Annotated in this window: 61 protein-coding genes and 2 pseudogenes (1 of these 63 cut by a window edge); 28 read left to right on the top strand and 35 right to left on the bottom strand. The window is 49.5% G+C overall.

What is annotated here, in order from left to right; translation table 11 throughout:
- The 4 genes from MGMO_RS02010 to rsxB form a co-directional block, all read right to left on the bottom strand.
- Positions 1-841: the 5' portion of an HvfB family MNIO-type RiPP peptide maturase gene (locus MGMO_RS02010; protein WP_036306537.1), read on the bottom strand. It extends 11 nt beyond the left edge of the window; only the first 841 of its 852 coding nucleotides appear in the window; its start codon is at positions 839-841; the stop codon falls past the left edge of the window.
- 78 nt (positions 842-919) lie between these two features.
- Complete coding sequence (locus MGMO_RS18830; RefSeq protein WP_023493344.1) at positions 920-1,495, bottom strand: hypothetical protein; 576 nt, start codon at positions 1,493-1,495, stop codon at positions 920-922.
- 167 nt (positions 1,496-1,662) lie between these two features.
- Positions 1,663-2,301, bottom strand: coding sequence for an endonuclease III (gene nth / locus MGMO_RS02000; RefSeq protein WP_023493343.1), 639 nt, complete (start codon positions 2,299-2,301; stop codon positions 1,663-1,665).
- An 11-nt stretch (positions 2,302-2,312) separates the two neighbouring features.
- Positions 2,313-2,891, bottom strand: coding sequence for an electron transport complex subunit RsxB (rsxB, locus tag MGMO_RS01995; protein WP_023493342.1), 579 nt, complete (start codon positions 2,889-2,891; stop codon positions 2,313-2,315).
- A 211-nt stretch (positions 2,892-3,102) separates the two neighbouring features.
- Here rsxB and MGMO_RS01990 point away from each other — a divergent pair, with 211 nt between their 5' ends.
- The gene (locus MGMO_RS01990) at positions 3,103-3,486 is read left to right on the top strand and encodes a hypothetical protein (protein WP_023493341.1); all 384 of its coding nucleotides are present in this window, start codon (positions 3,103-3,105) and stop codon (positions 3,484-3,486) included.
- Positions 3,487-3,568: 82 nt separating this feature from the next.
- Here the strand turns inward: MGMO_RS01990 and MGMO_RS01985 are convergent, their stop codons facing one another.
- Both MGMO_RS01985 and metG read right to left on the bottom strand, forming a co-directional pair.
- Positions 3,569-3,982 carry a hypothetical protein gene (locus tag MGMO_RS01985; protein WP_023493340.1) on the bottom strand — a complete coding sequence of 138 codons (414 nt, stop codon included), beginning with the start codon at positions 3,980-3,982 and terminating at the stop codon, positions 3,569-3,571.
- 298 nt (positions 3,983-4,280) lie between these two features.
- Complete coding sequence (gene metG / locus MGMO_RS01980; RefSeq protein ID WP_023493339.1) at positions 4,281-6,323, bottom strand: methionine--tRNA ligase; 2,043 nt, start codon at positions 6,321-6,323, stop codon at positions 4,281-4,283.
- Positions 6,324-6,501: 178 nt separating this feature from the next.
- Here metG and apbC point away from each other — a divergent pair, with 178 nt between their 5' ends.
- The 3 genes from apbC (at position 6,502) to MGMO_RS01965 (ending at position 10,724) form a co-directional block, all read left to right on the top strand.
- Positions 6,502-7,593 carry an iron-sulfur cluster carrier protein ApbC gene (gene apbC / locus MGMO_RS01975; RefSeq protein ID WP_023493338.1) on the top strand — a complete coding sequence of 364 codons (1,092 nt, stop codon included), beginning with the start codon at positions 6,502-6,504 and terminating at the stop codon, positions 7,591-7,593.
- A 40-nt stretch (positions 7,594-7,633) separates the two neighbouring features.
- Positions 7,634-8,296: a DUF4145 domain-containing protein gene (locus MGMO_RS01970; RefSeq protein ID WP_023493337.1), complete on the top strand. Its 663-nt coding sequence runs from the start codon at positions 7,634-7,636 to the stop codon at positions 8,294-8,296.
- A gap of 706 nt (positions 8,297-9,002) precedes the next feature.
- Positions 9,003-10,724 (top strand): proline--tRNA ligase, encoded by a 1,722-nt coding sequence (locus MGMO_RS01965; protein WP_023493336.1) that lies wholly within the window; start codon positions 9,003-9,005, stop codon positions 10,722-10,724.
- Here the strand turns inward: MGMO_RS01965 and MGMO_RS01960 are convergent.
- Entirely contained in the window at positions 10,721-11,416 is a 696-nt protein-coding gene (locus tag MGMO_RS01960; RefSeq protein ID WP_023493335.1) for a metallophosphoesterase family protein, read from the bottom strand. The genes MGMO_RS01965 and MGMO_RS01960 overlap by 4 nt on opposite strands.
- 379 nt (positions 11,417-11,795) lie before the next feature.
- Here MGMO_RS01960 and fusA point away from each other — a divergent pair, with 379 nt between their 5' ends.
- Both fusA and MGMO_RS01945 read left to right on the top strand, forming a co-directional pair.
- Positions 11,796-13,880, top strand: coding sequence for an elongation factor G (fusA, locus tag MGMO_RS01955; protein ID WP_023493334.1), 2,085 nt, complete (start codon positions 11,796-11,798; stop codon positions 13,878-13,880).
- Between the two features lie 908 nt (positions 13,881-14,788).
- On the top strand, positions 14,789-17,050 hold the full coding sequence (locus tag MGMO_RS01945; protein ID WP_023493332.1) for a TonB-dependent receptor: 2,262 nt from the start codon (positions 14,789-14,791) through the stop codon (positions 17,048-17,050).
- Here the strand turns inward: MGMO_RS01945 and MGMO_RS19845 are convergent.
- Positions 17,047-17,193, bottom strand: coding sequence for a hypothetical protein (locus MGMO_RS19845; RefSeq protein ID WP_023493331.1), 147 nt, complete (start codon positions 17,191-17,193; stop codon positions 17,047-17,049). The genes MGMO_RS01945 and MGMO_RS19845 overlap by 4 nt on opposite strands.
- 102 nt (positions 17,194-17,295) lie before the next feature.
- On the opposite strand from MGMO_RS19845, the pseudogene MGMO_RS01940 reads away from it, so the two are divergent.
- Positions 17,296-17,490, top strand: a pseudogene (locus MGMO_RS01940) (glucose-6-phosphate dehydrogenase); the annotation flags it as partial.
- Between the two features lie 67 nt (positions 17,491-17,557).
- Here the strand turns inward: MGMO_RS01940 and MGMO_RS01935 are convergent.
- From MGMO_RS01935 to MGMO_RS01885, 11 genes are all read right to left on the bottom strand, one after another.
- Positions 17,558-18,043, bottom strand: coding sequence for a hypothetical protein (locus tag MGMO_RS01935; RefSeq protein ID WP_036306515.1), 486 nt, complete (start codon positions 18,041-18,043; stop codon positions 17,558-17,560).
- 5 nt (positions 18,044-18,048) lie between these two features.
- The gene (locus tag MGMO_RS01930; RefSeq protein ID WP_023493329.1) at positions 18,049-18,375 is read right to left on the bottom strand and encodes a (2Fe-2S) ferredoxin domain-containing protein; all 327 of its coding nucleotides are present in this window, start codon (positions 18,373-18,375) and stop codon (positions 18,049-18,051) included.
- Positions 18,376-18,406: 31 nt separating this feature from the next.
- Positions 18,407-18,736 (bottom strand): nitrogenase-stabilizing/protective protein NifW, encoded by a 330-nt coding sequence (nifW, locus tag MGMO_RS01925; protein ID WP_023493328.1) that lies wholly within the window; start codon positions 18,734-18,736, stop codon positions 18,407-18,409.
- 61 nt (positions 18,737-18,797) lie between these two features.
- Complete coding sequence (nifV, locus tag MGMO_RS01920) at positions 18,798-19,919, bottom strand: homocitrate synthase (RefSeq protein ID WP_023493327.1); 1,122 nt, start codon at positions 19,917-19,919, stop codon at positions 18,798-18,800.
- Between the two features lie 2 nt (positions 19,920-19,921).
- Positions 19,922-20,263 (bottom strand): ISC system 2Fe-2S type ferredoxin, encoded by a 342-nt coding sequence (fdx, locus tag MGMO_RS01915; RefSeq protein WP_023493326.1) that lies wholly within the window; start codon positions 20,261-20,263, stop codon positions 19,922-19,924.
- A 9-nt stretch (positions 20,264-20,272) separates the two neighbouring features.
- Positions 20,273-22,138, bottom strand: a complete 1,866-nt coding sequence (gene hscA, locus MGMO_RS01910) for a Fe-S protein assembly chaperone HscA (RefSeq protein ID WP_023493325.1) — start codon at positions 22,136-22,138, stop codon at positions 20,273-20,275.
- A 1-nt stretch (position 22,139) separates the two neighbouring features.
- On the bottom strand, positions 22,140-22,682 hold the full coding sequence (hscB, locus tag MGMO_RS01905) for a Fe-S protein assembly co-chaperone HscB (RefSeq protein ID WP_023493324.1): 543 nt from the start codon (positions 22,680-22,682) through the stop codon (positions 22,140-22,142).
- A 10-nt stretch (positions 22,683-22,692) separates the two neighbouring features.
- Positions 22,693-23,016 (bottom strand): iron-sulfur cluster assembly protein IscA, encoded by a 324-nt coding sequence (gene iscA / locus MGMO_RS01900; protein WP_023493323.1) that lies wholly within the window; start codon positions 23,014-23,016, stop codon positions 22,693-22,695.
- Between the two features lie 39 nt (positions 23,017-23,055).
- Entirely contained in the window at positions 23,056-23,415 is a 360-nt protein-coding gene (gene erpA, locus MGMO_RS01895; protein WP_023493322.1) for an iron-sulfur cluster insertion protein ErpA, read from the bottom strand.
- 21 nt (positions 23,416-23,436) lie between these two features.
- Positions 23,437-23,856, bottom strand: coding sequence for a Fe-S cluster assembly scaffold IscU (gene iscU, locus MGMO_RS01890; RefSeq protein WP_023493321.1), 420 nt, complete (start codon positions 23,854-23,856; stop codon positions 23,437-23,439).
- 40 nt (positions 23,857-23,896) lie between these two features.
- Positions 23,897-25,108 (bottom strand): IscS subfamily cysteine desulfurase, encoded by a 1,212-nt coding sequence (locus MGMO_RS01885; RefSeq protein WP_023493320.1) that lies wholly within the window; start codon positions 25,106-25,108, stop codon positions 23,897-23,899.
- Between the two features lie 339 nt (positions 25,109-25,447).
- Here MGMO_RS01885 and MGMO_RS01880 point away from each other — a divergent pair, with 339 nt between their 5' ends.
- Together MGMO_RS01880 and MGMO_RS01875 are read left to right on the top strand one after the other, a co-directional pair.
- The gene (locus MGMO_RS01880) at positions 25,448-29,227 is read left to right on the top strand and encodes an oxidoreductase FAD/NAD(P)-binding domain-containing protein (protein WP_023493319.1); all 3,780 of its coding nucleotides are present in this window, start codon (positions 25,448-25,450) and stop codon (positions 29,225-29,227) included.
- A gap of 16 nt (positions 29,228-29,243) precedes the next feature.
- Positions 29,244-30,875: a glucose-6-phosphate isomerase gene (locus MGMO_RS01875; RefSeq protein WP_023493318.1), complete on the top strand. Its 1,632-nt coding sequence runs from the start codon at positions 29,244-29,246 to the stop codon at positions 30,873-30,875.
- A gap of 79 nt (positions 30,876-30,954) precedes the next feature.
- On the opposite strand, the gene nifA is transcribed toward MGMO_RS01875, so the two are convergent.
- The 5 genes from nifA to clpX form a co-directional block, all read right to left on the bottom strand.
- On the bottom strand, positions 30,955-32,586 hold the full coding sequence (gene nifA, locus MGMO_RS01870) for a nif-specific transcriptional activator NifA (RefSeq protein ID WP_023493317.1): 1,632 nt from the start codon (positions 32,584-32,586) through the stop codon (positions 30,955-30,957).
- A gap of 178 nt (positions 32,587-32,764) precedes the next feature.
- A complete protein-coding gene (cysE, locus tag MGMO_RS01865; RefSeq protein ID WP_023493316.1) occupies positions 32,765-33,580 on the bottom strand; it encodes a serine O-acetyltransferase in 816 nt (271 codons plus the stop codon).
- A gap of 7 nt (positions 33,581-33,587) precedes the next feature.
- Positions 33,588-34,520, bottom strand: a complete 933-nt coding sequence (gene cysM, locus MGMO_RS01860; protein ID WP_023493315.1) for a cysteine synthase CysM — start codon at positions 34,518-34,520, stop codon at positions 33,588-33,590.
- Complete coding sequence (locus MGMO_RS01855; RefSeq protein ID WP_023493314.1) at positions 34,498-35,298, bottom strand: DUF364 domain-containing protein; 801 nt, start codon at positions 35,296-35,298, stop codon at positions 34,498-34,500. The genes cysM and MGMO_RS01855 overlap by 23 nt, the downstream gene beginning before the upstream one ends.
- 33 nt (positions 35,299-35,331) lie before the next feature.
- Positions 35,332-36,615, bottom strand: a complete 1,284-nt coding sequence (gene clpX / locus MGMO_RS01850; protein ID WP_023493313.1) for an ATP-dependent Clp protease ATP-binding subunit ClpX — start codon at positions 36,613-36,615, stop codon at positions 35,332-35,334.
- A 411-nt stretch (positions 36,616-37,026) separates the two neighbouring features.
- On the opposite strand from clpX, the gene MGMO_RS01845 reads away from it, so the two are divergent.
- The 10 genes from MGMO_RS01845 (at position 37,027) to MGMO_RS01805 (ending at position 45,553) form a co-directional block, all read left to right on the top strand.
- Positions 37,027-38,379 carry a (Fe-S)-binding protein gene (locus tag MGMO_RS01845; RefSeq protein ID WP_023493312.1) on the top strand — a complete coding sequence of 451 codons (1,353 nt, stop codon included), beginning with the start codon at positions 37,027-37,029 and terminating at the stop codon, positions 38,377-38,379.
- Between the two features lie 23 nt (positions 38,380-38,402).
- Entirely contained in the window at positions 38,403-39,968 is a 1,566-nt protein-coding gene (locus tag MGMO_RS01840; protein ID WP_023493311.1) for a flavin monoamine oxidase family protein, read from the top strand.
- A gap of 17 nt (positions 39,969-39,985) precedes the next feature.
- The gene (locus MGMO_RS01835; RefSeq protein ID WP_023493310.1) at positions 39,986-40,468 is read left to right on the top strand and encodes a hypothetical protein; all 483 of its coding nucleotides are present in this window, start codon (positions 39,986-39,988) and stop codon (positions 40,466-40,468) included.
- A 20-nt stretch (positions 40,469-40,488) separates the two neighbouring features.
- Positions 40,489-42,186, top strand: a complete 1,698-nt coding sequence (locus MGMO_RS01830) for an ATP-binding protein (protein WP_023493309.1) — start codon at positions 40,489-40,491, stop codon at positions 42,184-42,186.
- A gap of 136 nt (positions 42,187-42,322) precedes the next feature.
- Positions 42,323-43,006 (top strand): fumarylacetoacetate hydrolase family protein, encoded by a 684-nt coding sequence (locus tag MGMO_RS01825; protein ID WP_023493308.1) that lies wholly within the window; start codon positions 42,323-42,325, stop codon positions 43,004-43,006.
- 255 nt (positions 43,007-43,261) lie between these two features.
- On the top strand, positions 43,262-43,582 hold the full coding sequence (locus tag MGMO_RS01820) for a hypothetical protein (RefSeq protein WP_023493307.1): 321 nt from the start codon (positions 43,262-43,264) through the stop codon (positions 43,580-43,582).
- Between the two features lie 44 nt (positions 43,583-43,626).
- Positions 43,627-43,791 (top strand): hypothetical protein, encoded by a 165-nt coding sequence (locus MGMO_RS20225; protein ID WP_023493306.1) that lies wholly within the window; start codon positions 43,627-43,629, stop codon positions 43,789-43,791.
- Positions 43,791-44,414: a glutathione S-transferase family protein gene (locus tag MGMO_RS01815; protein WP_023493305.1), complete on the top strand. Its 624-nt coding sequence runs from the start codon at positions 43,791-43,793 to the stop codon at positions 44,412-44,414. The genes MGMO_RS20225 and MGMO_RS01815 overlap by 1 nt, the downstream gene beginning before the upstream one ends.
- Before the next feature lie 63 nt (positions 44,415-44,477).
- Complete coding sequence (locus tag MGMO_RS01810) at positions 44,478-44,750, top strand: hypothetical protein (protein WP_023493304.1); 273 nt, start codon at positions 44,478-44,480, stop codon at positions 44,748-44,750.
- 266 nt (positions 44,751-45,016) lie between these two features.
- Positions 45,017-45,553: a DnaJ domain-containing protein gene (locus MGMO_RS01805; RefSeq protein ID WP_023493303.1), complete on the top strand. Its 537-nt coding sequence runs from the start codon at positions 45,017-45,019 to the stop codon at positions 45,551-45,553.
- Between the two features lie 246 nt (positions 45,554-45,799).
- On the opposite strand, the gene trxA is transcribed toward MGMO_RS01805, so the two are convergent.
- The 4 genes from trxA to MGMO_RS20220 form a co-directional block, all read right to left on the bottom strand.
- Entirely contained in the window at positions 45,800-46,162 is a 363-nt protein-coding gene (gene trxA, locus MGMO_RS01800; protein WP_023493302.1) for a thioredoxin, read from the bottom strand.
- Positions 46,163-46,202: 40 nt separating this feature from the next.
- Positions 46,203-46,511 (bottom strand): hypothetical protein, encoded by a 309-nt coding sequence (locus MGMO_RS01795; protein WP_023493301.1) that lies wholly within the window; start codon positions 46,509-46,511, stop codon positions 46,203-46,205.
- Between the two features lie 270 nt (positions 46,512-46,781).
- Complete coding sequence (locus MGMO_RS01790) at positions 46,782-47,024, bottom strand: hypothetical protein (RefSeq protein ID WP_023493300.1); 243 nt, start codon at positions 47,022-47,024, stop codon at positions 46,782-46,784.
- A 138-nt stretch (positions 47,025-47,162) separates the two neighbouring features.
- Positions 47,163-47,345, bottom strand: coding sequence for a hypothetical protein (locus MGMO_RS20220; protein WP_023493299.1), 183 nt, complete (start codon positions 47,343-47,345; stop codon positions 47,163-47,165).
- Positions 47,346-47,829: 484 nt separating this feature from the next.
- Between MGMO_RS20220 and MGMO_RS01780 the strand changes: the two genes are divergently transcribed.
- The 4 genes from MGMO_RS01780 (at position 47,830) to MGMO_RS01765 (ending at position 50,321) form a co-directional block, all read left to right on the top strand.
- Positions 47,830-48,156 carry a hypothetical protein gene (locus MGMO_RS01780; RefSeq protein WP_152976271.1) on the top strand — a complete coding sequence of 109 codons (327 nt, stop codon included), beginning with the start codon at positions 47,830-47,832 and terminating at the stop codon, positions 48,154-48,156.
- Positions 48,157-48,437: 281 nt separating this feature from the next.
- Positions 48,438-49,205, top strand: a complete 768-nt coding sequence (locus MGMO_RS01775) for a dienelactone hydrolase family protein (RefSeq protein ID WP_023493297.1) — start codon at positions 48,438-48,440, stop codon at positions 49,203-49,205.
- Positions 49,206-49,347: 142 nt separating this feature from the next.
- A complete protein-coding gene (locus tag MGMO_RS01770) occupies positions 49,348-49,659 on the top strand; it encodes a hypothetical protein (protein ID WP_023493296.1) in 312 nt (103 codons plus the stop codon).
- 362 nt (positions 49,660-50,021) lie between these two features.
- Positions 50,022-50,321 carry a hypothetical protein gene (locus MGMO_RS01765; protein WP_023493295.1) on the top strand — a complete coding sequence of 100 codons (300 nt, stop codon included), beginning with the start codon at positions 50,022-50,024 and terminating at the stop codon, positions 50,319-50,321.
- Positions 50,322-50,546: 225 nt separating this feature from the next.
- Here MGMO_RS01765 and MGMO_RS01760 read toward each other — a convergent pair whose 3' ends face one another.
- Entirely contained in the window at positions 50,547-50,861 is a 315-nt protein-coding gene (locus tag MGMO_RS01760) for a Rieske (2Fe-2S) protein (RefSeq protein ID WP_023493294.1), read from the bottom strand.
- A gap of 124 nt (positions 50,862-50,985) precedes the next feature.
- Positions 50,986-51,267, bottom strand: a complete 282-nt coding sequence (locus MGMO_RS01755) for a DUF6156 family protein (protein WP_023493293.1) — start codon at positions 51,265-51,267, stop codon at positions 50,986-50,988.
- Positions 51,268-51,460: 193 nt separating this feature from the next.
- Between MGMO_RS01755 and MGMO_RS01750 the strand changes: the two genes are divergently transcribed.
- The 5 genes from MGMO_RS01750 (at position 51,461) to MGMO_RS01730 (ending at position 54,380) form a co-directional block, all read left to right on the top strand.
- Positions 51,461-51,805, top strand: a complete 345-nt coding sequence (locus MGMO_RS01750) for a Rieske 2Fe-2S domain-containing protein (protein WP_321163107.1) — start codon at positions 51,461-51,463, stop codon at positions 51,803-51,805.
- A gap of 39 nt (positions 51,806-51,844) precedes the next feature.
- A complete protein-coding gene (locus MGMO_RS01745) occupies positions 51,845-52,084 on the top strand; it encodes a hypothetical protein (protein ID WP_023493291.1) in 240 nt (79 codons plus the stop codon).
- 18 nt (positions 52,085-52,102) lie between these two features.
- Positions 52,103-52,444 carry a ribonuclease HepT family protein gene (locus MGMO_RS01740; protein WP_023493290.1) on the top strand — a complete coding sequence of 114 codons (342 nt, stop codon included), beginning with the start codon at positions 52,103-52,105 and terminating at the stop codon, positions 52,442-52,444.
- Positions 52,441-54,033, top strand: a complete 1,593-nt coding sequence (locus MGMO_RS01735) for a protein adenylyltransferase SelO (protein WP_023493289.1) — start codon at positions 52,441-52,443, stop codon at positions 54,031-54,033. The genes MGMO_RS01740 and MGMO_RS01735 overlap by 4 nt, the downstream gene beginning before the upstream one ends.
- Before the next feature lie 68 nt (positions 54,034-54,101).
- Positions 54,102-54,380, top strand: a complete 279-nt coding sequence (locus tag MGMO_RS01730; protein ID WP_023493288.1) for a hypothetical protein — start codon at positions 54,102-54,104, stop codon at positions 54,378-54,380.
- Positions 54,381-54,454: 74 nt separating this feature from the next.
- Here MGMO_RS01730 and MGMO_RS01725 read toward each other — a convergent pair whose 3' ends face one another.
- The 5 genes and pseudogenes from MGMO_RS01725 to MGMO_RS21015 form a co-directional block, all read right to left on the bottom strand.
- Positions 54,455-54,769: a hypothetical protein gene (locus MGMO_RS01725; RefSeq protein WP_023493287.1), complete on the bottom strand. Its 315-nt coding sequence runs from the start codon at positions 54,767-54,769 to the stop codon at positions 54,455-54,457.
- Positions 54,770-54,778: 9 nt separating this feature from the next.
- Positions 54,779-55,057, bottom strand: coding sequence for an oxidative damage protection protein (locus tag MGMO_RS01720; protein ID WP_023493286.1), 279 nt, complete (start codon positions 55,055-55,057; stop codon positions 54,779-54,781).
- 13 nt (positions 55,058-55,070) lie between these two features.
- Positions 55,071-55,394, bottom strand: a complete 324-nt coding sequence (grxD, locus tag MGMO_RS01715; RefSeq protein WP_023493285.1) for a Grx4 family monothiol glutaredoxin — start codon at positions 55,392-55,394, stop codon at positions 55,071-55,073.
- Between the two features lie 54 nt (positions 55,395-55,448).
- Entirely contained in the window at positions 55,449-55,640 is a 192-nt protein-coding gene (locus MGMO_RS20450; RefSeq protein ID WP_036306512.1) for a hypothetical protein, read from the bottom strand.
- A 5-nt stretch (positions 55,641-55,645) separates the two neighbouring features.
- Positions 55,646-55,726 (bottom strand): annotated as a pseudogene (locus MGMO_RS21015) (FmdB family zinc ribbon protein); the annotation flags it as partial.
- Positions 55,727-56,059: the final 333 nt, after the last annotated feature.

Raw genomic sequence — 56,059 nt, 5'->3', positions numbered from 1 at the left:
TTCTTTCGTGTTGAATTCGCCAATCGCCCTGGATTGTTTTGATGGTATTGACTTCCTTCAACAATTCCACTAAAGGCGGAAGATTAAAATCGCGCTCCAACAAAGTTGGGAACACGCCAAACAGCTCGTATGCTTTCCCCAGCAGCTTCCAGACCGGATCGATGATGTCTGCGCCGTGGGTGTCGATCAGGAAATCCTCGGCTTCCACGTAATGTCCGGCAATATGGGCATAAGCAATCCGATGGGCGGGTATGGCTTTTAGGAACGCGTCGGCATCGTAACCATGATTGACGCTATTGACGTAGATATTGTTGATGTCCAACAACACGTTGCAGTCGGCTTCGTTGACAACCGCATTGAAAAAATCAATCTCGTCCATTTCTTGGCCGGGTGCGGCGTAATAAGAGACATTTTCGATGGCGATACGTTGTTCCAGGATGTCCTGTACCCGCTTGATCCGTGTAGCCACATGGGTTACGGCTTCCCCTGTGAACGGGATGGGCATCAGGTCGTACAGGTGTCCGCCTTTGCTGCAATAACTCAGGTGTTCGCTGTATAACTTGATACCGTGTTCGGATAAAAACCTTTTCACTTCAATTACAAAGGTTTCATCCAGCGGATCAGTGCTGCCTAGCGATAAGGATAAACCATGGCAGACAAAATCGAACCTTTCCGTCATGGAACGAAACTGTTTCCCGGATTTTCCGCCGATAGTAATCCAGTTTTCTGGCGCAACTTCGTAAAACCCGACATCAGCGGGGGGCGAGCCAACAATTTGGTTTAAGAGTGGGCGACGCAGCCCTAAGCCCGCATCATTGACTAAATAGGGAGTTGTGTCCATTTGAACACCTTGATAGTTGTAAAAGGAGGGCATGACAGCCCTCCTTCATTGCGTGGACGGTTAATACGCTTGCGAAGCTTATTTTGTTACTGGTGCAGCAGGCGCTGCAGCTGGCGGCGCTGCTTTTGTAGCACCACATGAACCATCCTTACTTTTCATCATTTCAGTGCAACCGGTCATGCCTTCACCGCAACCTTTCATCTTAGCGCCGCATGCACCTTCCATCTTTTTGGCCGCTTCGCAGTTTTTCATGCCTTCGGCACAGGCTGCACCGCAACTGCCTTCTTTTGCGGCCTTTTTATCGCCACATGCGCCTTCCTTGCCTTTCATCATGGCACCGCAGGATTTTTCCATGCCTTCTTTCATTTTGCCGTCTTTCATCATGGTGCCGCATTTGCCTTCGCCGCATGAACCGTCGGCTTTCTTGGCTGCTGGTGCCGCTTTGCTGCCAGCGCACGCACCTTCGGCCGCTTTTTTAGGTTCTGCCATGCCCATAGACGCACCGCACTTCATTTCAGCCAATTGCATATAACCTGAAGACAATTCCGTCATACCAAAGGGATTGGTTTCGGCATTGGCCGGCATTGCGGCAAAGGATGAAATCAGGGCGGCACCCATGGCGGCTGCTAAAGGGGTTTTGTTCATTTTCTTCATCGTGTTATCTCCAGGGTTATAAATTTTAAGCATCGATATTCTCATACCGAAGGCGGGTTACGATATCCTTTCAGAGCTGAATAAGGAATGAATAACCCTTACGTAGGCGGTAAAACAAACAAACTATACAGAACTCGCCGATTTCTTTCCAGCAAAGATTAGCCGTCTTAGCTATTTACGGCTTTATTGTCGTATTCGCACAAATCAGCAATAACACACTGACCACACTTCGGTTTTCTCGCAACGCAAGTATACCGCCCGTGCAAAATTAGTAAATGATGGGCATTTTTTTTGTGGCCTTTAGGCACCCATTTATCCAATTTGCGCTCGACTTCCAGCACATTTTTACCGGGCGCAATCTTGGTGCGGTTAGAAACACGGAAGATATGCGTATCCACGGCTATCGTATGCTGACCAAATGCCGTGTTGAGAATGACATTGGCGGTCTTTCTTCCGACACCCGCCAGGGCTTCAAGTTCCGCCCTGGTTTCAGGCACTTTTCCTTTATGCTTATCCAATAATTGCTGACAGAGTGAGATGATATTGGCGGCTTTGGCATTAAACAAACCGATGGTTTTGATGTAGGCTTTCAGGCCTTCTAAGCCCAAAGCCAAAATCGCTTCCGGCGTGTTGGCGACTGGGAACAGTTTTGCGGTCGCCTTGTTAACGCCGACATCGGTGGCTTGCGCCGACAACACCACGGCGATGAGTAATTCAAACGCTGTGGAATAATTCAGTTCAGTGGTAGGTTCTGGAATGGCTTCGGCAAGGCGATCGAAAATGCCCTGTCTTTTTTGTTGGTTCATTAGGGGTACGCTTAGGCTGAAGATCTATCAATACCGGTATCAGAATGCATAAGCAACAACGCTTCTTTCTGTTTCCTTACCTTTTCAGCTTTTTCCAAAGCCTCGTAAGCTTTACGGCGATTCCGTGCCTCATAGCGGCGCATTGCCGTCATTTTGCAGGCGGATTTTTGTGCTAGAGAAAGTGCGATAGATAGCGGTTTCATCTCAATGCAATCAACTGGACACGGTGCAACGCATAATTCGCAACCTGTACATTCCGCAGAGATCACCGTATGCATCAACTTCGCCGCACCCAAAATGGCATCCACGGGACACGCGGCGATACACTTGGCGCAACCGATGCAATCCTCTTCAACAATAAACGCAACGTGCTTGGGCTTATGCACCCCAAACTCAGGATTTAACGGCTTAGTCTTTAATTCCAATAACGTAGCCAACTCCAAAATGCCCTCATCGCCCCCTGGCGGACATTGGTTAATGTCGGCTCGACCCAAGGCGATCGCTTCCGCATACGGCTTACAACCCTTATAGCCGCACTGTCCGCATTGGGTTTGGGGGAGGATGGCGTTGATTTGGTCGATTGAAATCATGCTTTTATTATATAGGATTAAGCATCATTCCTCGATCCTGGATAGATAAGGTTTAATTTTACAATCTGAATTTTGATTCACATCAACACGATTTGTGTAAAAGGATATACATTAACGTCAGGGTACGATGGACTCAAAGGCAACCAAAGTTCATTTTATGATCCCGGAACAGTTGTTAACTACATATAAAAATAAGAGAGGGTCACACTTTATGAAAAACAGTCTTTTTTTATTAGGCTTGCTGATGTCGGCAAATGCCATTGCGGGCGCGCGTACCGGACATCATGGCGATTTTATTGTCACCTGCCATCCGCCGAAGTTTATGCAAGAAAAGCCCCTCGACAATGCCCAAGTCAGCTCATTCCAAGAATTCGAGTTTATGACTTCAGACAATACCGATGGTAAGACCATCAAGGTGTGGGTGAATAATAAATTGCTTGATGTCGACATAGTCCCGCTTGCTAGCGGGCATTACCGTGTCAAGGGCAAGTTGTCAGAACCCTTGCTGGAAGGTAAGGCGTGGATTAAAGTGACATCCGAAAGCAATGACGGTTGCAATGCGTTGCGGGCATGGAATGTTTACATCAAAAAATAGGGTATCAAGCTAGGGCCGGTTAATTCACAGCCGTATGTAGCAACGCGAAATACGTGAACACAACCAATTGATTGCACTACGTTTAATTCGGTCTGACTCGCTGATTTCCCAGAAATTCCTCTGCCCATTGTTCTGCGCGCGGCGAGCATTGGGTCAAGGATACTTGGAATTCCGGGATCACAAAATAATCCGGTTCATGCAGGTAGGGGTTGCTCATGCGCCCGACATCGATTGCGTCATGGCTAAGGTCCACGAGTCGGCCATTGATGAAATTGTATTGATGCTCATAATGTCCACGGATGGTGCCGCCAAAAACATACTGCATAAACAGTGACCCGTATTTACAGGAACCCGAAAGGTCGGTGGGTTGGGTTAGTTTGCAGTCAACAGCACTTTCGCACCATTTGCTAAATACAAAAACCTTTGCTTTGGCGAAGTTGTCGTAGGTATAGGGAAGTCGTCCTGCTTGTGGAGATGTCCAGTCAGTGATTTTCATGATGGATCTCCGAGGATGGTAGGCATAATTAATACCATACACTATAGCATGGAGGATTTGATTCTTTTAGGCTTATTGTTTTACCTGGCTATTAACCAAGCCGCAGGTTCACCACGAACGGCCTTTTTATAATTCTTGGTACCTGGACCTTCCCAGCAAGCGGCGCAAGTTCCTACTTGCCTGCCGCACTTCCGCTATCTTTGGCGGTAGTCCCTGCCGGAATGACGGTATCTTAGTCAGGAAATTGATGTCAACTTGATTCCGCCCGGCTCGACAACCTTACCACAAATAAAATCAACTACTTAACCCGCATTCCTGCAACCGCGCCCTCGTCAGGGCTCAACACAAAAATATCCTTCCCGCCCGGCCCTGCTGCCAGCACCATGCCTTCGGATAAGCCAAACTTCATTTTACGAGGGGCAAGGTTGGCTAATACGACGGTTAAGCGTCCTTCCAAGTCTTCCGGTTTGTACGCGGACTTGATGCCTGCGAATACCGTCCTGGTTTCATCACCGATATTGACGGTCAATTTCAATAATTTGTCCGCTTCCGGTACAGATTCCGCCTTGATGATTTTGGCGATACGTATATCCAGTTTGGCGAAGTCGTCGATTTGGATGGTGTCGGCGATGGCTTCAAATTGTTTGGCTTTGGTTTCGGCCTTGGGATTTGTTTTGGCTTTATCGCTGGTTTTTTCCAGGTTTTCTTTCGATGCCTCGATGATTGCCGCGATTTTGTCGGCTTCAACCCGAGTCATCAGCGGCTTGAATTCATTGATGGTATGGCCTTCCAGTGGCTGTAATCCGGTCACCCAGTGTTGGCTTTCAATGGCCAAAAACTGTTCGGCTTCCTTGACCAGCGCGGGTAGCACAGGCTTAAGATAAGCGGCCAACACACGGAACAGGTTAAGCCCCATCGAGCAGACATCGTGTAACTCCTGGTCTTTGCCTTCTTCTTTCGCAAGCAACCAGGGCTTTTTGTCGTCGATATACGCATTGGCCTTGTCTGCCAAGGTCATGATTTCACGCATGGCTTTGGCAAATTCACGGGTCTCGTACAACTCGGCAATGGTATCGTTGGCGTTGATAAAATCGGCAAATAAACCGGGTTCCGAGCAGTTATCGGATAAGCGATTGGCAAAGCGTTTGCTGATGAAGCCACTGCATCGGCTGGCGATATTGACGACTTTACCGACGATATCGGAATTGACCCGTTGGCTGAAGTCGTCGAAATTAAGGTCGATGTCATCCACCCCGGCGCTGATTTTGGCGGCGAAATAATAGCGCAGGTATTCTGGGTTTAGGTGATCGAGATAGGTCCTTGCCTTGACAAAGGTGCCACGCGATTTGGACATCTTTTCGCCATTCACGGTCAAAAAGCCGTGCGCGAAAATGGCGCTGGGTGTCCTGAACGCTGCCCCGTCCAACATCGCCGGCCAAAACAGCGCATGAAAGTAAATAATATCCTTGCCGATAAAATGGTATAGCTCAGCATCGCTGTCGGTACGCCAGAATTCATCGAAATCCAGCCCCTGCTTATTGCACAGGTTAAGAAAGCTTGCCATGTAACCAATCGGTGCATCCAGCCAGACGTAAAAGTATTTGTCCGGTGCATCGGGTATTTCAAAGCCGAAATACGGCGCATCGCGGCTGATGTCCCATTGTTTCAAGCCGCCGTCCAGCCACTCCGCCAGTTTATTGGCGATTTCAGGTTGCAAATGCCCCGCAGTCGTCCAGTCGCGCAGCATGTCGTTGAAATTTTCCAGATTGAAAAAGTAATGGACGGACTCTTTCGGAACGGGCTTAGCTCCAGAAATCGCCGATACGGCATTTTTTAGATCGGTAGGCGAATACGTCGAGCCGCACACTTCGCAGCCGTCGCCATACTGCTCCAACGCACCGCATTTAGGGCAATCGCCCTTAATAAAACGGTCGGACAAGAACATCTTCTTGACCGGATCGTAACCTTGGGTAATTGTCCGCGAGGTGATATGTCCGGCATCCCGCAAGCGTTCGTAGATTAACGAGGAAAGCATTTTGTTTTCTTCGGAATGGGTGCTGTGGTAATTGTCGAAAGCCACGCCGAATTCGGCGAAATCCGCCTGATGTTCCTTGCTCACTTGGGCAATAAGCGCTTCCGGCGTAATGCCCTCCATGTCGGCCCTCAGCATAATGGGGGTGCCATGCGTGTCGTCGGCACACACGTAATAACATACGTTACCGCGTTGCTTCTGAAAACGTACCCAAATATCGGTCTGTATGTATTCGACTAAATGGCCGATATGGATAGGGCCGTTGGCATAGGGTAGGGCGCTGGTAACCAGGATTTTTCTTATGGACATGGGGTATACGAACAGGTCAAAAATAATGGCGCATTATGGCATAAACAGCGGCATGTTGGGATATTGGGTAGCATTGGGGCATGGTAGGTCGATTTGCTGTAAAATGGCACCATCGCAGAAATGTAGAATTTTGCGTTTCTATCCCCAGCCCAGATTAAACCCCAGGATTTCAATTTAAATGACCGACATTTCCAAAACCGACGTAGAAAACGTCCTTAAAGCCACCATCGACCCTAACCACGGCCTTGACCTTATTTCCGCAAAGTCGGTTAAGGCAATAGCCATAGAAAACAATGACGTTACTGTCAAAATAGAACTCGGTTATCCGGCCTTAAGTTATCATGATGAATTAAAAGCATTGGTGATGCAGCAGTTGCAAGCACTTCCGGGCATTGGTGCCATTACGGTAGAAGTTTCCACCAAAATCATCTCGCATGCCGTACAGCAAGCCTTAAAACCCCAGCCCCACATCAAAAACATCATCGCGGTGGCTTCGGGTAAGGGCGGAGTGGGTAAATCCACCACCGCCGTCAATTTGGCCTTGGCGTTATCGGCAGAAGGGGCTAACGTCGGCATTCTGGATGCCGATATTTATGGCCCCAGCATCCCTACCATGCTCGGCTTGTCCGGTTATCCCGAAAGCCGGGACAACAAGACCATGCTGCCGAAGGTTGCCTATAACATCCAAACCATGTCTATCGGTTATCTGGTGGATGCAGGCCAAGCCATGATCTGGCGCGGCCCGATGGTCACCAACGCCTTGCAGCAATTGCTCAGGGACACCAATTGGGACAATGTCGATTATTTGATCGTCGACCTGCCGCCCGGCACCGGCGACATCCAATTGACCTTATCGCAACAGATACCCGTCAGCGGTGCGATTATCGTCACCACACCGCAAGACATCGCCCTGATCGATGCCCAGCGTGGCCTGGGCATGTTCCAAAAAGTGAATGTGCCGGTATTGGGTGTTGTCGAAAACATGAGCATGCACATTTGCAGCAATTGCGGCCATAGCGAACCCATCTTTGGCACGGGCGGCGGCATGGCGATGGCGGAAACTAACCATGTCGACTTCCTGGGCGCGCTGCCGCTGGATATCAACATACGCATCCAGGCCGATTCCGGCCAACCGACCGTTGCCATTGACCCAAACAGCCCAGCCGCACAGATGTACAAAGCCATTGCCCGTAAAGCGACGGCAAAATTGGCGTTGAAGGCGAAGGATTTTAGTACGCGGTTTCCGAATATTGTTATTCAGAATACGTGAGCAGATTCTAGTTTTTAATCCCTTAATAGATTAAATTTTTATGAAAAATTTAAAATTTTGTACTTATTGTGATGCTAATACAGTACAGAAGATGGTATTCGAAACTTCAAAATGGCATGTTCATGAGGTTGCTTTCAAAAAAGAAAAAACTGATCTTTCTGAGTCAACGTACACATTAAAAGAAATTACGGAACAGGTCTGTCAATGCTTGGGATGTGAAAGAATACACATTTACTATACTGAAGAAATCCCAACCTCGGATCCCAAATACAAGCCGCATGAATATCAAGTTCCAAAAAAACTTGAGAGGGTTCAACCTAATTGGTTCAAAGATATCAACCTGGATTATTTCGATTTACTTGGTGAATTATATTCAAACTACAATCAAGGGAATTACATTTCTTTTTCTATTTGTAGTAGAACCCTGGTTGACACGATTCTAACTGAATCGATAGGTGATATAGGTGGATTTGCAGAAAAATTAACAAAGTTTAAGTCAAACGGATATATAACAAATACTCAATATGAAATTTTAAAATTTCTTGTCAACTCAGGTAATGCATCAGCTCATCGGGCTTACAAACCATCTAAAGATATTGCCAGTAATATATTGGACATTGTCGAGCATATACTGAAAGAAGATGTCTTAGCTAAAAAATCTTTAAAACAGGTAAATGAAATCCCAAAAAGAAATATCGAGTAGAGCCGTAGATACTGTTATCCAAGTCAAGCGGCGTGAAGGCTATCAAACCCCACTTGAATTTGAACGGAATTTTTATAGGAATGCTGCCTAAGAAAGTGTCCGGTTAATATTGACCATTGCACAATAGTCAGGGCGTTTTTTTCGGTGGGGTTGATTCCTTGAGCCAATACGGTTAATGTAGATAGTTCAAGTTTTCACGTTAAATCTGGAAACTTACCCAATGTTACTCGCTGAAGTTTGCCTGTCGTCATTCGCTTAAATACGTTGAGTGGTTTATTGCTGGTGGAGCTAACCCTACCTATCAACTTTGAAACTTCAGTGTCTTGTAACTAAATGTTATATATAATTAAAAATATGGACTTATGTAACTGTTGCGGGGTATCAAGGGGTCGCATATTCAATGCGTCAAGGGGCTTAAAGTCCCTCAATGCCAACGCCGCACCGGTTCGGCTCCGGTTCGAGGTGCCGATGTTGTCAATAACGGGGCTGTTCATTAATTTCTTCTTATTGCTTATCCAACCTAGGGCCAACACTGGGGATAATTTTCAACAGCAAAATAAGCCCCTAGTATTTTTAGTACCTTGGGTTTTTATATCAACTCAGAATTTGTGATAATCCCCCAATACAAGTCTTTGGCTTAATGGCAACGATACAATAATACTGTTTACTTCGAAAAAACGACTCTTTTCATCCATCAAGAAAGCAAATGCGTACCTCTCAAAATTTACTCAACACTGTTAAAGAAATTCCTGCCGATGCGGTTGTAATCAGCCATCAGTTGATGATACGGGCAGGATTGATCCGCAAGTTGGCGGCCGGCCTGTATACATGGTTGCCATTGGGGCTACGGGTTCTAAGAAAGGTAGAGGCGATCGTAAGGGAAGAAATGGATAGGGCAGGGGCGTTGGAAGTGCTGATGCCTGCGTTGCAGCCGGCAGAGCTATGGCAAGAAACCGGGCGCTGGGAGAAATACGGGCCAGAACTTGCCCGCCTTAAAGACCGCCATGACCGCGATTTTTGTCTGGGGCCTACGCACGAAGAAATTATCACTGACCTTGCGCGCAACGAAATCAAAAGCTATAAGCAATTGCCTATTACGTACTATCAAATACAGACCAAATTCCGTGATGAAATCCGCCCGCGTTTCGGCGTAATGCGTTGCCGTGAATTCATCATGAAAGATGCGTATTCTTTCCACTTAAGCCAAGAATCGTTGCAAGAAACCTACGATCTGATGCACCAAGCCTACACCACGATATTCACCCGCTTTGGGCTGAAATTTCGCGCCGTAATCGCCGATTCGGGTTCGATTGGTGGCGCAGTGTCCCACGAGTTTCATGTGTTGGCGGAATCGGGTGAAGATGCGATTGCGTTTTCGGATGGTAGCGATTATGCGGCTAATATCGAAAAAGCAGAAGTTGTTATGCCTAAAGGCAGCCGCGCTAAGGCTGGTGTCGAACTCAAAAAAGTCAGCACACCTAGTCAGCACAGTATTGAAGATGTCAGCCAATTTTTTAATGCGCCAGTGCAGCAATGTCTCAAGACCCTGGTTGTCAAAGGCGATGATGGCAGTTTAGTTGCCCTTCTATTAAGGGGTGACCACGTACTTAATCCTATTAAAGCCGAAAAAATTGAGGGTGTCGCTGTGCCGCTCACTTTCGCCAGCGATGCGGAAATCATCCAGAGTTGCCATTGCAAACCCGGTTCGATAGGCCCCATTAACCTGAATATAAAAATCATAGCTGATCGCAGCGTGACTTTAATGTCGGATTTTGTTTGTGGTGCCAATGAAGATGGGCAGCATTTTACGGGTGTTAACTGGGAGCGTGATTTATCGTTGCCTAACCATATTGAAGACATCCGAACTGTTGTTGAGGGTGATATTAGCCCAGACGGGCAAGGCCAATTGCACATCGCCCGTGGTATCGAGGTCGGCCACATATTCCAACTCGGCACCAAATACAGCGAATCCATGAAAGCCGGGATTATCAATGAAGACGGCAAAAACCAAACGATGATTATGGGTTGTTATGGCATCGGCATCTCCCGTGTCGTAGCCTCAGCCATTGAACAAAACCATGATGCCAGGGGCATTATCTGGCCTGTGAGCCTTGCGCCTTTTCAGGTTGCCATTTGCCCGATGAATTTGCACAAATCAGAACGCCTTAAGCTCGCGGCTGAAAAGCTGTATCAAGACCTGTTGAAAGCGGGTATTGAGGTATTGTTTGATGACCGCAAAGTACGTGCTGGCTTTATGTTTTCAGATATGGAACTGATAGGGATACCGCATTGTATCGTTATAAGCGACCGAGGATTGGAAGCGGGAATGGTCGAATATAAATCAAGGACCTCAGAGCAAAATGAAGAAATTCCACTCGAAGGGATTTTGGCGTTTTTACAGGCTAAACTGAAACCTGGAATAGCTTAATAGCCTGAAGCGCGACAATCGCTGACCGTATTGCCCGCTAAATCAGTAACCGCCGCGTTAGCGACCCCGAACACCTGGATATTATGCTTGATGACTTTGGCGTAATTTTCGTGCAGATGGCCATGGAAAATTTGTTTTACGCCCATTGCCGAAGCGAGTTCGCCGATAGCCTGAAACCCGTGCTTATGGGACCCAGGTGCTTCATGGGTGACTAAAATATCCGCTTTCAACCGAGCTAAAGCATGAAATTCATCATGCCAAATGGCACACTGGTATTTTAAGGGCATTCCCCCCATCCTGATATGCATTCGTTGGGCGTTGATATATTGCTGCTTATTTACCCATTTAGGCATTTGTGGGGGATACCATACCCTGCCCAGGAATATGCCGCCCAACCCGGCAATGCGTATGCCAGCGATATCAGTGACTTTTAAGTGTAAGCCTTTGTCTGCGAGGGCGGAATGGAACAGGTTGCGGTGTTTGTCAGGCGTTTCAAAATCGTGGTTACCGGCAATCCACCATATCTCAGTCCGTCCGATAATCTCTTGCAAGGGATTTTCCAGCGGCGTTTCCAAGTCGTAATCACCTAACAGCACGACCGCTTCCGGCTTGTGTTGGTGTACGGCATTTATCAATGGCCTAAAGTTCCCGTGCGGGTCGCCAGCGAATAAAATTTTTTTAGATACGTCCACAGGATTAGTTTAGGGTAGGCGGCAATAGGTTGCGGATGACATGCATATTAGTAGCACAGCTAATTCATTTAGGCTACTTGCAACAGACATTCTTCAAGATAACCTGGGCATGTCGGGTTCAATTTGTGATCAAGCACGTGTCGTTCGGATTGAAAAAGCCTCGGGCACTAACCTAATGATCTAAAAAAAGGTGCTGCGGCAAAATAATGAGAGGATTCTTGTATTTTTGTAAGAAATTTAGGTTAAAATAGTCGGTTTTCAAAACTTGACAGGACAGAAATAAGTTTTGTTGCTCATCGTCAAGCTTAGAATCCAAATTAGAGACGTAGTCACAACTTAGTCTCCAGTAAAGTTTTCACGTCCACAATAGAGTACAACTATGACAGATTTATCGCTTTACAGAAACATCGGTATTTTCGCGCATGTCGATGCCGGTAAGACCACGACCACCGAGCGGATATTAAAGCTCACCGGAAAAATCCACAAAATCGGTGAGGTACATGACGGTGCTGCTACCACGGACTTTATGGCGCAAGAGCAAGAACGTGGGATCACCATCCAATCGGCGGCGACGACCTGTTTCTGGAAAGACCATCGCTTCAACATCATCGATACTCCGGGACACGTTGATTTCACTATCGAAGTGTACCGTTCCCTTAAAGTATTGGATGGTGGTATCGGCGTATTCTGTGGTTCCGGTGGCGTAGAACCGCAATCGGAAACCAACTGGCGTTATGCTAACGACTCTAAAGTGGCGCGTATTATTTACGTGAATAAGCTAGACCGTATCGGTGCGGATTTCTTCCGTGTTGTCAAACAAGTGGAAGACGTACTGGGTGCGGTGCCGGTTGTGCTGACCATACCAATTGGTCAGGAAGATAAATTCGTCGGTGTGGTCGATTTATTGACCCGCAAAGCCTGGATTTGGGATGATTCTGGCGATCCGTTGAAATATGAAATCAAGGATGTGCCTGAAGAGATGGTCGAGGAAATGGAAAAATGGCGTGACAAGTTGATCGACCAGGTTGCCGACCAAGACGATGAAGTCATGGAAAAATACCTGGAAGGTGAAGAGCCTGATGTTGAAGCCATCAAACGCTGCATCCGCAAAGGCACAATCCATCTGGATTTCTTTCCAACTTTTTGTGGTTCTTCTTTTAAAAACAAAGGGGTACAGTTGATTCTGGACGGCGTGGTCGATTATTTGCCAAATCCAACCGAAGTTCAGCCGCAGCCTGAAGTCGACATAGAAGGAAACCCGTCCGGTGAATATGCCATCGTCGATCCAAGTCGTCCCTTGCGTTCCTTGGTGTTCAAGATTATGGATGACCGCTTTGGCGCGTTGAACTTCGTCCGTATCTATTCAGGCCGCCTGAAAAAAGGCGACACCTTGCTCAACACCTTTACCGGCAAGACCGAGCGGGTTGGACGAATGGTAGAAATGCACGCCAATGACCGTTCCGAGATCGAAACCGCGCAAGCTGGCGACATCGTTGCCTTGATAGGCCTTAAAAACGTGCAAACTGGCCATACCTTATGCGACCCAGACAAACCTGCAACACTAGAGCCAATGGTCTTCCCTGATCCGGTTATTTCCGTTGCGATCAGCCCGAAAGACAAAGGATCCAACGAAAAAATGGGTATCGCTTTAGGTAAAATGGTTCAAGAAGACCCGTCTTTCCACGTCGAAACCGATGAAGAAAGCGGTGAATGTATCCTGAAAGGTATGGGCGAGTTGCATCTCGACATCAAGGTAGACATTTTACGACGTACCCACGGCGTGGATGTTATTGTCGGTAAACCGCAAGTGGCTTACCGCGAAACCATCACCAAACGGGTTGAAGACGAATACACCCATAAGAAACAATCGGGCGGTTCAGGCCAGTACGGCAAAATTAACTATGTTATTGAGCCGATGGAGCCGGGCAATGGCTTTATCTTTGAATCGGCGGTCACGGGCGGTAACGTCCCGCGCGAATTCTGGCCGGCGGTAGAAAAGGGCTTCAAAAGTATGCTGGACAAAGGCGTGTTAGCTGGCTTCCCGTGCTTGGATTTCAAGGTTATCCTGACCGACGGTGCGTTCCATGCGGTTGACTCATCCGCGATTGCGTTTGAAATTGCCGCAAAAGCCGCATTCCGCCAAACCATCCCAAAAGCTGGCCCGCAGTTGCTGGAACCGATCATGAAGGTGGATACCTTCACCCCGGATGCCCACGTTGGTGACGTTATCGGTGACCTTAACCGTCGTCGTGGCATGATTAAGTCGCAAGATCCAGGTATTACTGGCGTGCGGGTAAAAGCGGATGTGCCGTTGAGCGAAATGTTCGGCTATATCGGCGATTTACGGACCATGACTTCCGGTCGCGGGCAATTCTCCATGGAATTTTCCCACTACATGCCATGCCCGAAAAATGTGGCGGATGAAGTCATCAAAGAAGTCAACGAACGTAATAAAAACAAGTAATTGCAGGTTTAACGCCAAATAGTGGTAGGCTGGGTTGATATACGAAACCCAGCCAGCCTAAACAAAGTATAACGAACGGAACCGAAGGATTTACAGTTACGTTTGCCTTCGCTTCCTCCTTGTTTCCCCTGGGCTTCTTGTCTAGGCTATCTGTTTCCCCCAAGATTCGCCAACTTCAGTTCGCCGGACGAGGTATTAAGCCGGGTTTGCCGTGTTTCATCAAACCTTCTCACTGCGCCATTACGAAAAAAATAAATGGGGATACATTTATAACTGCCACAAAAGTCATAAAAATAGTTGCCCATTAGATTTTGCGCTAGCACAGCCGCTACCCGTTCCATAACCACCTCTTCCCAACTTCCCATTCGTGAGGTTGGGAGTTGGCAAGACGGGGTTTTCTGAACAAAGGAAACCCGTATCTTCGCCACCGTAACGACCCAATGGTCACTTCTTCTCTAAAGCAAGGCTTGAGCCTGCTTGAATCCCAACTATGGGTTACTTCATGTTGAAAAGCCAGGCGGTTATTCATCCGCTGAACATGAGTTGACTTGTTGTTTCTTGATTTTTTTAGCGCCACAAAATTGTGCCGAAGTAGGTTTGGCGGAAAGAAGTCCAATGAGGAAACCTTTAAGCCTTACGGCAGATTTTTGTAGCGCCCTAAAATTGACCAAAAAATGAGTTAGTTTAAGGACTCGCGTTTAGTGAAAAAAGGAAATTTTCCTAATTCTTAGCGATTACGAATATGAAATAATGAGCATACTTATATGTCGGGCAAAATACCATTTTCAGTCGGTGAATATCCCTTACATGTACGTTAAATGATAAACCTATAATAATAAAATCATATAGTTAAAATATATAATCCCATAATGGGCTATATAGTAATTTGAACCCTATCCTCCTTAAGTATGATAATTCGTAATACCCTCTTCGCCTTGGCGACAATAACGCCTGTGGCTTACGCCGATAATGCAGCAACTGAAAACAATGGGAATCGGCTCGATGCTTTTGAGCTTCCCGATGTGGAAGTGATAGGGACGACACCACTGGGCGCTACGGGCTTGTCCCGTGAGAAAGTGTCTGGTAATGTGCAATCGGCGGAGGATGAGGATATTCAACGTCACGGCGCACTGAGTCTGTCCGATTTCATGAACCGCCGATTGGGCAGCGTCAACATTAACGACAACCAAAATAATCCATTCCAGCCCGATGTGACGTATCGCGGCTTTAATGCCTCGCCCTTGTTGGGAACCCCAATTGGCCTGTCGGTTTATCAAGATGGCGTGCGTGTCAATGAAGCGTTTGGGGATACCGTCAATTGGGATTTGATTCCCAAAAACGCCATTGCCAACATCGATTTAATACCGGGATCCAATCCATTGTTCGGCTTGAATACCCTAGGCGGGGCGCTCTCGGTGCGGACAAAAAGCGGCTTCAGCCATGCCGGCACCCGCGCTGAAGCCTATGGAGGTTCATTCGGACGCAAGGCGTTTGAAGCCGAGCACGGCGGTTCCAAGGGCGATTTCGACTGGTTCTTATCCGGCAACATTTTCGAGGATGATGGCTGGCGGCCTTTTACGAAAAGTGCCGTACATCAAGCATTCGGCAAAGTCGGCTGGGAAAACGGGAATACCGACCTTGATTTAAGCTTTACCTTTGCCGATAACACGCTTAATGGTGTGGGTCCCGTGCCAATCAGTTCCCTTAATACAGACCGACGGGCGATTTTTACGGCACCGGATGCGCTCCAAAATACGCTGTTTTTTTTCAATTTAAAGGCCGAACACCGTTTTACGGATGAACTCAGTTTGGCTGGAAACGCCTATTATCGTGGCAATACGACCAAGTCCGTCAACAGCAATACCGGCAACGTCGATGAGACTTGTGAAACCTTAATCAATCTCACCCAATGCGCTGATAGTGAAGGTGCAATTGTTGCCCCAGCATCTAATGTCGCAAACCTTATTGTCCAGGATAGTAGCGGCATCAACCTACAACTGACTTCAACAACGCCCATCTTGGGCATGGAAAACCAAATGACCGTTGGCGGCGGTTACAACGACAACAGCACCGATTTTACCCAGTCTGCCCAAGATGCGGTTTTTAGCCCTGCCCAAGCCACCATCGGCACGACACCGTTTGCCACTGATGTAAACGTAAAAAGCGATACTGAATATGCCAGCATTTTTGCGACCAATACCTTGTCAGTTTTACCCTGGCTTAATGCCAATGCCTCAGCTGGCTGGAACAAGGCTAACGTAACGCTACGCGATCAGGTGGGTACTGCCTTGAACGGTAACCATACGTTCGATCGGTTGAATCCTTCGGCAGGTTTCACTGTCAACCCATTGAAGGCGCTCGATATCCAATCGCCCTTGGAAGAGCTGACGGTGTACGGAAATTACAACGAAGGTTTCCGCACCCCAACCCCCATCGAGTTGTCGTGCGCCGATCCCAATGCGCCTTGTTCGTTGCCCAACAGTTTTACCTCTGACCCACCGCTTAAGCCTGTGGTATCGAAAACCTTCGAAGCGGGTGTGCGCGGCAAATTCAGTGATGCGTTAAAGTGGAGCGCGGCCTTGTACCACTCGCGGTTAAGCAACGACATTCTCTTTGTGAATGCTCCAGGCAGTGTGGTCAGCGGTTTTTTCCAGAATGTAGGACTTACCCAACGTCAAGGCGCCGAGTTGGGGCTTAATGGAAACTGGAAAAAACTGAACTGGTACCTTAACTACAGTTTCGTCGATGCCACTTATCAGACTACGGCAACCCTCAATAATGCATTAGGGACTGTACGTGTTAAGCCGGGAAACCGCATCCCCGGCATTCCTCAGCAAACCGTCAAACTGGGTGCCGAATATGAAATCCTGAAAGGCTGGTTTTTCGGCGGCGACTTGCAATATGCGTCCAGCCAATATCTGCGCGGAAATGATAACAATAGCAGCCAGTTCCCAAAGGTAAGCGAATATGCGATTGTGAACCTGAATACCCGCTATGCAGTCACCAAAAACGTTGAACTGTTCGCAATGGCACGTAATGTGTTTGATGCCAATTACGAGACCTACGGGATTATCAATCAAAATTTCTTCAAAGGCGGCAGGGGCGAGGCCTTTTTAGGGCCGGGGGCGCCGATTTCCGGCTGGGCGGGTGTTCGTGTTAAATTTGATTAACCCGTCATGTCATCAAAAGGCGTATTGTCTGTATTTTCCGATACGAGGGTTATGCCTCCCAATACCTCCAACTTTAATGTCTTTAGGTTTTTATTGGACAATAAAAAACCCGCCAAGCCTTTCGGGTTGCGTGTTTTAGTCATTCGCCCGTGAGGATCGAAAATATTTTTAACTAAATGAATAGTAAAGAAAAAAAGTGATATTTATGTGCCATATTTTTATAAATACCCCCATAGATACCCACTGACCGTTCGTTGTTCCTGCGCTTTGACGAAGTCGAACACGCCTGGCTCATTGTCGACCCCATCCTACAGACCTGGACGATCGAACGGGATTACATCGCCACGTATCCTGCCGGTTCCTGGGACCCCGAAGACAGCCGCCGCCTGTTCGAGAAAGAAAGCCAATCCTGGCGCAGCTCGTTAACGCCCGAGCGTTAATAAATGCAAAATAATCCCTACCGCTTTATTTAGAAATTGTCGGACGGGTTATATAGAGGCGATTGGATTAGAGGATACCTGATGCCAAAGCACCAATCACCGAGGCGCCTACCGTATCGGTACGATCCAAGAAACGTAACTTTTCAAGGATTTTGTCGCATTCTTCCCGATCACCTAGCCGTAGGCGGATAAAAGCCAGGGCTTTAAGTGAAAATAGGTAAAAATGTTGGGGGCTATCGTGAGCCAGCCAATCGGACGATTCCGGGGTGAGTTGCTCCCATGAGGCGGAAAAGCCGCCTTGGCGCGCCGATTCTTCAAGTGCAGAACGTACCACACGCTCGGCTTCAGCAAGCTTGCCTTTATAAAAGAGAAATTTATACAACGAGAAATAGACGGGCAATGCAGACGGTGCTAGTTGGTGCGCCTTTTTTAGCAGCTTTTCCGCATGGTCTCCATCATGATAAGCCTGCATGGCTTCCTCGAGTAATTGACTAATTTCAGGAAGCACCGTGCCCGCATATAAGCTACGCATTTCCATTGCGTTGCTATCCATGCAGGTTAACCCCAGACTTCTTGGGGCTGAAGCAGGCGTTCCACGGGTTGCGATTGAATCAAATGTTCATCAATGATAGTTGCAACGTCATCCGGGGTAACTTTGGCATACATAACACCTTCAGGATAAATGAGCACACTAGACCCGGTTTGGCATGCGCCCAGGCATCCTGAGTTGGTGAGTGCATATTTGTCATGCAATTTACGTTGTTCAAATTGTTGCGCAAAAGCCTGAAACACTTCCATGCAGCCGGCTTGACCGCAAGAACCGCGAGGATGGTTGGGGGGCCTGCTCTGGGTACAGACAAAGACATGCTTGATAGGTTTTGCCATGATGCGACTCTTAAAGTTGTGAAATATACTATTAATTCTGTGAGGGCAGGCTCATCTTCATTTTTTCAAGGGAAATACTTTTGCCGTCTTGATCCTGGAATACCTTGAAGACTTTTTCCTGGGCTGCGTTTGAGCCGACAAAATCCATATAGGCTTTAGTCAAAAGGGTCTTGCATTCTTCCCGTGCCGTTTCGTTGTCCGCTTCTTCGGGTACAGGGTTCTTAGACAGGTATTGATTGAAACGCTTTAAAATATGCAGGCGATTAACATGCACGATGGCAGGATCGTATGTAACCCCCAGGAAGTCCAGGAATTCCTCGGCAGCGGAGAAAGCGTATAATTGGTTCAACACGGGATGCATAAATAATGGCTCCTAAATTTTGTCATCATTCAATTTCTAGCACAAATAGGTATCGTAGACGCTAAGCTAACGCACCGTAGAAGTGTCTCAGTTCAGTGGAATTCGGCGTACGCTTGTTCCGGGTGACGTGATCACGTATGCTTGAAAGTAGGGTCGTGGCCTCACCGGTATCAAGAAAAATCCCCAGCTCCTCATAGCTTCTTATCACCGCATGGGAACCGGAATGCTTGCCCAGTACGATCTTGTGTTCGCGGCCAAGTTGTTTAGGATCTATGCCCTGATAATTGAGCTTGTTCTTAAGAAAACCATCAACGTGAATACCTGCTTCGTGAGTAAAAACAGTCTCCCCAACAATACTTTTCTGCGGGGCGATGGGCCGACCGGAAGCGGTCGCCACCAGTTGCGAGATCGCCGGAAATTGGCTGACATCAATGCCCGTCCTGGTTTTATAAAGGTAATGCAAGCCCATGACAGTTTCTTCAAAGGCGGCGTTACCGGCGCGTTCTCCAAGGCCGTTGACGGTCGTATTGACGTGGCTGGCACCCGCACAGGCAGCAGCCAGTGTATTGGCGGTGGCGAGACCTAAATCATCATGGGCGTGCATTTCTATCTCAAGGTCGAAATTCACCGCTAATTGTTGAATGCGCTGGTAGGTCGCGAAAGGGTCGAGAATTCCCATGGTGTCAGCAAAGCGAAAACGCCTAGCGCCTGCTTGTTGGGCGGTTTCCACCACCTGCATGACGAAATCGATGTCTGCGCGGGATGCGTCCTCGCCGCCTACACAGACATCCAGACCCTTGTCCTTTGCCTTACTGACAAAATGCGCTACCGTAGCAAGTATCCAGGCACGATCACGGCCTAATTTATGACGGATTTGAATATCTGAAACCGGGATGGACAGGTTGACTAGGTCAACGCCGCAAGAACGGGCGGCCTCAAGATCATCGTCCCGCATCCTGCCCCATACCATGAGTTTTGATGGTAGGTTAAGCTGGGCTATCGCAGCGATGATCTCTTGTTCCTCTGCGCCCATTGCCGGGATGCCAATCTCCATTTCCGGTACGCCTGCCATAGCCAGAGCCGAGGCAATGGCAATTTTTTCATCCCGGTTGAACGCGACACCAGCGGTTTGTTCCCCATCACGGAGCGTGGTGTCGTTGATGGTGATCGATTGCGGGTTCATCGTTAACTTTTTCCTTCCTTCACAAAATTCCGGCTATATTTCGGGATCTCAACCGTCAGATCCTTGCCATCGATGAATGCCTGACAGGACAGGCGCGACTGAGGCTGTAAACCCCACGCTTTGTCGAGCATATCTTCCTCATCTTCTTCTGCCGGAATTAAAGAACTAAAGCCTTCTTTTACGATCACATGGCAGGTGGAGCAGGCGCAAGCATGTTCGCACGCATGCTCAATTCCGACCCCGCCTTTTACCAAGGCTTCGCAGATAGTCTGTCCTGTTTTGGCTGTGATAACGACACCCTCCGGACACAGTTCTTGGTGCGGCAACACGGTGATTTGCGGCATATCTATTCCTCACATAGCCAAAGTATCTAGGGTTTGTCCGGTCAGTGCGCTTTTAATGCTTAAATCCATACGTCGACCGGCGAAGTCGGTGCTAGCGTGGTTCAGCTTTTCGCTGACCTGTTTGATCAATTGCCAGTCGCTTCCCAAAATGGCTTCACGTAGCATCTCGACGGCCTTAGTAATGACCGCCAACTCTTCCGGCATCAATAAGTGGCTGTCCTCACTGAGTGCGGCTTCGGTCGCTTCGAGCAAACGTTTGGCATCGACCCGATGTTCCTCCAGCCGTCTCGCCTCGATATCGGCCTGGGCGTTTGCGAAGGATTCTTGCAGCATTCGGGTAATGTCATCATCATTCAGGCCATAAGAGGGCTTGACCTCGATTTTGGCTTCAACACCGCTGATGAGTTCATTTGCAGAAACCGACACCAGTCCATCGGCATCGACTTGAAAGGTAACCCGAATCCGAGCTGCACCGGCTGCCATCGGAGGGATGCCGTTCAATTCAAAGCGCGCCAAGGAGCGGCAATCGCTGATTAATTCGCGTTCACCTTGCAAGACGTGAATAATCATCGCCGTTTGGCCGTCTTTAAAGGTGGTGAAATCTTGTGCCTTGGCAATAGGTATCGTTGAATTACGTGGGATAAGTTTTTCCATTAATCCCCCCATGGTTTCGATTCCTAACGAAAGTGGTATCACATCCAACAGCAGCCAATCGTCCTTAGTCCGATTACCCGCCAATACATTGGCCTGGATCGCCGCGCCCAGGGCAACAACTTTGTCCGGATCAAGGTTGGTCAAGGGTTCCTGACCAAAAAACTGGGCGACGGCTTGGCGGATACAAGGCATTCGAGTGGCTCCGCCGACCATCACGACACCGTCAATTTGACTTAAATTAAGGCTGGCATCCCGGAGTGCTTTACGTACCGGCGTGAGCGTACGGTTGACTAAATCCGTAACGAGCGTGTTGAACGTTTGTTGGGAAATCGGAAGCACCACCAAACTACCATTGGAACGCTGGATTTGAATATTGGCGCTGGGGTATATACTTAGCCGTTCTTTGGCTTCCCGTGCCTGCGAGAGCAGTAGATTGGAGTCGTTTGCAGTCGGGCTAGTAAGCCCTAGCTGTTCCAAGGCCCAGTGATAAATGGCGCGATCAAAGTCGTCGCCGCCGAGGGCAGGATCACCATTGGTGGCCAGCACCTCGAATACGCCACGGGAAAGGCGCAAGATGGAGATATCAAAGGTACCTCCACCCAGGTCATAGACGGCATAGACACCTTCCGCCCCTTGATCGAGTCCATAGGCAACAGCGGCTGCGGTGGGTTCATTCAGGAGCCGCAGGACATTAATGCCTGCAATTTGCGCCGCGTCCTTGGTGGCTTGACGTTGTGCATCATCAAAATAGGCAGGGACTGTAATGACCGCCCCGACAAGTTCGCCGCCCAGGTATTGTGTGGCGCGATCATGCAGCACTTTGAGTATATCGGCGGAAACTTGAACTGGATTGACAGTTCCCGCTGATGTTTCGATTTGGATCATGCCTTCATGGGGAACAAAACGATAGGGCGTATTCTGGGCATACGATACATCGGTCAGGGTTCGACCCATAAAGCGCTTAACCGAGGCGATGGTGTTTTCCGCGTCTTCGCTTTGCAGCGCTTTCGCATCCCAGCCAACCGTGGGTGTACGGTCGGCACTATAATTAACAATCGACGGTAATAAGGCTCGCTTTTTTTCGTCCGTGATCACCTGTGGCAGGCCATCTCGAAGGGTTGCGACGAGTGAGTGTGTCGTACCCAAGTCAATGCCGACGGCAAGACGTTGGACGACTTCCGGCTCAATGCTTTGTCCAGGCTCAGCGATCTGCAATAACACTTTAATTCTCCAACAATTCGTAAGCGTTGTTGATTTCGCTCAACAATCGGTCGAGGAAGCGTGTTTGTTTGACCAGATTCGCCGCCGCAGTATAACTTTGCTCACTGTCGAGAAGGTTGCCGAGCTTATCCAGATGACCGGTAAGTTTGGTTTTTATCCGGCGTTCCAATTTATCAAGTTCCTTGATGTCCGCATTTTCAATGGTTTCCTGTAACGCTTCGCGCCATTCCATCTGTTCCATTAAAAACTCCTCTGAGAGGCCATCTACATGGCCTTCACTATGGGTCTCGATACCATTAATACGGAGTAGGTAACTGGCCCGGTCAAGCGGTTTCTTCAATGTTTGGTAGGCTTCATTCGCCAACGTCGCCCATTGCATGGATAGCCTACGTTCGGCATCGCCCAGATGGGCGGTCTTATCGGGATGAACCTGGCGCTGGAAATCACGGAAATTGGTATTTAAAGATCCCATGTCTATATGAAATTTTGGCGCTATAGCAAAGATCTCGAAATAGTCAGGATTTTTCTTTAAGGGTATGTTCATCGTGATGCTCCTAAATGTTAAAACTTTCTCCGCAACCGCACTGGGCCTTAACATTGGGGTTATTGAACTTAAAGCCTTCATTTAACCCTTCACGGACAAAGTCCAATTCTGTCCCATCAAGGTATATTAAGCTTTTAGGGTCAATGACGACAGTGGCCCCAAAATATTCAAAAAGCTTATCCTCGGAAGTGGTTTCATCGACAAATTCTAGGGTATACGCCAAACCGGAACAGCCGCTGGTTTTGACGCCCAACCGTACGCCTACACCACTGCCACGTTTGAGCAAGTGCTTATGTACTTGTTGTGCCGCTTTTTCAGTCAAGGTTACTTGCATAAATTGATCCTTTCTATCAATGATTCCTAAGTGATTGGCTCACACTGAAAATGAACTTCCGCAGCCGCAAGTCGTGGTGGCGTTCGGGTTTTTAATCATAAAACGGGCGCCTTCCAACCCTTCCTGGTAATCGATTTCGGCACCATTGAGATATTGGAAACTTAGTGAATCTATCAATACGGTGACACCGTCTTTTTCTACTTGCAGGTCGTCTTCGTTGACGGCCTCTTCAAAAGAAAACCCGTATTGGAATCCTGAACAACCGCCGCCGGAAACATAAACCCGTAACTTAAGCGCGGGGTTACCTTCCTCATTAATGAGTTCATTAACCTTGGCTGCCGCATTACTGGTAAAGATTACGGGTGAGTTATCGAAAATTTCGGCTACGACTGCGTTCATTTCTTCGTTCTCCTTGTTGGATCAGGCGGCGGGCTTACAAATGTTATAGCCTTCATCGACCACATCCTGTTTTGTACGGTAGTCGGTGATAGCGGCCTTGATGGCATCTTCGGCAAGCACGGAACAATGGAGTTTTACCGGTGGCAGCGCTAACGCCTCGGCAATTTCACTGTTCTTGATGGCAAGGGCTTCATTGACTGTCTTACCTTTGACCCATTCCGTTACCAGCGAACTGGAAGCTATGGCCGAACCGCAACCGTAGGTTTTAAACTTTGCGTCTTCAATGACACCTTCGTCATTGACCTTGATTTGAAGCTTCATGACATCGCCACAGGAAGGTTGGCCCACTATACCGGTGCCGACATCGGTGTCGTCTTTGTCAAAAGACCCAACATTGCGGGGGTTTTCATAATGATCGATGACTTTTTCGCTGTATGCCATGTTATTTCTCCTTAAAGTTTAGGGGGTAGTACCTTGTGTGTTAATGGGCTGCTGCCCACTGCACCTGACTTATGTCAATGCCTTCTTTATGCATTTCCCAAAGCGGTGAAAGTTCACGCAGACGCATCACCTCGCGCCTAAGCACGTTAATGGCGTATTCAATCTCTTCCTCAGTCGTGAACTTACCAATCGAGAACCGGATCGAACTATGCGCCAGTTCGTCGCTGCGGCCTAAAGCCCGCAAGACATGCGAAGGCTCAAGGCTGGCCGAGGTGCAGGCTGAACCGCTAGAAACGGCCATGTCTTTAATGGCCATCATCATGGATTCGCCTTCGACGAAATTGAAACTGATATTAAGGTTATGGGGTACTCGTTGAACCATATCGCCGTTGACGTAAACCTCTTCGAGATCTTGTACGCCGGCTAGCAACTTGTCCCGAAGCAAACGGAGGCGGCTGCATTCTTGTGCCATTTCTTCCCGCGCCAGCCGGAAGGCTTCGCCCATGCCAACGATTTGATGCGTCGCCAAAGTGCCCGAGCGCAAGCCACGTTCATGGCCGCCACCGTGCATCATCGCTTTCAGCCGTACACGGGGTTTACGGCAGACGTAAAGCGCACCGATGCCTTTGGGCCCGTAGGTTTTATGGGCGGAAAAAGACATCAGGTCAACCGGCATTGCTTGTAGGTCGATTAAAACTTTGCCTGTGGCTTGCGCCGCGTCCACATGGAAGATAACGCCCTGTTCCCGGCAAATTGCACCGAGAGCGGAAATGTCTTGGATGACGCCGATTTCATTGTTGACATGCATGATCGAAGCAACGATGGTATCTTTGCGGATCGCAGCCTTGAATTGTTCGATATCGACAAGGCCGTTGGGCAGGGGATCGAGATAAGTGACCTCGAATCCCAAGCCTTCTAGCTCACGCATGGTATCGAGAACGGCTTTATGTTCGGTCTTCAAGGTAATAAGATGTTTGCCTTTAGTGTCGTAGAAAAATGCGGCACCCTTGATCGCGAGGTTATTCGATTCAGTCGCGCCCGATGTCCAGATGATATCCTTAGGGTCGGCATTGACCAGACGAGCCACTTCTTCACGGGCATTTTCCACCGCTTTTTCAGCATCCCAGCCGAAACTATGGGAGCGGCTGGCGGGGTTGCCAAAGGATTCCGTCAGATAAGGGATCATCTTATCCGCGACACGCGGATCAACGGGGGTGGTTGCCGAATAGTCCAAATAGATCGGTAGCTTCATGACCGTATTCTCCAAAAGTAGATTTACAATAAAGTTGTCTTTCTTTACTGCGTTTGCTTAAAGTGATGCAAGCTCCGTACCAATTTGAAAATAAATAGATAACACAATGTATTTTATAGAAAAACTGGCTTAGTGTCGGAAGCCTGTGTTTGTCGTGTTTCTTACAATGTCATACCAAATCGTTACAATCGTTACAAATGTAACGTCACTACCCGTATGTCTTTAATAAATAAAAGTATCTGTAATATCAATAGTTACGCATTTTGTGGTGACACTGGCACGAGTCCTGCTTATGGCTTAAGCAGACGTACTTAGAAATGGAAAACGAGGATCATCATTATGAGCGCCATATTACGGAGTATTGCGGAAGCAACTTCCCCCATCGAGCAGAAACTTACTTTGGGCCTCCCTGGGTTTAGCTACGCAGATCTTTACGAGCCTAATCGGCTTAAAGATCTTTTGGCAATTTTTGACCAAACGATTGCGGAAGAAGATCCGAAGGTTTATTCAGAGTTTTTGGCCTGCCGCGCCGATCTAGACGAAGCCATGCCAGAGGCTGAGCGGTCTGAAATCTTACTGAAGGTTGCGCCTTATGTGAGCCTGTTTGTCGCCCGTCTTTTTAACATAGAAAATAACTATGATGAGAAAAAGACGGCAACCATCCACGATTTTCAGACAGTGTTTACTTATAAAGGGACTGTGGTCAAACGTGCAGCGGAACGCTTTACTGCTGAGGAACTGGCGACCTGGAAAATACCGTTCTTAACCGCCCAGATTGAATCATTACAGCAGGTGGCCTTTCCTGAAGCGGGATTGGATGATGATCCAGAACGCGGTCTAGCTACGGTGGCGGTTAAGTTGGATGCCTTAAGCTGCCATTACCAAGCGCTGGCTAAGGGTAAGGAAGGCACATTTGAGGGTGATGCCGAGGCGGAAGTGGGTCGCATACGGCAATGTTTGAGTGAATCAAAAGAGACGAGCGCGCAATTTGCAGAAGCCTTGGTTTGTGCCGATTCGCTTGAATTTGTCCAGCAGTTGCTCGTGCCTGTCGAACGCTGGATCTATGCCGCGCTCAACGACATTGATCTGCATACGGCTACCGAGCATTGGCAGTCGCTTCGGCAACCGGAGAAAATAAATTACGATCATTTGGTTGAATGCCATACCGAACCACGCGACGGTTTTGTCGTGTTGGCGGGGCCGGAAGAAAAAGTACGGCGGCGCGATGGCTTTGCGCTCACAGATACCCGTGGCACTAACCGTGAAGTCCAATATGAAGTCGACCAATGCGTAATCTGTCACGAACGCGGCAATGATAATTGCTCTAAGGGGCAACGTGCGAAAGATGGCAGCTTCCGGCAGAATCCACTGGGTGTGACCCAAATCGGTTGCCCACTGGGAGAACGGATATCCGAGTCTTTTGCCTTGAAGCGGCAGGGTGAAGATATCGCTGCCTTGGCGCTCATCGTGGCTGATAATCCCATGGTGCCTGGAACCGGCCATCGGATCTGTAATGAATGCATGAAGGGCTGTGTGTTCCAGCGAGTACGGGAGCCCGTCAATATCCCGCTGGTAGAAACCAATATTCTCACCGATGTACTCAATATGCCGTGGGGATTTGAAATTTATAGCTTATTGACACGCTGGAATCCGTTAAACCTGAAACGTCCTTATGCTTTGCCGTACAACGGTAAAAAGGTGTTGGTCGTGGGCTTGGGGCCTGCCGGTTATACGCTGTCGCATTATCTGGTGAATGAAGGTTTCGGCGTGGCAGCCATCGATGCCTTAAAGCTGGAGCCGTTACCGCCGGAATTGACCGGAACGTCCGATACTTTGCCGCAACCAGTGCGTGATTTCAATACCTTGTATGAGGACCTGGATAAACGTGTCCTTATGGGTTTCGGCGGGGTAGCGGAATACGGCATTACCGTGCGCTGGGACAAGAATTTCCTGAAGGTCATTTACCTTACGCTTTGCCGTCGTCAAGCCTTTAAGTCGTATGGCGGCGTGCGCTTCGGCAGTACCTTGAGCATCGAGGATGCCTGGAATTTTGGGTTTGACCATATTGCCATCGCTAGCGGCGCAGGCAAGCCGACCGTGATCGACATCAAAAACAATATGGCGCGCGGTATCCGTAAAGCGTCGGATTTCCTGATGGGCTTACAGCTTTCCGGCGCGGCCAAAAAAACATCGCTGGCCAATCTTCAGGTCCGTTTGCCTGCGGGTGTTATTGGCGGCGGCCTGACTGCGACCGACGCGGTGACCGAATTATTGGCTTATTATCCGATACAGGTCGAAAAAACATTGTCGCGCTATGAACTTTTGGTCGCCCAATTTGGCGAAGACCATGTGCTGGCGCGTATGGATGAGGAAGAAAAAGGCATCCTGGGCGAATTCCTAAGCCACGGGCAGGCGATCCGGGCTGAACGCGAGCGCGCCAGCGCAGCAGGTGAGTTGCCTAATTTTCAACCGTTGTTGCGGCAATGGGGTGGTGTCACGCTATTCTATCGTAAAGGGATGAACGATTCGCCCGCCTATCGACAAAACCACGAGGAGATCATCAAGGCGATGGAAGAAGGCTTGGTCTTCGCCGAAGGCATGGATCCCAAGGAAGCGCTGGTAGACCAGTACGGTCATCTCCGCGCCGTACGCTTTGAAAGGCTGGTAAAACGCGATGACGGCAAATGGGTTGTAAGCGATGAACAACCGGAAGTTGCCATGCGGACGCTGATGATTGCCGCCGGTACCGCCCCTAATACGATTTACGAAAATGAATACCCAGGCACCTTTAAGCAGGACGGCAAGTTCTTCCAACGGTTTGAACCGGATTGGAGTAGTGATGCCGAACCTAAATTTGAAGCGCAATCCGGCTGGGGCATGCCAAAAGAAGTGGTGCCGTCCCCGTTCACCTCTTATGAAAGAGAGGGCAAATACATTACTTATTACGGCGATAACCATCCTGTCTATGCGGGCAATGTGGTCAAAGCCATGGCCAGTGCGAGGGACGGTTACCCTTATGTGGTCAAGCTATTTGAGAAAGCGTTGCAAGGGCTCGATCCCAGCGGACAATCCCAACGCGACTCTGACCTTAAAGGCTTCCAGCAACAACTGGACGGCCTATTGAAAGCGACGGTCGCAGAAGTCAAACGCTTGGCCCCCAATATTATTGAAGTCATCATCCATGCCCCGCTGGCGGCGCAGAAATTTCAACCGGGCCAATTTTATAGGGTGCAGAACTACGAAACCTATGCACCTAAGCTCAACGGTACTACACTGGCAACCGAAGGCATTGCGTTGACGGGAGCCTGGGTCGACAAGGAGAAAGGCCTGGTTGGCGTCATTGCCTTAGAAATGGGTACCTCTTCGCGACTCTGCGCGACCTGGAAGCCCGGCGATGCGGTCGTCCTGATGGGGCCGACCGGAACGCCCACGGAAATTCCCGAAGGCGGTGAAACTGTCTTATTGCTGGGAGGCGGCCTGGGTAATGCCGTGCTTTTCTCCATTGGTAAGGCGCTACGCGAAGCCGGTAACAAGGTCTTGTATTTTGCCGGGTATCGAAGTGCCGATGGAATTTTTAAAGTTAAGGACATCGAAGACGCTTCCGATGTGATTGTGTGGGCTTTGGATCCGGCTCCCGGCGTGACGCCAATTTCCATTACGCGGCCTCAGGATAAAACCATTGTCGGCAATATTGTGCAGGCCATGATCGCCTATGGCGATGGAAAGCTCGGCGAGACAAGCATCAATCTCAAGGACGTGGATCGGGTCATTGCCATCGGTTCGGACCGGATGATGGCTGCTGTCAAAGCGGCGCGCTACGACACATTGAAACCGTATCTGAAGGAAGGCCACATCGCCATCGGTTCTATCAACTCGCCCATGCAATGTATGATGAAAGGCGTTTGTGCGCAGTGCATGTGCAAGCATGTCGATCCGAAGACCGGCAAGGAGAGCTACGTGTATACCTGCTACAACCAGGATCAAGACCTGGATGAAGTGGATTTCCCGCATTTGAATGCCCGGTTACGGCAAAATACAACCCTGGAAAAGGTGGCTAACCTATGGCTGGATTATTTGTTTGAGACCCAAGGCGTGCAAGCGGGGGTATCGTCCATATAATTAACTGGAAACGCGTATGAACAATCAAGAACTCTGGCAACGTTATCAGGACTGGCTTTACTTTCACGAGGGTTTGGGCCTTTACCTGGATGTTAGCCGTATGAATTTTGGCGACGATTTGATCGGGAAGCTACAACCCAAATTTGAGCAAGCCTTCAAGGCAATGGATGAACTGGAGGCGGGGGCAATTGCCAACCCGGATGAAAACCGCAGGGTAGGGCATTATTGGTTGCGGGACCCTGAATTGGCGCCTGAAGAGTTAAAAGGTGAAATTGTGGCTACCCTGGAGCAGATTGAAAGCTTTGTTGAAAAAGTTCATGAGGGCATCATCCGTCCACCTAGCGCGCCTCAATTCACCGATATACTCTCGATTGGCATTGGCGGTTCTTCCCTTGGGCCAAAATTTGTCGCCAAGGCGCTGGTAGCTGATTTTCCGCCGCTTAACATCCATTTTATCGACAACACCGACCCGGATGGCATGGATCAGGTTCTTAATCGTTTAAAAGACCGCCTGTGCAGTACCCTCTGTATCGTTATCAGCAAATCCGGCGGTACCTCGGAAACCCGCAACGGATTGCTGGAAGCCAAACATGCTTTTCACAGCCAAGGCCTGGATTTTTCGCGTCATGCCGTTGCTATCACGATGTCGGGCAGTCAAATGGATGTCGCGGAAAATTGCGACAATTGGCTTGCAAAATTCGCCATGTTCGATTGGGTGGGCGGACGCACATCGGAAATGTCATCGGTCGGATTATTATCTGCCGCCTTGTTGGGCATTGATATTCGTTCCATGTTGGGGGGTGCCCAAGAGATGGATAAGGCAACACGCCTGCCGGACATCAAGCGCAACCCTGCCTCTTTATTGGCGTTATGTTGGTATCATGCCTGCCATGGCGACAACGGCAGCAAAAACATGGTCATCTTGCCTTACAAGGACAGCTTAGTGCTGTTTTCACGTTACCTGCAACAATTGGTGATGGAATCCTTGGGTAAGGAATTGGATAGGGATGGCAAGGTTGTCCATGAAGGCATCACCGTGTATGGCAACAAAGGCTCCACCGACCAGCACGCTTATGTGCAACAGCTCCGGGAAGGCCTCCCAGATTTTTTCGCGACGTTTATCGAAGTCCTGGAAGACCGCAAAGGGCCGTCGATTGAAATAGAGCCGGATTTTACGTCTGGCGATTTTCTGTCCGGCTTATTGCAGGGTACGCGGCAGGCACTCTATGATAACCAGAGGGAATCCATTACCATCACCGTACCGAGGGTAGATACACGGTGCGTGGGAGCCTTGATCGCCCTGTACGAACGCGCCGTCGGCTTCTATGCGTCTTTGGTGAATATCAACGCTTACCATCAGCCAGGTGTGGAAGCCGGAAAAAAAGCCGCTGCTGATTTTTTATTGTTGCAAAAAAATATCCTGGCCGTGTTGAAAACAACCCGGCAACCCTTGACCCTATCCGCCTTGGCGGAAAAAATCGGCGTACCGGATCAGGTTGAAACCATCTATAAGGTCGTCAGGCATTTGTCCATGAATCCACGGCAGATAGTGTTGCACGGTAACTTGGCTAAGCCTGTGGAACTTAGCGTCAGTCTCGGTCGGCAAAACAATGAAGAGGGCAATTTGATTTTACGTAAAGCCTCGTAAGACTCTACGGCACCTGATTGTAGGAATGAAAACCTTCATTCCTACAATAACATTATCCGGAACTGTTCAAGAGTCCTGTTTAGAATTTTTTAACTTTAATATCATATTTTTGTAAGGCGTAACCCATTTGCCGTGGTGTCACATTTAAAAGCCGCGCGGCTTTAGCCTGAACCCAGCCGGATTGCTCCATTGCCCATATGAACCGTTCACGACCCGATTTGAATTCAGGCATCTTCCCGTCCTGCGATTCGACATGGGTTACGTCAGGTGTCGCCGATGGATGGTTGTTGGGGACGCCGACGACACGAATATCCGGTACGGGGCCCGAAGCCCGCCAGACATGGCCAAGCGCCAAACTAAAGCACTTATCGTGCTGACAGGGCAGGTCCAGGGCGTTGATCGCCGTACCGTTGGCCATTGTGGCGGTACGTTCAACGCAATTCTCCAATTCGCGCACATTGCCTGGCCAGTAACAATCGGTGAGAATTTTCATTGCGTCCGTCGAAATGTCTAAATGGCGGTTGTTTACTCGGTTAAATTTATCCAAGAAATGTATGGCCAATACCGGAATGTCTTCACGTCGATCACGGAGCGGGGGCAGTACGATAGTCACTACATTTAGACGAAAATAAAGATCGGCACGAAATTCCCCCGAGGAAACGGCCTCTTCAAGATTGCGGTTGGTGGCGGCAATGAGGCGTACATCGACACGGATTGATTTAGTCCCGCCGACGCGTTCAAATTCGCGCTCCTGTAAAACACGCAACAATTTGGATTGAAATGCGGGTGAAATTTCACCGATTTCGTCCAAAAATAATGTCCCGCCATTGGCAAGCTCAAAACGTCCCTTTCGCTCGTGTTGTGCACCGGTAAATGCCCCTTTCTCGTGCCCAAATAACTCCGACTCAAGCAAAGACTCTGTTAAGGCGGCGCAGTTTACCCTAATGAACGGTGCTTTTTTTCTTGGGCTTAAATCGTGAATGGATTGGGCGATCATTTCCTTGCCGGTGCCGCTTTCACCACGTAATAATACGGTTGAGCTAACTGACGCAGAACGTCGCACTTCCCCGAAAATATCTTGCATGCACGGGCTTTGGCCGATGACATCGCTGGCAAATGGTTTAGCACGCACTTCTTTTTGCAATTGATATGTTTCATTCAATAGCTGTTTCCGCTCTGCTGCAACGAGTTCGTGCAAGTGCATGGTTTGGCCAATCAGGTCGGCCACCATCTTGAGGAATCGCATATCGTGTTGAATGCGTCCGGGGCGGCTACGCGTTTCCCGGTCAGCGCTTAACACACCCAGAACCTTGCCTGCCGCTTTGATAGGTACTCCTATAAAAGCGATTGGTTTATCATCGGAAAGATCCCTCGCCCTGGTTTTATTGAGGAATAATGGTTCATTGGCGATATCAGGTACAACAATCGGAACGCCCATTTTCACGATTTTACCGATAACACCTTCGCCCGCTTGAAACCGCCCCCGGTCAATCTCTTCCTGAGACAGCCCAACTGCACCAATAACGTGCACTTCATTGTCGTGTTGCACCAAACTGACCATGGTGCGCTGAAGTTGGAGATGGGAAGAAAGGATATTAAGTATTTGCCTGATGGTCTTTTGGAGATCCAGGGATGAACATAAAATTTTGCTAATTTCGTAGATTGAAGATAACTCAATATCTCTTTGAATATTAGTCATTTGTGAACTCATAAACGAGCCTCTAACGGGGTTTTGATTTGCAATGGCAAGTACGGGCTAAGATTCCTTCTTACCGTTCCCTTTCATCGCAAAAGTTTACAGCAGATAGTTTATTCTAAGCAAATTGCGCGCCAAGATTATGAGTGGTTTGGTCGCCTCGGAATCCCTGATCCATCATGCCTAATTCGCACTATGATTCCTCCAGTGACGTTTCACATATCGTTAGGGCTTCACAACTTGTGCAGCGGTGCGTACTTTGCGCGGATATTGCCGCCTTATTTTCAAGTACCTCGATTCGTTCCATCAGGCAGGCAATCACCTGGCCGACAACATCTGGGATACGGTGATGGTCGAGATCAATTTTGTTGGGGTTCATTTCCCCGCCAACCTTCGTCTGCACTATTCTCGCAGGCATTCCGACCGCAGTTTGATTCGCTGGGATATTGTCCACCACCACGGAGTTAGCGCCAACCCGCACATTATCGCCAAGTGTGATGGCCCCCAGGATTTTTGCTCCAGCCCCGATCAGGACACCATTGCCAAGGTATGGATGGCGTCTGCCTTGATGCCAACTGGTGCCGCCAAGGGTTACGCCATGATAAAGCGTGACATCATCGCCCACCACTGCCGTTTCGCCGATGACAACCCCCGCCCCATGGTCAATAAAAAAACGGCGGCCGATTACTGCGCCTGGATGGATATCGATATTGGTCCAAAATCGTGTCAAGTAGGACAGGAAGCGGGCGACATAATGAAATCCGGATAGCCATAGCCGATGGGACAGGCGATGGACAAGAATCGCGTGAATGCCGGGATAAGTTGTCAATACCTCAAGTACATTTCGCGCCGCAGGGTCTCGTCCGAATACACAACGAATGTCGTCCCGCCATTCACTCGGCAAACTTAGCCACCGTAGACGGCGCGGAGTCTGCTTATCAATGCTATGGCCTGTGTCAATGCCTTCCTTTGCCGTAGACGTCACTATTTTTTGTAGAAGCTCATTCATATATCGGTTATCGAAATACTTGGGTAGAAAGATACCGATCGCCCCGGTCGCAGACGATTGTTACGATAACTGCATCACGCACTTCCATAGAAATCTGCAAGGCTGCTGCCATTACGCCGCCCGACGATATTCCGGCAAAGATTCCTTCTTTTGCGGCGAGCGAACGGGTCATCTCTTCAGCTTCGCTTTGCCCAATATCGATGATCCTATCTACCCGTGCCGATTCATAGATTTTGGGTAAATAAGCAACAGGCCATCGGCGAATGCCAGGGATAGATGCACCCTCCTGGGGTTGGACCCCGACAATGGTGACGGCAGGATTTTGCTCCTTTAAATAGCGTGAAGTTCCCATGATGGTACCCGTTGTGCCCATGGAACTGACCAAATGGGTAATGCGGCCTACAGTGTCACGCCAAATCTCAGGGCCCGTGCCTTCGTAATGGGCGCGCGGGTTGTCAGGATTGGCAAATTGATCCAAAATCCGCCCTTGTCCTTCCTGGGCTAGCTTTTCTGCGGCATCGCGGGCCCCTTCCATGCCTTCCGTCTTTGAGACCAGCACGATCTCCGCACCAAAGGCCCGCATTACGGCTTGCCGTTCTATGCTCATGTGTTCTGGCATGATAAGTATCAGTCGATAACCTTTGATGGCTGCTGCCATTGCAAGCGCTATCCCGGTGTTGCCACTGGTGGCTTCTATCAGTGTGTCGCCTGGCTTAATTTCACCGCGTGCTTCGGCATGGCGTATCATGCTGAGGGCCGGGCGATCCTTCACCGAACCCGCTGGATTATTGCCCTCGAGCTTAGCCAAAATAATGTTAGTGGTATCGCCCGGTAGGCGCTGCAAGCGTACCAGGGGAGTATTGCCGACAAACGAGGCTATCGTCGGCAGGCTATTGGCCCAATATGTGTCGGGTTCGCTAGGCTGAACGGCGTGTTGCATGGTGGTCCTTGCGCGAGGCGAGTTCTAAGTTAGTGACGCAATAATGTGCACCGCATTCAAAGATACGGGTACCGCCACCCTCAGCGATAGCTTGACGTAGTTTTTCGGGCTTCTCGATGCGTATGCCTGCGAGGAAATCCACCCCAAACTCAGCCAATTCGGGCAGCCACGGTACGGTCGGCCCCATCAATACGAGCTTAGCGTTTTTAGCAAGTTCAGCTAGGCGCGGAAAGGTTTTATTGGGGATTGAACTGGCGGTGAGAAATATCCAATCGGCATCGGGCAGAAGATATTCGCAGGCCGGATCAGGTAGGTCGCCAGGGCCGGGTTGGCGTTCCAATACGCTAATATCAAGTTCAGCAGCATAGCGCTCCAGTCCAGGATAACGGCCCACTACGACAATTCGCTTATCATTCAGTAGGGGTTTAAACCATTCAAAGACTGCGAGATTGGCTGGGGTTTGTTCAGTTTGGATTGGTTCAGATGCCAGTAAAAGCGGATTGTCATGATTGATCACGGCGTTGATCGCCGCCATGGCGACTGTTGCTTCGTAAGGATTCCAGGAAATAATCTGGGATGCCAGTTCCGTAATTTTTTTTCCTGCCAGCGTACCTGACCAGGGCAAGGTGCGGGTTGGGATGGCTGGACTCATGGCCAGTCCCATGCCGGCATCTTGACTCCGGCATAATGTCCAGGTAAGCCCGATCAGCACTTCAGCGACCAAGTTGGTCGAAGCCGCTTGCTCAAGCAACACATCGTATATCGGGTGAATGCTCATGGTGCTGGTTATCGGTTAGTGAATGCCGACAGTTTAAGAAGCGGCCAAGGGAAGTTCCGCGCGGTTATAAACGAAGTAGGGCTTTGCTTCTCCCCGAATGACCGCTTCATCAATAATGACTTTTTCAACGCCATTGAGCGATGGCAGGTCATACATGGTCTCAAGCAAGGCATGTTCCAAAATTGAGCGCAAGCCCCGGGCACCCGCTTTCCGTTCGATAGCCTTTTGCGCGACGGCGTGGAGTGCTTCGGTACGGATTTCAAGCTTTGCATTTTCCATTTCGAAGAGTTTGGCATACTGCTTGGTAATCGCGTTCTTGGGCTCGGTCAGGATTTGGATTAACTGTGTTTCGTTCAATTCGTCCAGCATGGCGACCACCGGCAAGCGACCGATAAATTCCGGAATCAGGCCGTACTTGATAAGGTCTTCGGGTTCGACTTGTTGCAGTATGTCGATGTTGCTTTGTTTTTCCGTTTCGCCTTTGACCTCGGCGGAAAAACCGATTCCCGCCCTTTTCTCGGTGCGGAAGCGGACGGTTTTTTCCAGGCCGGCAAAGGCGCCGCCACAAATAAACAGGATGTTGCGGGTATCGACTTGTAGATTGACTTGATCCGGGTGCTTGCGCCCACCCTGCGGCGGCACCGAAGCAACGGTGCCTTCAATCAGTTTCAATAATGCTTGTTGTACGCCTTCACCGGATACATCGCGGGTAATGGAGGTGTTCTCGGATTTGCGTGAAATTTTATCAATTTCATCAATGTAGATGATGCCCGTTTGCGCCTTCTCAATATCGTTATCACATTTTTGCAAGAGCTTAAGGATGATGGATTCCACATCTTCGCCAACATAACCGGCTTCCGTCAATGTGGTCGCATCCACGATCACAAATGGGACGTTCAATAACCGCGCCAGCGTTTGCGCGAGCAGTGTTTTGCCGCTGCCTGTCGGCCCGATCATCAGCACATTGCTCTTTGCCAGTTCAACATCATCTCCCTTCACCGACGAGCCCAAGCGCTTATAGTGGTTGTATACCGCCACCGAAAGGATCTTTTTGGCTTTCTCTTGGCCGATGACATATTCATCCAAAATAAGCTTGATTTGACGTGGGGTCGGCAATTTTTTTTCTGTCTCCGCTGAGGCCCTCCCTTGGGTTTCTTCACGAATAATATCGTTACATAGATCGATACATTCATCACAAATAAAGACCGATGGGCCGGCAATTATTTTGTGCGCCTCATGCTGGTTTTTGCCGCAAAATGAACAGTAAAGTAAATGGTCGCCGTCACTGCTGTTACTATGGTTTTTTCCGTCGCTCATTGTCACCTCATTAAAAGGGAGTGAGAAAAGCCAATTGTTTTGACCATTTCTGCTTTGCTGCCAAATACAAAAAAATAGGCTTTTAATTACAATGAAAAGCAATTTTCTTGCCATATTGAAAAACAATTTATCTTTATGATAAATATGGTTATTTATTTTTCAATAACGTATCCAATGGGGTAGCAAACCTGACAAGAATAGGATGGTTTGTAAGGTTTCCAACAATTTGTAATAAAACCTCCTCCCATCTGCAAGGTATTGTTGTGTTTGCTACATGCAGGTTTGATTTTGTAAGTTTTTCATCCTTATTTGTTTTTACATTTATATAAATATCAAAAGGTTATTTATTTTTTTCAGGTGGCATTTTTCTTGCTTACGACTAAAGTATGTTAGAAGTTTATTAAACCTGATATGGATACCCAACTCGACTGGTCGGTTTACGAAAATTATGGGAACGGCGATGCCTTTGCCCAATTGCCAGTTGTCGGCGGTTCCTATGGCAAAGCGGCGGCGGTGTGCATCGGCAACCGACAATGCCAGCGCACGGAGAAAGGGGTCATGTGCCCTAGCTTTCGCATTACGCATAATCCTGTCCATTCCACGCATCATCGTGCCCAAACCCTTAAGGCCGCGCTCAATGGGGATTACGGCCCCCAACCATTTATTGGGCAGGAAGTTTCAGCGGCAATGGATTTATGCGTCGGATGTAAGGGTTGTAAGCGGGAGTGCCCTAATGGCGTCGATATGGCGTTATTGCGCGTTGAAGCACTTGCCCAACGTTGGCGGTTAGCGGGTAAAGTGCCGTTGCGCGAATGGCTGTTCGCACACTTGCCGCATTATTTGGCCAAGTATCCGCTTATCTGTTGGTTAAGCGTGTTGCGTGAACGCATGCCCTTGTTTGCCAAATGGGGAGAACGCTGGCTAGGGATCTCGGCAAAGCGTCCTTTCCCTCGTGTCGCAAAACACAGTTTTCTTGCGTCCCTGACTAGCGAAACGGTGGGTGATAGCAACGGACGTGAGGTCGCTTTACTCGTTGATACTTTCTCGAATTATTTCGCTCCAGAAACCGCGCAAGCGACGCTAGAACTGTTGTTGGCAGGCGGCTACCGGATTCATATTGCCCGTCCTATTGACGGCAAACGGCCCTTGTGTTGCGGTCGGACCTTCCTGTCCAACGGCTTGGTCGAGCAAGCCCGTGCGGAGGCTCGCCGCACCGTTGCTGCACTTTTCCCTTATGCAAAGAGGTGCATACCTATTATCGGCTTGGAACCGTCTTGTCTGCTTATGTTGCGCGATGAGTATTATGCTTTGGGGTTGGGTGAACAAGTTGATGCAATCGGAAAGGTGGCGATGCTGCTGGAAGAATTTCTGGCACGCGAACACGATGCCAAACAACTCAAGCTGACGTTCAAGTTACAGCCGGATACGCAGGTCATCGTCCATGGCCATTGCCACCAAAAAGCCTTTGGCGCGATGAAGTCGGTACGTAAGTTGTTAAATTTGGTTTCAGGGTTAACGAGCGAGTTTATTGAATCAAGTTGTTGCGGCATGGCGGGTGCCTTCGGTTTCGAAGCCGAGCATTATGGGCCCTCTTTGCTGATGGCTGAGCTGTCCTTGTTGCCAAGCGTACGGCAAGCCAATCCTGAGACATGGGTAGTTGCGAACGGAATAAGCTGTCAACATCAGATACGTGATGGCGCGCAACGCGAGAGTATGCATTTAGCACAGGTGCTCCGGGCAGCCCTGGTTATGCCAACAGTTTAGCTGGACGTACAAAGGAGTCTTTAATGCACGATACGGTCATTGTGGGAGGCGGTTTATGTGGCTTGATGCTGGCCTATACGATGCAGCGGGAAGGTCGGCCCTATGCCTTATTTGAAGCACGTCCGCGCTTGGGAGGACGGATATTATCCGTTCAATCCGAAGCCACAGGCGCCGCGCTGGATTTGGGGCCAACCTGGTTCTGGCCTGAGCAACAGCCACGCCTTGCAAGTTTAATAACAGAACTCAGCCTAACCAGCTTCCCTCAAAACGATGCCGGAACAGTGCTTCGTCTTGATAATCCCGACGGTAAGCTGGAAACCTCAGAGGATGAGGCTTTACACGGCGGCGCACAACGCCTTGACGGCGGCATGGCATCCCTGGTTAATGCCTTGGCGGAACACCTACCCCCTGACAGCATAAAACTTGGGCAAGTCTTGACCGCAATTGAGGAACATGGTGATCATCTCGTCTTGCGTTTTCGTGTTGGTGAAGACTGGAGCACGATTGAAGCGCGTCGTGTTGTCCTTGCGCTTCCGCCACGATTAGTGCTTGAGCAGGTAAGTTTTAAGCCTACGCTTAATGAAAACCTACAGCAAGCTTTGGAAAACACCCCGACCTGGATGGCAGCGGAAGCTAAGGCGTTGGTTGCTTATCCCAAGGCATTTTGGCGCGATGCAGGCCAATCGGGCAACGGTTCTGCCGATCATGAACAGGCCGTCCTCGGTGAGATATTCGATGCTTGCGATGCGACGGCAAGCAAGGCCGCGTTGGGTGGTTTTGTCGCGCTTTCGCCCAGTCAACGGATATCCTTTCAAGTTGGATTGCCGATACTGGTTGAAAGCCAGCTCGCACAGTTTTTTGGGAAAGAAGCCCAAGATGGGGAATTGCATTTTCAAGATTGGGCTACCGAAACCTATACCTGTAGCAAGCTTGATGAAGCTCAGCCCTTTAGCCAACCCGAGTATGGCAATCCCTATTTGCAGCAGCCTTACTGGAATCACAAGCTGTACTTGGGGTCTTCGGAAACCGCCCGCCATGGCGGCGGCTATTTGGAAGGCGCGCTGGACGCTGCCGCACGCATATACGGACAGTTCAGCTTGGCTCCGTGTTTGCATGCCCCTGAAAATCGCCGTTGCGTCATCCGCTTTAGCGATTGGGTCAACACCTACCGGACGGATGCCCTGGCATTCTATCAACGCTACTTGAACCAGCGCCTGGCCGATCAGCAACGCGATCAACTCACCCAGCTTAGCCTGTTGGCGACCGTCGATGAAATCTATCAAAAGGCCTTGCTGGTATTGGAAGAGTTACCTTTCGTGACCGAGGTGGAAGTCGTCGTCAATGGTAGGTCGGATTTGACCCCGCACCTGTTGACCCCGTTTATGGGTTTCAATGAAACATTGCTGAATGCGGCACTGGAATTCAATCGCAGTTCCTGCGCCATATCGAATTTCGACCAGGAACACAAACCGACCGATGAATATATCGACACGATCCGGCGCGACCTTGCCTCCGCATGGCGCGAATTTGCCCTCAATGTCAACACCCTGTTGGTCAAGCGCAGCACCAGCCAAGCTGCCACGGCTTAAGGTAAGGATTTTATATCATGCTCTATGTAGTCGAGATACCGCACGAAGGCCGCCCCCAATCCTGGTTTGCTTTTGACCAGGAAGACTTGATACGTAAGGTGTACGCGGCCAAAACTGAATCCAACCAGATGGTTTACTGCACGACGACTGCCGACGAGCAATTGGAGAAGTTAGGCACGGCGACCGACAATCCTGATGTGGATGCTGAACGTAACCTGTTGCTTAAGCTTATCGAACAACAGGGCGGGGATACGGTGTTATATCGAGCCGATTATCTGCTTGGCTCGGACGTTTATCAGGCGGAAGCCATCAGCGAGCTTGATGCCTGTGTTACCGCGCTCGCGACCGACCTTAAGCTGTGCCGTATTTTTGGTTCCGAGACGGCGGCGGTCAACGCGCTTTATAACGACCCTATATTCGATCCAAGCAAAGAATTTTATAACCACATGGCACTGCGCGAGCAATTGATTGCGATGGAAGTCATTTCCGATGACCTATAACCGATAGGGATAACCCCGGTATGAAACTGCAAATCGAACGGCCTTATGTAGAAGAGATCGTCAAAGATCATCCTGAACTGGCGGCCTTGCAAGACCAGCTTAAGTTCGGCAACAGAGTCGAGGTGGCTTTCACCCAGTTGCCGGACAGTGTTATTTCCCGCCTCGAAGCGCTGTACCAAAAAGCCGGCCCCAACATGCGCGCCAGTGCGGCACAGCTAGCCACTTTACGTAAAGCCAGGAACGACGATGGCATTAAGTTTAGTGCCGAAGAGCTCGAACAGGTGTTGCCTGCGCTTATCCGCTACCTGTTGACTGGGGGCATACGCGGCTGGCTGTTTATGGTGAATATTTCCGACAAGCCGATGCCTTATGTGGTGACCCGGTTCGATTACATTCCGGCTTCCAATGATGAAACCGGAAAAGTGATGGTCGAATTAAAGGCGAACGCCAAGGGCACCTTATTTACGACTACGTTCCGGATTAACGCCAGCGATATCGACGGCAAAACCATCGGCGAAATCCTGGCCGCCAAGGGTTTCCTGAAAGAGACGCCAGAGCTGATCAAGAACCACGACGAAACCAGCGAACGTTACTTCGAGTGGCGGGCGCGTTACGGCGCACAATTTTCCGCGCAAGGCACCGGCTTTTATGCGGAAGACCCAAACGCTAGCCATCGCAATACCGATTGGTCGCGTAAGGATATGGTCGTGCTGTCGACGGGTGGCGGCAGTGCGCGTTTGGTCAACGACGAAAGCATCCTGACCAACCGCAACTTGACCTTGGATGCCCCCGGCGATGTACTCGGCAATTATTTGCGTAAGGCCGCCAAAAGCAACCAGTTCGAGGCCGAAGACGAAGTGCAGGAGTCGCAGGATGCCATCCCCAAAGGCATGTTTACCCAGATGCCGGTACACCCCTACATCTTTATGTTCCACCTGGAGCTGCATCATTACCTCTGGGTGCATGTGAACGACCTGACACCTTACCGATACCAACCGGAACTGAAACAAAAACTGGTGTTGCCGGAAGAGCAGACCGACCTTATCGACATCCTGACTGCGGAAATGGATGTGTTAATGGACGACATTGTCGCCGGGAAATCGGGCGGCACCACGGTGTTGTGTGCGGGGCCGCCCGGTGTGGGCAAAACCTTGACGGCGGAAGTGTATTCCGAAATTATCCAACGGCCTTTGTACCGGGTGCATTCCGGCCAGCTCGGCTTGAATGTCGCGGCGATGGAGTCCACATTGAAAGATGTGTTGATCCGCGCCCAACGCTGGGGGGCTGTGATGCTGATCGACGAGGCCGATGTTTATATCCGGCGGCGGGATGACGACATGACCGCCAATGCGATCGTCGGCGTATTCCTGCGAGTGTTGGAATACTTCAACGGCTTATTGTTCCTGACCACTAACCGGGTGGACGACATCGACGAGGCGATTGTTTCTCGCTGTATCGCGCTGATTAAATTCTACCCGCCCGATGCCGATGCCCGCCATAAGATTTGGCAGGTCATGACCCGGCAATTCGGTTTGGTGGTTGACGATGCCCTGATTGCCGAGTTGGTGGCGCATTTCCCGAGCGCAAGCGGGCGCGACATTAAAGGCTTGGCGAAACTGGTGGCGAAGTTTTGCAGCCAAAAGCAGGTTTCGCCCGACTTAAGTGTTTTCAAACGATGTTCGATTTTTCGGGGCATGGATTTGAGGGTTGAGTCGTGACAGCCTTGTGCTTGCATCTTTTCCACACTCTGGCGGTGTGCTACACGGGACGCTGGAGTGTCCCAAGCCTGCATTCCCATTTATGCCCCTCCGGGTACGCCGGAGCGTGGGAACTATTAAATGACGAGCGAATACTATGAACTACGCCTTTGCGCCCAATCCCGTCGTCAGTTTGCTGGCCATGTCCAGCAACCCTTATCCGGTAAATCAGATTTATGGCGTAGAAGGCAATTTTCCGGCGACCACGTCGGCAGCCGTGGATACCCCAAACAGTGAGCCAGTCATTTTCATGAAACCTGCCAGTTGCATCGCGCAGAACAGTTCCCTTGTTTACTATCCGACCAACACCCGCGAGTTGAAGGCGACCGTGCAATTGGTGGTGGCCTTACACAAAGGCGGTTCAGATATTGATCCAGAAAGGGTGGATTACGATTATGTGTTCGGCTATGCCGTCGGCCTTGACTTGACCCGTGGCGATTTACATACAGCGCTCGGTGCCAAAGGTTTGCCGTGGGCAAAGGCGAAAGGCTTCGACCAGTCTGCGCCCTGCACATCGATCACGCCGGAGTTTTATTCAGGCGTGGTGGATAAGGGCAAAATCGAATTGAAGGTCAATGGTGAAGTGCGCCAATGCGGCGATTTAACCAATATGCTGTGTAAAGTTCCGGAGTTGGTCGCCTACTTATCGACCTTGTTTGAATTGCGCCCAGGCGATTTGATTTATACCGGTTCGCCGGAAGCGGCGGTGACTTTAAATAAGGGCGATGCCATCGAGGCGACGATTGCCGGGTTAGAACCCCTTATCTTAACCATTGCTTAGCAGCCGTATGAAAAGTTAATGCATAAGATAGTAGGGCGGATTAGCCGCGCAACGTGGTTAGGTTTTGGTTTGCCACTTTTGTTTGTGCGCGGCGTAATCCGCCGAATGTGACGTACCCTTGCCATTCGGCGGATTACGGCGCACGGAAACGCCTTGCATATCGAAATGTTAAACTGCTTGTGCGCCTAATCCGCCCTACGACCCTTATATTGCTATTGGTTAAAACAAGTTTCAACACCTATTGCGGAGGAAAACATGACGACTGTGTTCAGTTTTGAAGGAAAACATAGTGACCTGGTTTCAGAAAAGGAGATCATTGCTGGCGTTATAGCCGCCAAGGAAGTCTTCGCCAAAAACCAGGTCGACCCTTTTGCTTGTCAGGCGGCAAAAGACAAGATAGAACGCGACGAACTGTTGACTAAGGAAGAAGCCTTGTTGTTCTTGGTTTGGGATGAGGCGGAGGACGCGGCCTTCCGCGCCATTACCCTGGGCTGGTTGATAAGGGGTGACACCGAAATCAACTTGGTGGTTAGCGCGGAAGCCGATGTTGCGGTTTCGCTTGCGGCTGCTGGTTAACGGGTTGTGCTTATGCAAGCGATGATTGCCGAATTCCTTAACCAATGACCGTCGAACAACTCATCGAGGCTTTACAAAAAATGCCCAACCGGGCGGTGGTGCTGTTTGAAAGTGATGTCGGCTATTCGCTGGTTGCCGGTGTCAATCTGGAAACCAACGACAACGGCCTGCCGGATGAAGTCATCCTTTATCCCGACATGAACGAATAATGCCAGCCATGAAATTCTATATGACCCCCGGTTCGTGTACCACAGGCATCCATATTCTGCTGGAAGAGATCGATATTCCTTTTGAAGCCTATATCCTCAATTTACCGGCCGGAGACCAATATAAGCCGGATTATTTAGCCGTCAACCCAAAATCTAGCATTCCCACCTTGGTCCGTAATGATGGCGCGGCGTTGACCGAGTTTCAGGCCATCGCCTGGTGGCTGGCACGGAGCTACCCCAAGGCAAAATTATTGCCAGATAATTTAGAAGGCGAAGTAAAGGCGCTTGAACTGATGGACTATGTCGTCGGCACGCTGCACATGCAAGGCTTCGCACGGATATTTGCCACCTATAATTTTACGGCGGGCGGTGCGGACGAGGAGCGGGTTAGGGCACAAGGCAAACAAATCGTCGAAAAAGGTTTCATCGTCATCAATACCCAATTGCCGGACAAAGGCTATGCCCTCGGCGAGTTTTCAATCGCCGATGCCGCCTTATTCTATGTCGAGTTTTGGGCGGCTAAGCTTAACATGTCCATGCCGCCGAACTGCCGCGCCCATTACCAGCTTATGTTGGAGCGTCCGGTGGTGCAGCGCGTGTTGAGGGAAGAGGGGTATCGGTGAATATTCACGGGTACATGATAGCTAACGGGTTAATGGCGGAATTCCGCAGGATGGAGACAAACGATGACAGAAAATATCCAAGCACTTTTTAAATTGGTTGCAGAAGGTGAGGAATTCGAACTTTCGGCAAACGATAGCAACACGGAATATCTGCTACGCAACAAAGAGGATGCCAGCACAGCCCATTTGGAAGGGGATGATGCCGAGGCTTTCAGCCAAGAGTACAGCACTATCAAGACCCAATTCCCCGACTACAGCGCCGACCAGATGTTGGCACAGCTTTGGGATCAGGGCGGTTATAGCTGGATGGCGTTAGCCGATGAGGATGAAGCTTAACGGGGCAGGATTTAGCTAAAGTTTTTGGTTTTTCGTAGGTACGCAGGGCGCTTGCACCGTTTAGGTCTACCTTTTGTATTGCGTCAATTGTGGTAGATAAGGACGATGCACGGTTATCGCAGAAGGCGTTGGATAATATGTTAATTAACACGAACGTAAGCGTTATTGATACCAGAGAATCAACATAAAACGTTTCCGCTTAAAAAGCAGGCTTTTGTATATTTCAACTCGCATCCCCGTGACCGCGAAGCACCCAAGGACAGCTCATGCATGACAGCCCGGCACCTACAGATAAAGAGGAATGGGTCATTTGGAACGGCACTTCCGGTTTTCTCATGATGGCGACGATTGGCCGGGTCGAGGTCGGCACGGGCAGCAGAATTGCCTGGATGGATCCGCCCTTCGAGATGTTGGGCCCGTTTAACCTCGACGAGCTCGAGACACACGGTCGGATTGCCTTCGCTGCGTGTACCATCCTGTCGCGGCAGAGATGGCAAGACGAGCAAATGGAATTGCGTCGGGAGTCCTACGAAGCCCGCCGTGCTGCGCAGGAGCGACTGGACGAGCAATATGCACGCTTCAACGGAGGCCGGAGACGACGGCGGACGCATCGCCAGCAAATCGACGAGCGGCGACACCGCGAGACATTGAACCTGCCTATTGACGGGAAGCTTGAGATAACCCAGATCAAAAAAGCTTATCGGCGGCTCGCCCAGAAGGCACATCCCGACACCGGTGGCAGCCACGAAGAGTTTCTTCGAATTACGCAAGCGCGCAACGCGCTGCTCGAGTGCCTTTCGTAATTAATGTGCTGGATGCGAGAGACGTACGATTAGCGTAGCATAACCGCGTACGCGTGGGTTTAGTTGATGGTATTCCTCCGATTACGCTATCGCTGATCGGAGCTACGAAGGCTAAGGCGCCATGCTATTATTCTCCGTAAGTTGGGGTGAACTTGTAAACCCCCAACAAAATGATTGCCCTTATCGTTGGGGTTCGTTCCTTACCCCACCCTTGTCCTTACGAGTCGCCCCTTCCTGCCTAGGGGCTTAAGCGTCCTGTGCAGCTATCTCGGCACGGATGATTTCCATGTCCAGCTCACGGGCATGCTCGATCACTTTGTCCAGGGAACTGGCGGGCAGCGCGCCGGATTCGCGCACTACCACGATCTTTTCCCGCACAACCATCAAGGTGGGGACCGAACGGATGTCGAAGACCTTGGACAATTGTTGCTGGGCATCCGTATCGATCTTCCCGAACACAATGTCCGGGTATTTTTCGGCAGCCGCCTCGAATATGGGTGCGAAGCCACGGCACGGCCCACACCAAGTAGCCCAAAAATCCAAAACGACGATGGGGTTTTCTTCAATAAACTGGTTGAACGTGCTGTCGGTCACTTCGACGATGTCCATGTTTTACCTCTGTAAGATTAGGCGACAAGTCGCCACCGTTTCAGATATAAACGAACTGTCCCTGTTCCAGGGCGGGATAATTCTTCCGTAAGGCATTGGCTATGGTTCCGACCAATTGCTTGTCGCTTGCAGCGGAAGCCCCGACATAATCGGTACCCTGTTGCCATAACTCGAAGTAACAATGCAAATGGGTGTCATAATCAGCGCCCGTGGGGTTGGCAGTCTTGTCCTGCAAACTCACCATTCCCTCCTTATCCACTTCCAAACGCCAATCACGGTCATCCTTGACCGATGACAGCAAAGCCGCCACATGGGTGTCAGACCATTCCTGTTTCATGTCGAAAGCCATAAACACTCCTAATGTAAGTTAAAAAATCCTTGACCCAACGTGATCGGGACATTATCTCGCTATCCGCGAATATCCACCTTTCCATGCTATTCTCAATAGGCATGAGATACGCTTTTCTCTGCTATCCAGCACGTATATGGAGTGTGCCCAAGGGCATAAAAGGAACGAATCCCCAAGGAATTCTGCTCGTCGATTTGCCGCCCCAAGACGGTATATGGCAACTAACCAACAGAACTCGTATGGTCAAAGAATACGGCGCTAACGATCCGCTTACCACTCGTTCTTCATACCCCAAGGCACAGAGCCGTCAACCAAAGGCGCTTTTATGCCTTTTTTCTCCATATCTTCCAAGGTTTTGTAATACGTTGCTTCATGCATCAGCGTGCCGTTTGACGTGTACAAGGCAACATAACGGGCTGCAGTATCCACATCTACTACGAGATCGCCGCCGGCATCTTCCGTGCGGCGCGCGTTACCGTTCCAATCCACAAAAAAGCCGGGTGCTACCGCCATACTGTAATCCTCTATTGGGCAATGGGTTTTTAAGTTACTCGTAGACGGATTATGTTAACCCGTCATTGACGTATTGCCGACGATAACGCTTTAAGGCTATACCAAAACAAAAGCTGTGACCGGCTGGTGCAAAAAACATCAGTCCGATAAGCCCCAAGTCGTTTTGCCGGGTGATGGAACGCCGGGGATACGGAAAAATGACCCAGGAAAACGGTCATCCGGCTCTACAGGAACCGACCGCTGCCCTAGTTTCGCTGGCAACGTACCCGATACTTCAGTTGTGCTTAAAACTTCGCCTTGATAATCATAATCAAATGCCATGACACACCTCCGCTAAAACATGAAAAAACTTACTCAACAGTCAGCCATAACAAGCGGACAACATTTCGTCCGAATTTTTGGCCTTAATAAATAACTAGCAATTTGTTTGCCAACCAATGGTACAGCCAAATTAGCAGGGTTTTGAGGATAAATGGCGGGTTGCTGACAAAACACCTTCTACTAAAGCAAAAGAATTGTCGCAATACTGACAACTATTGTGGGATTGCTTTCTTAAGCTTATTTAGTTCGTGGGTTGGCCTGAATGGAATGAAGCCCAATAAAGGCCATTAGATAGGCTTATAGGATGCTGCCGAATGGCAAGGCGCACTCATACCGGTCACTTGTAGCCTTCATGGTATAAATGTCTCTGGGTATCGTTTGCGTGCACTCGTTTCCTCGACAGACGAACGTTTGCGAAGGCAAGCTTAAGTCACTACAAGGCACGAAATTTGTAAGCCATTAAATTTTGCAATAATGGAGATCAATGATGCCTGAATTACGCTTACCGGCGAAGTGTTTCGCCACGCCGGAAGACGAAGACGTATTTTTTACCCAACTGCCTCCGGTAACCATGGCTTACCCGGATATCTACGAATACGTTATCGATATTGAAGACGAGCTAGTGACTGAGGATGCGTTGTGTGTCTTACTGGAATTATTTCGTCGCTATGATGCCCCGCTAGGTCAATTCGCGGTTTTTGAAACCGTCGCTAACCGAGGATGGTTTCGTGACCCTGAAGCGTGGTGGTATGAGGCTGTGTTCGGTAGTGCCAAACAGCAAAGCGGCCTGCCGGCGACGCTAGTACATTAACGCTGAGACTTGCGGCTATTGAAAGGTAGCGGACAGAACAGCGACATTATTGTCTGGAACCGTACATATTTGTTGACAATATGACACGGGAATTTATGTGGTTTTACGTTGTGCGCGATTCAGTTGGTTTCCCTTAGCCTCTGTTCGGAGCGCGTAAAATAATGGTTACTGGGGTATTTACAGGCATTTGTCGGTAGCTGTTAAGGTCTTGGCATTGAACTTGCCATAGCCGAGTATAAGTGATCCCGGTAATCCAGCCGTCCTTGATATTGAGTAGTGCCATGATTGAAATTACAGCGGCCGACGGCCATATCTTTTCGGCTTATAAAGCCGATCCTGCCGACTCCCCTAAAGGCGTGGTTGTGATCCTACAGGAAGTCTTCGGCGTCAACGCGCACATCCGCAAATTAGCTGACGCGTTTGCAGCACAAGGGTTTTTAGGGATTGCGCCGAGTCTTTTTGATCGTGCGGAAAAAGCTGTGGAACTTGGATACGACGAAGCAGCCATTGCCAAGGGCCTACAATTGACGAAAACGCTTGGCGAGAGCCCATTCTTTGATATTCAAGCCACCATCAATACCTTCCGTGAGATTGGTAAAGTTGCCCTCGTTGGTTTCGATTGGGGCGGATTCCTGGCCTACCATGCTGCCAACCGCCTGCAAGGTGTAGCCACAGTAGTTTCCTATTACGGATGCGGGATCGTCAACGATGCGTCGCAACGGCGGAAGATTCCCGCGCTGCTGCACTTTGGCACGCTTGACCCATACATTCCCGTGGACCAGGTCACCGCTTTTCGCATGTCGCGCCCCGACCTCCACATTTGCACCTATGCGGCTGGCCACCACTTCGCCTGTGAAGACCGTGGCACCTACAATGCCGCAGCGACACAGAAGGCCTGGGAATCCACGCTACAGCACGTAACCCATATTCTGGAAGGGCCGCCGGTCGTCACGCTCAAGAACCAGGGTGCGTATGCTGCTGTCTCGGCTGGAAAAGAGAAAAAGAAGAAACCTGCAACGGTAGACGACGATATGGGGCCTCCGATGTGAGCCTTACGGGCAATTGGTAGCGCACAGATTAATTGGCAGCGCACACATTGCCTATTCTTATCAGGCCCTGTGGACACAAATATTTTCGCCCATTCGATATAAGCCGAACGGCGGTCTACCACTACTTAAAGGAGTTAAATCAATGCCGTTGAATTTTACAAGCTTGTTTCCCGCCCGCCAGTGGTTCGATATGAACGTGCCTGATTGGCTCAAGGAGCGGGTTGCATCGCTCGTCCAAACTCTGGGCGAAGACCACAAAGACCTCACATTATTCAAAGACATGCTTTCAGGCGGGAAGCTTACCGAGGAACTTATACATAACACTCATGTATTGGCAAGTTCTACCCAGCAACGCGACATCTTTCTCCTTGCTGTCGATATTGCCCATCATGCTTGCACAATAATGCAAGCCATTGCTTTGATAGTGCCGATTAATAAACCCACGAGCGCTTAATCGCACACTTGCTTTACCCAACGAGGCCCAGTCTCGTTGTCTTCGTGGTGATTGTATTTGCATACGCACCGTTTGAACCTGCGACTCTTGAGCAATGGGCGCGAGAATAGCGCAATCCACACTCGTGCAGCCCCGAAGCCATGGGCATGCATCACCTAGTTTTTGCATTGCGACTTTATCATTTTTTTGCTTAACATTTATCTGCCGCCAACGCCCAAACAAAGTTGGTTTCCGCATAAATTTACCGCTAATAGTTTTTTCCTTAAAATTCGTAGGGTATTTTCTCTTTTCTTAATTTATGTAATAATATCAATGTTGTAATTACGTTATTTCTACACATAAAATCAGAGGAGACAATAAGAATGGTACGCGAGTTTGAATTTAAGGGCGAAATCTTCCGGGCAACTTGGCACGGCATTGCGGGGCATGAAGAGGTGTTTATCCTGCACATTGATAAGAACGATGAGGAAGGCGAAGAGGCTTCCATTGACCGTATGACAGAGGAGAATGACACCAGCGCTCCTTTGGAAGATATTTTGGTCATGTTATGCGAACGCATCATGCCTGAAATCGAAGGTCATGACCCCGCTGTTCCTTTCTCTTGGCGTGAAGGCAAGACAGTATTCAATGTCCATAACGGCCTTCAGGCGGTCGGCCACTAGCTTAGAGAAATTGGCAGTTTTGTAGGTTGGGTTAGACGCGCACGGCAACCATAGGTTAATCAACTGCTGACTTATGGGCGCGTCGTAACCCAACGTTCGGAGGTTGAATTACCGTCCAATGTTGGGTTACGGCGCACCTTAACATTAATGTCATATTGGCAAAATTTGACTTGTGCGCCTAACCCAACCTAAGCTACTCAGGGTGACGGCCTCCCCAATAACCCCTCACTTGCTGATTACATCCACCTGCACCATGCCGTCCTGGATGCGGAGCGGATATTCCTGCAATGCCCACCCTTCAGGTTGCAGGCTTTTTCCAGTACGTCCGTCAAACACCCAGCCGTGGGCGGTGCAGTAGAGTATCCTGCCATTGAAATCGCCGCGCCCTAGCGACACGCCTTCATGTGGGCAGGCGGCTTTGTACGCCTTCGGCTCGCCGCCGTCCGGCCACATAATGATAATTTCCTTATCGCCTGCTACGCAGGGTACGAGTTCGCCTTCATAGATAAGGCTTTGTTTGCACACATCGATATAAGCCATAAAAATTTCCTTTAAAAAGCGGCTTCTGAAAATGCCTGGGTGTCATTTTTTACCCCGAATGGCGCTTAATAAAAGCAAGCAAAGGCCGTGCCGGATTTGGCGGGTTAAAAAACAGCCTGGAAAATTAATCGAATGCCATGGCCGTGACTTCGCCTTCCGCGTCGATAATTTCGGCATGCTTCAACCTGCCGTCGCTTTGGTAGGTATAGCGATGTTCCATTTCAATTTCGCTGTACACGATTTTTTGCAGCTTAACCAAGTGGTCTTGGTCGTCGAAATAACCGCGAAAATAAGTGTTGCGGTTTTCAAGCTGTGAGGCATCCAATTCGTTGAGCAATCTCAACGGTAGTTTTACCCCGCTATAGGTCACAAAATACCGGCATGTGCCGGATGGTTCTTCTGCCATTGTCTCACCCGTTTCCTGATACTAATTTCATAAAATTTTCTCACACAATCAAGGTAATAGCTATGTCGGAAAGCCTACAATTGTTGCCTACAAAACTAACATAAACGTAGGTTATTTAAGCTAAGGCAATGATTTTTAGCTTGTTATAAATAGGCATCATTATTGCTTAAACTTTATTAATTAATTTTTTAAGATGAGGCAAAATGAGATGTTTACGAAGGCCTGTGAATTGAGTGAAATTAAAGAAGGTAAGTATGATGTTGCGGCAGTCAATCGCGTTCTCATCCTGATTGTCTGGCCAACCGGTAGCCAGCCCCGTGCCTTTCAAGGAATGTGCCCTCATGACAACGAACCGCTGGCGGATGCCTTTTTTGACGGCAAGACGGTAACCTGCCGCCACCATGACTGGGCATTTAATGGCGACACTGGCGCGTGCATAAAAGGCAAGCCTTGTACGCTGGCGGAATATCCCCTGAAAATCGAGGGCGATGATATTTTGGTGGACACCGATGGGATTACGCCCAATCGTGTAGCTTAACCGACAAAAACTGCCGACTCTGCAAGAAGGAGTTTTGTCATGAAAATTACCACGATCCTGGTCGATGAAACTCCCAAGGCTGTTGTGAAACCGGTGGATACCAAGGATTTAAGGCGTTTTCTCAAGAATGGTAATACTTATCTTACCGCCGGAAATGCCGAGGCCACGATAACCCATCGGGAAGCCGATGATTCGGAAAGTGATCGCTGGAACTCGGCGTTTCGATTGCACAGGGCCTGGGGCGGCGATGAAGATGCATTTTTTGGGATTCCACTGTAATTGGAAAATTAGGGCGCGATGACTGGGATGCTATTGTTGAAGATTGAAGAAGCGGGTGTTGCGGTGTTGACGCTGATAGAAGGTATTGATGAAAGCGAATTTTCCAGGTCTCGGCTAACCCGGCAGGAGGTTTGTCGGCAGATTGACAGCCTTGGCTTGGCGGCGTTAGGCATGTCTCCAGCAACCCGTGCGGCTTTGCCGGAAATAGACTGGAAGACATGGCTGGCAATGGCGGAATATGCTGCCAAAGACAATCAGCAATTGTGGTGGGTTATCTCTGAACTTGTGCCTGCGACGTTGATGTGGTTGCGGGTCTATCGTAACCAGCAGCCTGAACTATTTGCCGCTATCGCCATATGATGAATTTTGACGGATTAGCCCGTATGCCCGAAACCTTGTCGCGTACCGGCAGCGACCAGGGGGCTTATATTTCTACCCCGGAGAGCGTTCCTCAAGACAGCCAGCGTTACTTGCTCAATGCCTTGCCGTTCGACAACTCGTTTGCTAGGCTGCCAACAAATTTTTACCGTCGTTCGCGTCCGCAAGGAATGCCGGAGCCTTATGTGGTCGCTGTAAGCGACTCTGCCGCCGATTTGCTGCACCTTGACATTAAGGAATTTGAATGCCACGAATTTGCCGACTATTTTTCCGGCAACGCCTTGCTGCCTGGCTGTGAGCCGCTTGCAGCCGTCTATTCTGGCCACCAGTTTGGTGATTGGGTAGGACAGCTTGGCGATGGCCGTGCCCATTTGCTGGGAGAAGTGAAGACAGCCAATGGCGCTTGTGAAATCCAGCTTAAAGGCTCAGGCCAAACCCCTTATGCACGCGGTTTTGACGGCCGGGCGGTATTGCGTTCGTCGATCAGGGAGTTCCTCTGCTCGGAAGCGATGGCTGCACTGGGTGTCCCCACGACGCGAGCCTTATGCGTTATCGGATCGGATTTGCCGGTGCAGCGGGAAAGCTTTGAGACGGCGGCGGTCGTTACCCGGCTGGCGCCGAGTTTTGTCCGCTTCGGTTCGTTCCAACATTGGAGTTCACTCGATAAAGAAAACGAGCTCAAACAACTCGCGGATTATGTCATCGACCGCTTTTTGCCTTCCCTGCGTGACAATGCCAACCCTTATCAGGCGCTGTTGTGCGATATCGCTAGCCGAACCGGCGAACTGATTGCGCATTGGCAGGCGGTCGGGTTCATGCACGGGGTCATGAACACCGACAATATGTCCGTGCTTGGCTTAACGCTGGATTATGGGCCGTTCGGTTTTATGGAGGCATTCGATGCCGGGCATGTCTGTAATCATTCCGACCGCTTTGGCCGTTATGCTTACCGGGCACAGCCACGGGTTGCCAAATGGAACCTTTATGCCTTGGGTGATGCCCTGGTCACCTTGATCGGGCATCCTGATATTGCCAAGTCTATTGTCGATGAACATTACGACCATACCTATCAGGCAACCTTCAAACGCTTGATGCAGGCAAAGCTCGGGCTACTGGATGGTAGGCCCGATGATGACGATTTTATCGAGCAAACCTTTGGTTTGCTGCAAGCTCACCGTCCTGATTATTCCTTGTTCTTTCGGCTTTTGAGCCGGCTTTCTGGTCGTGTCGTAGATAACGAAAGCACCAGAACGGATGCACCGGTGCGCGATCTTTTTCTGGATAGGGAAGCGTGCGATGCCTGGTTGAAATTATGGCGCATGCGTTTACGCGCGGAACAATCGGATGACCATACGCGCCAAGCGGCAATGTTGGCGGCCAATCCAAAATACATTTTACGTAATTGGCTTGCCGAAGCCGCCATCCGTAAGGCGCAAGCCAAAGATTTTTCCGGCGTTAATGAGGTGTTGCAATGCTTGCGACAACCTTATGACGAACATTCCGGTTTTGAACGCTACGCCGCATTGCCGCCAGATTGGGCCAATGGGCTTGCGGTGAGTTGTTCCAGTTAAGGGGTTGGGCGTTGCTATTGAAAATGCCTATCTCTATTTTTGTTTGTTATTAATCTTGGAGAGAAATTATGGATACTTATGAAAACATCAAAACCGGTATGGTGCTGTGCGACGGTGAACGCAAAGGCGGCTATGCTTTTACTTGCCGGGGTCAGGTCTATACCTGCAAGGGTTGCGGCAACACGGGTTGCAGACAGGCGAAGGAGGATGCATGCAGCAAACAGGCGTTCTCGGTTACATTCCAATGCCTAAGTTGCGGTGCGATTGGGCAACAGGAAACAGCAACACTGGATTACACCCAGACGCAAGCGTGGTTAAATCCTAGCGAAGACGCCCACGCGGGATAACACCCGTTCCAACGGCCTACGTGGTATAAAGCCGCGTAGGCCTAAAAATAATATTTTAATATTGGCTGATAGAGCTACTCGTCTATCCTTAACCGCAGCAAATCCTTGGTCGCCGTCCGCATCCGTTCACTGATCCCGTCTGGGCTAGAGCCATAAGCGTCGTTGGCGGCATCGAGGGCAGCTTTGGCGATTGCCGCCTCTTCTTCCGTCAATGGCAAGCGTCCCGCCATATACCGGGCCTCCGGCATGGCCGCTAATATTGCGCGTACGTTTGGGTGTTCACTTAGATGGACCAGTTTCTCGCATTCCTTTTTACCCGCAAGGCAAATAGCGCGCCCGATCACTTCGACCTTGCGGCCGTCTTCTGTCGTCTTAATATAAGTGGTCATGATAATACCCTATTGATGTGGTTTTGGCGGGACGTAGCCTTCAGGCATCACAGAACCATCCCCGAATAGGTATTTTTCCATCTCGCTGAGGAGAAACTGTTTGGCTTTTGGCTCAAACATCGATAAACGGTACTCATTCACCAACATCGTCTGGTGTTGCAGCCATTGCTGCCAAGCGTCTTTGGAGATGCTTTCATAAATGCGCTGTCCTAACACGCCTGGGTAAGGGACACGTTCCAGTCCCGACAATTCTTTGCCCAGTTTTACGCAATGGATCATCCGTGTCATGATATGAGCCTCCTTAATGAACTTTGTTGGCGGCTGTTTGCAGCATCTTTTGCAATTGGCCGTCCTGATGCAGCTCGATCAAAATATCGCAACCACCCACGAGTTCGTTGTTAACAAATAACTGAGGGAATGTCGGCCAGTTTGAATAACTGGGCAACGTTTGGCGGATTGCAGGATTTGCCAACACGTCGACAGTGGCAAACTCAATACCGCAATCCCTTAAAATCTGTGCCGCTGTCTTTGAAAAACCGCATTGAGGCGCTTGTGGCGTACCTTTCATAAACAATATGATGGGGTTTGCTGCGATAGTTTGCTGTAAATCTTCCAATATGCCCATAAAATTTTTCCTTTTGGTTGCGATAAAATAGAGTATTTCAAGTACTGCCAGTGTTTAGAAAATGTCGGCAAAAGCAATCTGTATGCGCATGTTCAATGACTTCTTTTTACAGGCTGTCCGGTTGCCTAATAGTTGCTCAAATGTCCCTCTTTTGCAGCCTGCTTCCTTGCCTTGGCGATTATATCGGCTGATTTCCCGGGTGCTGCTGGTGCCGAAACCAGTTTTTCCATCTGCTGACTGCCGCATGCAGGACAGGTTGGCGTAGTGTTGCCCCTAATCAATAGTTCGGACGTATTGTTGCAAGCTATGCAACGATAGTCATAAATTGGCATGATTCCTCCGGTCATTCATTTTTGCACATAACACTCAAAGATATTTGCGAAAGCCTAATTTTCTGGCAATCCTGAATAAGTCCTACTGCGGGCTCAGGACGAATGGTAGTGGGTTAACTCCATTCGTAACAATTTTGCTGACTTATGGATGCTATTAACTTGTCCGGGCTTTCATTTGTAGAGATACAATAATTAAGCAATATTTATGCCTAGAATGGGGTGTGTATATGGGGCTGTCAAAGGCCTTGGCGACCAAGCTTTTCACGTAAGAAGACTTTTTTTGGATTTGGTTTTTGACACATAGTGGGAACGGTTTGTCTTGTTCCCGACATT

Origin of the sequence: Methyloglobulus morosus KoM1 (genome assembly GCF_000496735.2) — a bacterium.
Taxonomy (GTDB): Bacteria; Pseudomonadota; Gammaproteobacteria; order Methylococcales; family Methylomonadaceae; genus Methyloglobulus; species Methyloglobulus morosus.
This window is presented reverse-complemented; position numbering and strand designations above follow the sequence as displayed.

Coding starts and splice junctions, on each gene's coding strand:
- nifA (WP_023493317.1), bottom strand. CDS start 32,586: ATGAGTTCACAAATGACTAATATTCAAAGAGATATTGAGTTATCTTCA.
- iscU (WP_023493321.1), bottom strand. CDS start 23,856: ATGGCATACAGCGAAAAAGTCATCGATCATTATGAAAACCCCCGCAAT.
- MGMO_RS01815 (WP_023493305.1), top strand. CDS start 43,791: ATGCCAGCCATGAAATTCTATATGACCCCCGGTTCGTGTACCACAGGC.
- MGMO_RS01795 (WP_023493301.1), bottom strand. CDS start 46,511: ATGGCTTTCGACATGAAACAGGAATGGTCTGACACCCATGTGGCGGCT.
- MGMO_RS01735 (WP_023493289.1), top strand. CDS start 52,441: ATGATGAATTTTGACGGATTAGCCCGTATGCCCGAAACCTTGTCGCGT.
- MGMO_RS01790 (WP_023493300.1), bottom strand. CDS start 47,024: ATGGCGGTAGCACCCGGCTTTTTTGTGGATTGGAACGGTAACGCGCGC.
- apbC (WP_023493338.1), top strand. CDS start 6,502: ATGACCGACATTTCCAAAACCGACGTAGAAAACGTCCTTAAAGCCACC.
- MGMO_RS18830 (WP_023493344.1), bottom strand. CDS start 1,495: ATGAAGAAAATGAACAAAACCCCTTTAGCAGCCGCCATGGGTGCCGCC.
- MGMO_RS01805 (WP_023493303.1), top strand. CDS start 45,017: ATGCATGACAGCCCGGCACCTACAGATAAAGAGGAATGGGTCATTTGG.
- erpA (WP_023493322.1), bottom strand. CDS start 23,415: ATGAACGCAGTCGTAGCCGAAATTTTCGATAACTCACCCGTAATCTTT.
- MGMO_RS01970 (WP_023493337.1), top strand. CDS start 7,634: ATGAAAAATTTAAAATTTTGTACTTATTGTGATGCTAATACAGTACAG.
- MGMO_RS01835 (WP_023493310.1), top strand. CDS start 39,986: ATGCTCTATGTAGTCGAGATACCGCACGAAGGCCGCCCCCAATCCTGG.
- MGMO_RS19845 (WP_023493331.1), bottom strand. CDS start 17,193: ATGACTAAAACACGCAACCCGAAAGGCTTGGCGGGTTTTTTATTGTCC.
- MGMO_RS01765 (WP_023493295.1), top strand. CDS start 50,022: ATGGTACGCGAGTTTGAATTTAAGGGCGAAATCTTCCGGGCAACTTGG.
- fdx (WP_023493326.1), bottom strand. CDS start 20,263: ATGCCGCAAATCACCGTGTTGCCGCACCAAGAACTGTGTCCGGAGGGT.
- MGMO_RS01720 (WP_023493286.1), bottom strand. CDS start 55,057: ATGACACGGATGATCCATTGCGTAAAACTGGGCAAAGAATTGTCGGGA.
- trxA (WP_023493302.1), bottom strand. CDS start 46,162: ATGGACATCGTCGAAGTGACCGACAGCACGTTCAACCAGTTTATTGAA.
- MGMO_RS01730 (WP_023493288.1), top strand. CDS start 54,102: ATGGATACTTATGAAAACATCAAAACCGGTATGGTGCTGTGCGACGGT.
- MGMO_RS01855 (WP_023493314.1), bottom strand. CDS start 35,298: ATGAGCATTCACCCGATATACGATGTGTTGCTTGAGCAAGCGGCTTCG.
- hscB (WP_023493324.1), bottom strand. CDS start 22,682: ATGAACATACCCTTAAAGAAAAATCCTGACTATTTCGAGATCTTTGCT.
- MGMO_RS20225 (WP_023493306.1), top strand. CDS start 43,627: ATGACCGTCGAACAACTCATCGAGGCTTTACAAAAAATGCCCAACCGG.
- MGMO_RS01840 (WP_023493311.1), top strand. CDS start 38,403: ATGCACGATACGGTCATTGTGGGAGGCGGTTTATGTGGCTTGATGCTG.
- MGMO_RS01820 (WP_023493307.1), top strand. CDS start 43,262: ATGACGACTGTGTTCAGTTTTGAAGGAAAACATAGTGACCTGGTTTCA.
- cysE (WP_023493316.1), bottom strand. CDS start 33,580: ATGAATGAGCTTCTACAAAAAATAGTGACGTCTACGGCAAAGGAAGGC.
- MGMO_RS01935 (WP_036306515.1), bottom strand. CDS start 18,043: ATGGATAGCAACGCAATGGAAATGCGTAGCTTATATGCGGGCACGGTG.
- MGMO_RS01830 (WP_023493309.1), top strand. CDS start 40,489: ATGAAACTGCAAATCGAACGGCCTTATGTAGAAGAGATCGTCAAAGAT.
- nifW (WP_023493328.1), bottom strand. CDS start 18,736: ATGCATCCCGTGTTGAACCAATTATACGCTTTCTCCGCTGCCGAGGAA.
- MGMO_RS01780 (WP_152976271.1), top strand. CDS start 47,830: ATGATGCCTGAATTACGCTTACCGGCGAAGTGTTTCGCCACGCCGGAA.
- fusA (WP_023493334.1), top strand. CDS start 11,796: ATGACAGATTTATCGCTTTACAGAAACATCGGTATTTTCGCGCATGTC.
- MGMO_RS01755 (WP_023493293.1), bottom strand. CDS start 51,267: ATGGCAGAAGAACCATCCGGCACATGCCGGTATTTTGTGACCTATAGC.
- rsxB (WP_023493342.1), bottom strand. CDS start 2,891: ATGATTTCAATCGACCAAATCAACGCCATCCTCCCCCAAACCCAATGC.
- MGMO_RS01880 (WP_023493319.1), top strand. CDS start 25,448: ATGAGCGCCATATTACGGAGTATTGCGGAAGCAACTTCCCCCATCGAG.
- MGMO_RS01825 (WP_023493308.1), top strand. CDS start 42,323: ATGAACTACGCCTTTGCGCCCAATCCCGTCGTCAGTTTGCTGGCCATG.
- grxD (WP_023493285.1), bottom strand. CDS start 55,394: ATGGGCATATTGGAAGATTTACAGCAAACTATCGCAGCAAACCCCATC.
- MGMO_RS01885 (WP_023493320.1), bottom strand. CDS start 25,108: ATGAAGCTACCGATCTATTTGGACTATTCGGCAACCACCCCCGTTGAT.
- MGMO_RS01810 (WP_023493304.1), top strand. CDS start 44,478: ATGACAGAAAATATCCAAGCACTTTTTAAATTGGTTGCAGAAGGTGAG.
- clpX (WP_023493313.1), bottom strand. CDS start 36,615: ATGAGCGACGGAAAAAACCATAGTAACAGCAGTGACGGCGACCATTTA.
- MGMO_RS01725 (WP_023493287.1), bottom strand. CDS start 54,769: ATGACCACTTATATTAAGACGACAGAAGACGGCCGCAAGGTCGAAGTG.
- MGMO_RS20450 (WP_036306512.1), bottom strand. CDS start 55,640: ATGCGGCAGTCAGCAGATGGAAAAACTGGTTTCGGCACCAGCAGCACC.
- MGMO_RS01750 (WP_321163107.1), top strand. CDS start 51,461: ATGAGGCAAAATGAGATGTTTACGAAGGCCTGTGAATTGAGTGAAATT.
- cysM (WP_023493315.1), bottom strand. CDS start 34,520: ATGCAACACGCCGTTCAGCCTAGCGAACCCGACACATATTGGGCCAAT.
- MGMO_RS01760 (WP_023493294.1), bottom strand. CDS start 50,861: ATGGCTTATATCGATGTGTGCAAACAAAGCCTTATCTATGAAGGCGAA.
- nth (WP_023493343.1), bottom strand. CDS start 2,301: ATGAACCAACAAAAAAGACAGGGCATTTTCGATCGCCTTGCCGAAGCC.
- MGMO_RS01745 (WP_023493291.1), top strand. CDS start 51,845: ATGAAAATTACCACGATCCTGGTCGATGAAACTCCCAAGGCTGTTGTG.
- MGMO_RS01965 (WP_023493336.1), top strand. CDS start 9,003: ATGCGTACCTCTCAAAATTTACTCAACACTGTTAAAGAAATTCCTGCC.
- MGMO_RS20220 (WP_023493299.1), bottom strand. CDS start 47,345: ATGGCATTTGATTATGATTATCAAGGCGAAGTTTTAAGCACAACTGAA.
- MGMO_RS01990 (WP_023493341.1), top strand. CDS start 3,103: ATGAAAAACAGTCTTTTTTTATTAGGCTTGCTGATGTCGGCAAATGCC.
- MGMO_RS01740 (WP_023493290.1), top strand. CDS start 52,103: ATGACTGGGATGCTATTGTTGAAGATTGAAGAAGCGGGTGTTGCGGTG.
- metG (WP_023493339.1), bottom strand. CDS start 6,323: ATGTCCATAAGAAAAATCCTGGTTACCAGCGCCCTACCCTATGCCAAC.
- MGMO_RS01985 (WP_023493340.1), bottom strand. CDS start 3,982: ATGAAAATCACTGACTGGACATCTCCACAAGCAGGACGACTTCCCTAT.
- MGMO_RS01930 (WP_023493329.1), bottom strand. CDS start 18,375: ATGGCAAAACCTATCAAGCATGTCTTTGTCTGTACCCAGAGCAGGCCC.
- MGMO_RS01875 (WP_023493318.1), top strand. CDS start 29,244: ATGAACAATCAAGAACTCTGGCAACGTTATCAGGACTGGCTTTACTTT.
- MGMO_RS01775 (WP_023493297.1), top strand. CDS start 48,438: ATGATTGAAATTACAGCGGCCGACGGCCATATCTTTTCGGCTTATAAA.
- MGMO_RS01845 (WP_023493312.1), top strand. CDS start 37,027: ATGGATACCCAACTCGACTGGTCGGTTTACGAAAATTATGGGAACGGC.
- iscA (WP_023493323.1), bottom strand. CDS start 23,016: ATGCAAGTAACCTTGACTGAAAAAGCGGCACAACAAGTACATAAGCAC.
- MGMO_RS01945 (WP_023493332.1), top strand. CDS start 14,789: ATGATAATTCGTAATACCCTCTTCGCCTTGGCGACAATAACGCCTGTG.
- MGMO_RS01770 (WP_023493296.1), top strand. CDS start 49,348: ATGCCGTTGAATTTTACAAGCTTGTTTCCCGCCCGCCAGTGGTTCGAT.
- nifV (WP_023493327.1), bottom strand. CDS start 19,919: ATGAACCCGCAATCGATCACCATCAACGACACCACGCTCCGTGATGGG.